This window comes from Pseudonocardia ammonioxydans, assembly GCF_900115005.1.
Taxonomy (GTDB): Bacteria; Actinomycetota; Actinomycetes; order Mycobacteriales; family Pseudonocardiaceae; genus Pseudonocardia; species Pseudonocardia ammonioxydans.
In genome coordinates this window covers 1-56405 of sequence record NZ_FOUY01000005.1, presented here as the reverse complement: position 1 = coordinate 56405, position 56405 = coordinate 1, and the positions used below count along the sequence as shown (strand labels likewise).

The following is a 56405-nucleotide window of genomic DNA, read 5'->3' as shown; positions in this document are numbered from 1 at the left end:
AGACGCCGCAGGTGCCGAACGTGCCCACCGAGCTCCCGCAGGTCCCGGGCGTCGGCGATCCGCGCCAGGCGTTCGGCGACGCGCACCAGAAGGCACTGGGTCTGGCGGCGCTCGGCGGTGTCGGCCTGGAGCAGGGCGTCGGGCAGCAGGTCAAGGACCTCGCCCCGCAGGTGCAGGCAGAGGGCCAGCAGATCGACGAGCGGCTGCGCGGCCTGGCGTCGGGCATCGGCGTCTCGTTGCCGGACCAGGTCTCGCCGGAGATCCAGGCCCAGGTCGACGAGCTCAAGGCCCAGTCCGGCGAGCAGTTCGACCAGGGCTGGCTGCAGGCCGCCCAGGAGCAGGTCGGGCAGCTCAACGACCAGGCCCAGGGCCTGCTGAACGTGCCCGGCCTCCCGCCGGAGCAGGTCGAGCAGGCCCGGGCCCAGGTGACCAACCTGGGTGAGCTGAAGACCAAGCTGGACGAGGCGGCCGTCGCGGCCGGCGTCGCTGCGCCGGGTGGCGAGGGCGCCGGTGACGCCGCAGGCGGTGAGGACGGCGCCGGTGGCGAGAACGGGGCCGGTGAGAACGGCGCCGGCGGCGAGAACGGTGCCGCGGGTGGCGAGGACGGCGCTGCCGGCGAGAACGGTGCCGGCGAGAACGGTGCCGGTGGCGAGAACGGCGCCGCCGGAAGCGGTTCCGGTGAGGGCAGCGGTTCCGGCACGGGCGGCCAGGCCGCCGGCCCGGACGCGGGCGCCGGTGGCGCCGGTGCCGAGGGCTCCGGCTCGGGCCAGGAGGGCACCGCCGGCTCCGGCGGCGGCTCGGCCGAGACGCCGGGTCAGGGCAGCGCTCCCGCCGTCGACGCGGGCACCGGTGGCCAGGCCGCGTCGGCGTCCGACGCCGTCCTGCCGGTCGCGCTCGGCGGTGCCGGGCTCGTCCTGCTCGCCGCGGGCCTGATCCGGCTGCGCCGCTCGCGCGCGTGAGACCCTCGCGCGCGTGACGACACGGCGTCGGCACCCGCAGGACGGTGCTCGGGGAGCGGCAGCCCTGCTGCTCGCCGGCACCCTCCTGCTCGGCGCCGGCGCCGGGATCGCCCTCGGCGACGACCCGCGGGTCGTCGCCGAGGACCTGGGGACGCTGCCCGCGGCGGCCACCGGCCCCGCGCGACCGGTGCCGGCCGCGGCGGCGCTGCCGGTGCTGTCCGCACCGGCCCCCGCGCCCGTCGCCTCCGGCGTGCTCGACGGTGCCGGTGCACCCGGCCCGGGGCCCGCGCAGCCCGGCCCGGCCGCGTCCGCGCCCGGTGCACCCGATCCGGGCGGCCCGCAGGCCGTGCCCGGTGCCGGGCAGCCCGACCCCGCGGGGCCGGAGGAACGCGCCCGGCCGTTGCCCGGCCCCGGCGCGACGCCGCCGCGGCCCGCCGGGCCGCCCCCGATTGCCCCGGCGGAGCCGTGGACGGTCTCACCGATCCACGCCCTGCCCGCCGAGCCCGCTCCGGGCGGTCCCGGCACGGATGCCGGTCCCGATCCCGGGGCGCCGCCGCAGCCGGTGGTCCCGGCGACCCTGGAACTCCCCGCCCGCGGGATCACCGCACCCGTCGAGTCCGTCGCCACCGGACCCGACGGCGGCATGGTGATCCCGGAGGAGGTCGACACCGTCGGCTGGTGGTCACCGGGGGCCCCGCCGGGTGGCGCCGTGGGCAGCACCGTGATCGCCGGGCACGTCGACTCGCGCACCCGGGGCCTGGGCGTCCTGTCCGTGCTGCCGGAGCTGGGCGTGGGTGAGCCGGTCACCGTGCGGGGCACCGACGGCCGCACCGCGACCTACCGGGTCGCCGCGCGCCGCGAGTACGGCAAGCACGACCTGCCCGCGGAGGTGTTCCGCCGCGACGGCAGTCCGCAGCTCGCGCTGATCACCTGCGGGGGTGTGTTCGACCCGGCCACCGGCAGCTACGAGTCGAACATCGTCGTCTACGCGGTGCCCGAACCCGTCTGACCCGAACCGGCCCGCACAGACCTCGCCGAGATGCGGACCAGCGCGAATTGTCGATCTCCGGAGGACCGTGTGCCGCGTCTCGGCGCGGATCCGGACCCGGCGGGGTGGCGGGCCGGGTACGGAGCGGGCACTCGGATCGGGGGCGCACGCGACGGGTGCGTCGTGCGGGGTACGGATCCGGGCCGGAGGCGGCGGGTCCGTACCCTGACCTGGGTGAGCAGCAGCACCGTCACCGGTCCCGACCAGAACGCCACCGAGGCCCCGGAGTTCGCCGCGGTCCGGGAGGCCGCGCAGCGCGCCCGGGCCGCCGCCCCGGCCGTGCGCGCCGCGGCGCCGGGGGTGGTCGACGAGGCGCTGCGTGCCGCGGCGGCCCGGATCCGGGACGGGGCCCCGGAGCTCCTCGAGATCAACGCGGCCGACGTCGAGGCGGCCGAACGGAACGGCATGGCCGCCGGCCTGCTCGACCGGCTGCGGCTGACCGAGGAGCGCCTCGCCGGGATCGCCACCCAGCTGGAGGTGCTCGCCGCGACCCCCGAGCCGCCGACCGAGTGGCCGGTGCGCACCCTGGAGACCGGGGAGCGCGTGTTCGAACGCCGCATCCCGGTCGGCGTCATCGGTGCCGTGTTCGAGGCCCGCCCGAACGTGACCGTCGACGTCGCCTCGCAGGTGCTCAAGGCCCGCAGCGCCGCCGTGCTGCGCACCGGGTCGGCCGCGCTGCGCAGCGCCACCGCGCTGGTCGAGCGGATCCTGCGGCCCGCGCTGGCCGAGGCCGGGCTGCCGGAGAGCGCCGTCCAGCTCGTCCCGCTGCCCGGGCACGCCGGCGCCGAGGCCCTGGTCGGGCTGCCGGACCTGGTGCCGCTGGTGGTCGTGCGCGGCTCCGGGGAGGTCACCCGCAAGCTCTCGATGCTGGGCGCGACCGCGGGCACCCGGGTGCTCGCGCACGCCGACGGCGGCGGCGTGCTCTACCTCGACGCGTCCGCGAGCGAGGCCGACGTGGTCCGGCTGGTCACCGACTCGACCGACCGGCTCGGCGTCTGCAACCGGCTGAACCTGCTGCTCATCGACCGGCCGGTCTACGACACCCTGCTCCCGGTCGCCCGCGCCGCGCTGGACGCCCGCGGTGTCGCGCTCTCCGAACCGCCGCACACCCACCGGCTCGGGCACGAGTGGGCGCTGGACTCCGGCGCCGAGGCGCACGTGACCGTCGCACCGGTCGACGGCCCGGACGAGGCCGCCGACACCGCCGCGCGGGAGACCTCCGGGCTGGCCGCGACGATCTGCGCCTCGGACGAGGCGGTCGCCCAGCGCTTCATCGACCGCTACACCGGGACCGGGGTGTTCTGGAACGCGACCTCCCGGCTGCTCGACGGCTACAAGCTGCTCGGGCTGCCCGAGACCGGGATCAACGTCGACCAGACCCCGGGGCCGCGCGGCCCGGTCACCTACCGCGACCTCGGCCTGCGCCAGTTCGTGGTGCTGCCACCCGCCTGATCACGCACGTTGTCGGGGGCGCGGGATAGCCTCGCTGGCGTGTCCCCGGCCAACGTAACCGCCCCCGGCCCCGCCGCCGCGCCCACGGACCTGCCCGTGCACCGGGCGACGCTGTCCAACGGGCTGCGCGTGCTCGTCGTACCCGACCCGGCCACCCCGGTGGTCGGGGTCGCGGTACACGTCGACGTCGGCTTCCGGTCCGAACCGGAGGGTCGCACCGGCTTCGCGCACCTGTTCGAGCACCTGATGTTCCAGGGCAGCGAGAGCCTGGAGAAGCTGGAGCACTTCCGCCAGGTCCAGGCCGCCGGCGGGATCTTCAACGGCTCCACCCACCAGGACTACACCGACTACTTCCAGGTGCTGCCCGGCGCGGCACTGGAGCGGGCGCTGTTCCTGGAGGCCGACCGGCTGCGCGCGCCGAAGCTCACGCCGGAGAACCTGCGCAACCAGGTCGACGTGGTGAAGGAGGAGATCCGGCTCAACGTCCACAACCGCCCCTACGGTGGCTTCCCGTGGATCCTGCTGCCGCCGGTCCTCTACGACACCTTCCCGAACGCGCACAACGGCTACGGCGACTTCTCCGAGCTGGAACAGGCGAGCCTGGACGACGCGGCGGCGTTCTTCGACACCTTCTACGCCCCCGGCAACGCGCTGGTCACCGTGCACGGCGACCTGGGCGAGCACGGGGTGGACGGCACCCTGGCGCTGGTCGAGCGCCACTTCGGGGACATCCCGGCGCGGCCGGTCCCGCAGCGCCCGTCGTTCGCCGAGCCGGTGCCGGGGACCGAGCGCCGCCACGGCGTGGCCGACCCGCACGCCCCGCTGCCCGCGCTGGCCCTCGGCTACCGGGTGCCCGACCCCGCCGCGGACCCGGACTCCTACCTCGCGCACGCCATGCTCGCCTCCGTCCTCACCGACGGCGAGGCGGCCCGCCTGCAGCGCCGGCTGGTGCACGCCGACGGGCTGGTCACCGACGTCGCGGCCACGAACGGCCTGATGGGCGGCCCGTTCGACGCCCGCGACCCGGACACCTTCACGATCACCGCCGTGCACCCGGCCGAGGTGAGCGCCGATCGGGTGACCGCCGCGGTGGACGACGAACTGGACCGGCTCGCCGAGCAGGGGCCCGACACCGAGGAGCTCGCGCGCCAGTCCGCCCGCTGGACGGCCGCGCTGCACCGCGAGGACGACCGGGTGATGTTCCGGATGCTGGGGCTCGGCGCCCGGGAGCTGCTCTACGGCCGGGCCGAGCTGGCCGTCGAGCTGCCCGCCCGGCTGGCCGCACTGACCGGCGACGACGTCGCGGCGGCCGCCGCCCGGCTGCGCTCGGCCGGGCGCGCGGTGCTGACCGTCGAACCCGCCGGCGACGACGGCGCGGACCGGCCCGCCGGCGCAGACACCGACCGCACCGAGGGGAGCAGCGCGTGACCGCCGCCCGTACCCACCGCAGCGCCGAGGAGATCGGCCGTACCGAGCGGGGCCCGCGCGAGCTGCCCGCACTCGGCGCGACCAAGCAGGTGCCGCTGCCCGATGTCGTCAGCGAGACGCTGCCGAACGGGCTCACCGTGCTCGCCGCCCACCGGCCCGGCGTCCCGCTGGTCGAGACCGTGCTGCGGATCCCGTCCGCGGCACCGGGATCGTCCGCGGACCCCGCCTGGACCGCCGGCACCGAGGTCGTCGCCGAGACGATGCTGACCGGCACCACCGGGCGGGACCGGGTCCGGCTCGACGACGACCTCGCCGCCGTCGGGGGCGAGCTGGCCGTCGGGGTCGACCCGGAGTGGCTGCAGGCCGGCGGGTCCGCGCTGGCCTCCGGGCTGCCGGTGGTGCTCGACGTGCTGGCCGACGTCCTCACCGGGGCCACCCACCCCGACGACGAGGTGCTCCGCGAGCGGGCCCGGCTCGCCGAGCGGATCGCCGTCGCCCGCGCCCAGCCGCGCACGGTCGCTCGCGAGGCGTTGATGCGCAAGCGCTTCGGCGACCATCCGATCGTCTCGGAGCTGCCGACGGCCGAGGCCGTCGCCGAGGTCACCCCGGAGCAGGTCCGCGCGCTGCACGCCGAGGTCGTCGTCCCGGACGGCGCGCGGCTGGTGCTCGTCGGCGACATCGACCCGGAGGCCGCGATCGCCGAGGTCGCCCGCCGGCTCGGTGGCTGGACCGGCGACCACCCGGCCCACCGGCTGTCCGCGCCGACCCCGCCGGCGGCCGGCGACCTGGAACTCGTGCACCGTCCCGGTTCCGTGCAGTCCCAGCTGCGGCTGACCGCGCCCGGGCTCGAGCGCACCGACGAGCGCTACACCGCCTACCAGCTCGCGAACCTGGTCTTCGGCGGCTACTTCTCGTCACGCTGGATGGAGAACGTCCGCGAGGACAAGGGCTACACCTACGGCGCGCACTCCGGTCAGGAGTTCGTGCCGGGTGGCGCGGTGCTCGGGCTCGACACCGACGTGGCCTCCGACGTCACCGCCGCCGCGCTGCTCGAGACCCGCTACGAGCTGGGCCGCATGGTCGCCGTCCCACCCACCGAGCAGGAGGTCGACTCGGCCCGCCGCTACGCGATCGGTTCGCTGCTGATCTCACTCGACAGCCAGTCCGCGCTGGCCGGGACGCTGTCCGCGCTGGACGCGGCCGGGCTGGACGTGGAGTGGCTGCGGGACCGGCCACGACGGCTGGAGGAGGTGACACCGGCGCAGGTGGCCGAGGCCGCGGCGGAGCTGTTCGCCCCGTCCCGGTTCACCGGTGTGATCGTCGGTGACGCCGAGGTCGTCGGTCCGCGCCTGGCGGCGCTCGGCGGGGTGAGCCGGTCGTGAGCCGCGGCTACTTCGAGCTGGCCGACCAGCCGGTCCTCTCGCGCAACCTCCTCGACCGCGACGAGCGGCTGCGCCTGGACCCGGACTACGTGCGCGACTCCTGGGCGAAGGCGCGGGTGCTGGTCGTGGACGAGTCCGGGCGCACCCCGGTGGACTGGGAGGTCGACCCGGGCCGGGAGTTCCACGAGACCGACGCCGCCGCCTGGGACGCGGCCGCCGGCCGGGGCGGGCGGGTCCGCACCCGCACCGGCACTGACCTGGCTCCCGAGCCGCCTGCCGAGGCGGTGCTGCTCGGTGAGGCCGACGGCGTCCCCTACTGGGCGGTCCGCGGGGGTCCGGCCTGGACCGCGGCGGACGACCCGGGGGAGTGGGCGGACCTGCGGGCCGCCGGCGCGTTCCTCGACCCGCTGGGCTCGGGCCTGCTCACCGGCGCGGTCGCCACCCTGAACTGGCACGACCGCGCGCGGTTCTGCGCGGTCGACGGCACCCGCACCCGGCCGCACAACGCGGGGTGGGCACGGATGTGTGAGAACGGGCACGAGGAGTACCCGCGCACCGACCCGGCGGTCATCTGCCTGGTGCACGACGGTGCCGACCGGGTGCTGCTCGCCCGCCAGCCGGTGTGGCCGGTCGGCCGCTACTCGGTGCTCGCGGGGTTCGTCGAGTCCGGTGAGTCCCTCGAGGCGTGCGTGCACCGGGAGATCGCCGAGGAGGTCGGGCTCGACGTCACCGACGTCCGCTACCTGGGCAGCCAGGCGTGGCCGTTCCCGCGGTCGCTGATGGTCGGCTTCCACGCGATCGCCGACCCGGACGCACTGCTGCGCCCGCAGGACGGCGAGATCGCCGACGCGCTGTGGGTGACCCGGACCCAGCTGCGGGCCGCGCTGGCCCGCGGTGACTGGGCCGGCCGCGACGACGGGCGGGACGCGCACGAGAGCACCGACCCGGTCGTCCTGCTGCCGGGCAAGGTGTCGATCGCGCGGACGATGCTGGACTCCTGGGCGGCGGCCGGCGGCTGACCCCCGGCACACGACGGCGGCCCGGGCACACCGCCCGGGCCGCCGCTGTCGTGGTGGGAGTCCCGGGTCCCGAGGACCCGGGCTGCCTCAGCTCGCCAGTCGCTGCTCGACCTCGGCGAAGCTGGGGTTGGTCGCGACCGACTCGTCGGGGAAGACGACGGTCGGCACGGTCCGGTTCCCGCCGTTGGCCTGCTCGACGAACGCCACCGCGTCCGGCTCGCGCTCGATGTCGATCTCGCGGTAGCCGATCCCGGCCTGGTCGAGCTGCAGCTTCAACCGGCGGCAGAAGCCGCACCAACTGGTCGTGTACATGGTCAGGTCCGCCATGTCCCGGTCAACGGCGGCCGGGCCCCGGATCTTCCCGGGGTGTCTCTTTCCGTTCCGGCAAGAGACTTGACTTTCCGAATGTGCAACTGATTGAGTTGCCGGTATGGAAAACGATGCGTCACCCGGGAGCCGGGACGGATCCGCCGAGGAGGTCCTGCGCGGGCTCGAGGCGGACCGCACCGCACTCGCCGGCCGGATGGCCGCCCCGGGGTGGATCCACGTCGCGTTCGCGCTGGTGGCGGCCGGGTACGTGCTCCTGCCCGTGTTCGACGACGGCGTGCGGGACGGGCTCCTGCCGTTCCTGCTGGTCGCCGTGCTGGCGCTGCTCTGGTACCAGCGCTCGGTGACCGGGATCCGCGCGGGCGCGGTCGGCGCCGCGGCGTGGGGGGTCTTCCTCGTCACCGTGGTCGCGATCCTGGCGCTGGTCAGCGTGTCCTTCGCGCTGGTCGCGTCGCTCTCGCCGTGGTGGGCGGCCGTGCCCGCCGTGGTCTGCTTCGTGGTGGCGCTGTCGGCGAACCGGTGGTTCGAACGACTGAGCCGGGAGCACGTCCGTCGTGGCCGGTGACGGGACCAGCGGTGCCGGGGGCCCCGTCGGCGCCGTGTCCGGGTTCGACGACACCATCCACGCCCCGGTCCGGCTCCGGATCAGCGGCATCCTGCGGCACGTCGAACAGATCGACTTCGCGGTGCTGCGCGACACCCTCGGCGTCGCCGACGCCACGCTGTCCAAGCACCTGAAGGTCCTGGTCGACGCGGGCTACGCGACGACCGCGAAGTCCCGCTCCGCGACCCGCGCCGACGCCCGCCGGCTCACCTGGATCTCCCAGACCCCGGCCGGGCGGGACGCCTTCGACGCCCACGTCGAGGAGCTGCGCCGGATCGCGGTCGGGGCCGAGGCCGGCCCGACGGCCCGGGACGAGGCCTGACCCGCGACGGCCGCCGGGACCGGACGGGCACGCGGGCGGGGCAGGAGGCGGCCGCCCCGGTCCCGTCCGCCGGCGCCGGGAGCAGCGTCGACCGGGAGAGTGCCCGGGCGGCCCGAGGTTGTCGGGGGCGGGTGTCAGGATGGGGTCGTGCCGTCCCGAACCACCGCTCCCGGTCCTGCCCGCGCGACCCGGGGCGCGCCGGGGCCGGGAGACCCGGCGGGTCCGGACGGCCTCGACCCCGAGCAGCGGGCCGCCGTCACCGCCCCGCGCGGGCCGGTCTGCGTGCTCGCGGGCGCCGGCACCGGCAAGACCCGCACGATCACCCGCCGGATCGCGCACCTGGTGGGGCAGGGCCACGTCGTGGCCGGGCAGGTCCTCGCCGTCACCTTCACCGCCCGCGCGGCCGGTGAGCTGCGCACCCGGCTCCGGCAGCTCGACGCGCCCGGTGTGCAGGCCCGCACGTTCCACGCGGCCGCGCTGCGCCAGCTGCGCTACTTCTGGCCGCAGGTGGTCGGTGGCACGCCGTGGCCGCTGCTCGACGGCAAGCTCCGGATCGTCGGCCAGGCCGCGGCGCGGGCCCGGGTCGGTACCGACTCCGATGCGCTGCGCGATCTCACCTCCGAGATCGAGTGGGCGAAGTCGTCGCTGATCGCGCCGGTCGACTACGCGGCCGAGGCCGCGCGGCGCCGGCGGGACACCCCCGGGCCCGCCGACCAGGTCGCCGAGGTCTACGCGGGCTACGAAGAGCTCAAGAACGCGGCCGAGATGCTGGACTTCGACGACCTGCTGCTGCACACCGCGGTCGCGCTGGAGGAGCACCCCGGGGTCGCCGACGAGTTCCGGTCGCGGTACCGCTGCTTCGTCGTCGACGAGTACCAGGACGTCACCCCGCTGCAGCAGCGCCTGCTCGACGCGTGGCTCGGGGACCGCGACGACCTCACCGTGGTCGGTGACGCCAACCAGACGATCTACACCTTCGCCGGTGCCTCACCCCGCTACCTGCTGGAGTTCCCGCGGCGCTTCCCGGAGGCGACCCTCGTCCGGCTGCAGCGCGACTACCGGTCCACCCCGCAGATCGTCGGGTCGGCGAACCAGCTGATCTCCTCCGCCCGGCACCGCCCGGCGGGCTCGCGCCTGCAGCTGGTCGGCCAGCTCCCGCCCGGCCCGGACCCGGACTTCTCCGAGCACGACGACGAGCCGGCCGAGGCCGCCGCCGTCGCCGGGCGCATCCTGACGCTGCTCTCCGACGGCACGGAGCCCTCGGAGATCGCGGTGCTGTTCCGGATCAACGCGCAGTCCGAGGCCTACGAGCAGGCGCTGTCCGACGCCGGCGTGCCCTACCAGGTGCGCGGCGGCGAGCGGTTCTTCGCCCGCCCGGAGATCCGCCGGGCGATGATCGCGCTGCGCGGTGCGGTGCCCGAGCAGCGACCCGGCACCGATCTCGTGGACGTCACCCGGGCCGTGCTCGGTGCCCGCGCCGGACTCACCGACGAGCCGCCGAAGGGGGCGACCCTGCGTGCGCAGTGGGAGTCGCTGCTCGCCCTGGTCGGGGTGGCCGAGGAGCTCGCCGCGATCGACCCGGCGGCCGACCTGGCCGCGCTCTGCGCCGAGCTGGACACGCGGGCCGACTCCGCGCAGGCCCCCGTCGTGCAGGGGGTGACGCTGGCGTCGCTGCACGCGGCGAAGGGCCTGGAGTGGGACGCGGTGTTCCTCGTCGGGCTGGCCGACGGGACGCTGCCGATCGGCCACGCCGGTGACGACGAGCAGGCCATCGAGGAGGAACGGCGGCTGCTGTACGTGGGTATCACCCGCGCCCGGCGGGTGCTGTCGATGTCGTGGTCGCTGTCGCGGGCCTCGGGGCGCGGCCCGAAGCGGCGGCGGTCCCGGTTCCTGTACGGGCTGATCCCGGACGCGCACCCGGCCTCGCGGATCGCGGGGGAGCGCCGCCCCGGCGGGGCCCGGCCGCGCTGCCGGGTGTGCGGGTCGCCGCTGTTCGGCGGTGCCGCCACCAAGCTCCTGCGGTGTGACGACTGCCCGTCCGATGTGGATCTCGAGCTGCTCGACCGGCTCAAGCAGTGGCGGGCCGCGGAGGCGAAGCAGCAGGACGTCCCGGCGTTCGTCGTGCTCACCGACGCGACGCTGACCGCGATCGCCGAGCAGCGGCCGTCCGACCCGTCGGCGCTGGTCGGGATCCCGGGTATCGGGGCGGCCAAGCTCGACCGGTACGGCGACTCCGTCCTGCGGCTGCTCGCCGAGCACGACGACGAGCGGTAGCCCCTCTTCGGTCGCCGCCCGGTGAACTTCCGGAGAGAACTCGGATATTCGGTTGCAACGGTGTGCGCGGCACTTCTAGTGTCGACGCCATCGAGTGGAGCAGATCACTCCACTCCGGCATGCGTCGAGCGGGAGACCGCCCGGCGGGAACAGGGAGGAGGCACCTGATGGACACGATCACCGCGATCGGCCGGACGGGCTCCGCCCTGCCGTGCGTTCCCGCGACCGTGCTGCCCGCTTCCGTGGCGGTCCCGTCCGCCCGCCTGCGTCGTCGCTGGGCGGAGCCGCTCCTGGTCGCGGCCGTCGCGCCCCGTACCGGGGGAGACGTGTCCCCGGTGATCAGCGGCCCGATCTTCGATGAGCACAAGTGCACAGGTGCGTCCGTTCCCGGGCGCCGAGGGGGTACCTGACCCTCAGCGCCCGCGCCGAGTCCCGTCGGGGCCGCGGAACCCACGCACATGGGTTCCGCGGCCCCGATTTTTTTGTCCGCAGATCCGTCCCGAGATGAGAAGTCCTGACAACACAGGTCCCCAGAAGTAGAGCCCGAGAAGTTCGATCGAGGAGGTCGATCGTGTACGTGCGTTCCGCTCCGTGTGACGGCGGAGTGATCAGGAACGAGACCGGTGGCGGTTGCGCCGGTTCCGACGAGGCGCGGCTGCGGGTCGCGCCGACCGGCCGGTCCGGCGAGCAGCGGTCGGCGCTGCCCTGCCGCAACGGCGACGCGGACCTCTGGTTCGCCGAGTCGCCTGCCGAGCTGGAGGAGGCCAAGACGCTCTGCGGCAGCTGCCCGGTGCGCGCGGCCTGCCTGGCCGGTGCGCTGGACCGCGGCGAGCCGTGGGGGGTGTGGGGCGGTGAGATCCTCGAGCGCGGCCGGGTGATCCCGCGCAAGCGTCCGAGGGGTCGACCGCGCAAGGCCGACCTGGAGCGCGACCGGGCCTACGCCCTGGCCGCCGGCAGCTGAGCCCGACCCGCCACCCGACCCGATCCCGAAGGAGACGACCGAGATGAACACCCTGATGACAGTCGAGACGATCCCGTGCCCGGTGCTCCGTGGTGACCGCACCACGGCCCTCGTGAACCAGGAGAACGCGAGGACGCTCATCCAGGAAGCCCTGGCGAGGTCGCATCGAGCGCACGGGCTACCCGCGGCGGCCGGTTAGCGGTCGCCGCACTGACCCGGCACGAACAGGCGCCCCGTCCGGACCTGCTCCGGACGGGGCGCCGTCATGTCCGGATCCGATGCCCGGCCGTGCCACTGCGCGGCCTCCGCACGCCGCCCCGCGCCGCGCCGTGCCACACCGCGCCACACCGCGCCGCGCCGAGCCGCGCCGAGCACGCCGTGGCGTCGTGCTCCCAGGGGCACCCTCGGGGCGCCTGGCGCTACGAGGGTGCCCCTGGCGGCGTTCGGCGCGGCGTCGGCTCGGGCTCGGGGGTTCCCGGTGCGCCCCGAGGGGGTCGTTGGGGGCGCCTGGCGCTACGAGGGTGCCCCTCGGGGCGTGCGGCGCGGCGCCGGTCCGGCTTCGGCGTGGCCGGGCACGTTCCCGGGAGCGGGGCGTCTCGCTCCACAGTGCCCCGAGGGTGCCGTTCGGGGCGCCTGGCGCCACGAGGGTGCCCCTGGGGGCACGGGCCGGCGCCGCCCGCCCCTGGGGGCACGGGTAGGAGCGCGGTGACGGGCGCCGGTGGTGGGACGAGCAAGTGCGCTTCCGGTGCTCAGGCCGGTGCCGGTGCGGCGAAGGCTGCGGCGAACTCCGGCGAGGGCGGGATCTCGGTGATCACGTCGACGAGCACCCCGTCCGGCCCGGCGACGATGAAGTGTCGTTGCCCGAAGTCCTCGTCGCGCAGCTCGAGGGTCACGGCCGGGCCGCCCGGGACGGCCAGGCGCTCCCACTCGGCGTCGACGTCGTCGACCTCCAGGTTCACCAGGACACCGGTCGCGGAGACGCCGCGGTAGGCCTCCGGGATCGTCGGATGGTCCCGGTCCAGCACGGCCAGCTCGCACCCCTCTCGGCGCAGGCTGACGTACCAGTCCGCCTCGAACGTGACCTCGAACCGCATCGGACCGGTCCAGAACGCGCGGGCGGCCGCGACGTCGTCGGTGGCGAGCACCGGATAGCAGCTGGTGAGCACGGTTCCTCCTGAGATTCACATACTGGCAGTATGTGAAGAACGCTACTGGCATACTCCCGGTACGTCAACGAAGGGAGTGCACGGTGGGGGTGCGGGCCGAGCAGCGGGAGCGGACGCGGACGGCGCTGCTGGACGAGGCCGAGCGGCTGTTCGCCCGGGACGGCTACGGCGCCGTCGGGCTCCCGGCGGTGGTCGCCGCGGCCGGTGTGACTAAGGGCGCGCTGTACCACCAGTTCGACGGCAAGGCGGGACTGTTCGGCGCCGTGCTCGAACGCGTGCAGGAGCGTGTCGCGGACCGGGTCGTCGCGGCCGCCGAAGCCGCGACCGGGCGGTGGGCGCAGCTGCGGGCCGGGTGCCGCGCGTTCCTCGACGCCAGCACCGAGCCGGCCGCAGCGCGGATCATGCTGGTCGACGGGCCGGCCGTGCTCGGCTGGCCGGCCTGGCGGGAGATCGACGAGCGGACCTCGGGCCGGCATCTCGCCGAGGGACTGACGGTGCTGGTCGACCACGGCGAACTGGATCCGCAGCCGGTCGAGCCCCTCGCGCGGCTGCTGTCCGGCGCGATGAACGAGCTGGCCATGTGGCTCACCGGGCCGGACGTGACCGACGCGGACCGGGACGGCGCCCGGGCCGCGCTGGACCGGGTCCTGGAGGGCTTGCGCCCCCGCAGCTGACGGCCGCGACCGCCCGGCTCCGATCCGCCCGGCTGCGGTCCGGCACGTCGCGGTCCGGCGGGCCGCGAGACGGCTGGGCTGTGGTCGGGCGGGCGGCGAGACGGCCGGGCTGTGGTCGGGCGGGCGGCGAGACGGCCGGGCTGTGGTCGGGCGGCCCGCGATCCGGCAACTCGCGATCCGGCAGGTCGCGATCAGGCAGGTCCCCGGAACCGGCCGGCCGGGTCAGCCGGTCGGTGCGTCCGGCTCGAACATCTCGGGCTGCCACTCGGCGACGATCTCGCGCAGCCGCACCCGGGCGTCGAGCTGGCAGAGGATCCCGACCGTCCCCATCGTCACCCGGTGCACGAGCAGGAACCGGGGCGGCAGGTTCAGCGACCGCCCGATCGCGGCGTCCGGGCTGCGCAGGTCCCCGACCCGCTCGGCCTGGCGCTGGATCCAGCGGCGGTTGAAGTGGAACTCCTCGGTCTCCAGCGGCTCGGTGAACGGGGCCAGGTAGCCGAGCACCTGCTCCTGGTCGATCCGGGCGCCGTCGTGGACGAACCCGGCCGAGCGCATCAGCGCCATCAGGTCGCCGTCGCGGCCGCCGAGGGCGTACTTGGTCATCGCGACGAGCTCCGGCGGCATGCCGTCGGGCATCCGGGCCACGGCACCGAAGTCGAGGACGAGCAACCGGCCGTCGTCGAGGATCCCGAAGTTGCCCGGGTGCGGATCGGCGTGCAACAGGTGCGCACGGTCCGGCGCCGAGTAGTGGAAGCGGGCCAGCTGGTTGCCGGCGTGATCGCGTTCCTCGGCGGACCCGTCCCGGATGATCGACGACAGCGGGCGGCCCTGCACCCACTCGGTGATGACGGCCTTCGGCGCCGAGCCGACCACCCGCGGGATCCGCACGTCCGGGTCGCCCTCGAAGAAGGAGGCGAACTCGCGCTGGTAGGTGGCCTCGTCGCGGTAGTCGAGCTCCTCCTCCATCCGGTCGCGCAGCTCGTTGATCAGCGGCTTGATCTCCAGGCCGGGCACGAGCGGCTGCAGGATCCGGCTCATCCGGCCGAGCTGGCGCAGGTCCGACCGCAGTGCCTCCTCCGCCCCCGGGTACTGCACCTTGACCGCGACCTCGCGCCCGTCGCGCTTCCACACGGCGCGGTGCACCTGGCCGATGCTGGCCGACGCGGCCGGGGTCTCGTCGAACTCGGCGAACCGGGACTTCCAGCCCCGGCCGAACTGCTGGGTCAGCATGTAGTCGACGTCGTCCATCGGCATGGGCGGTGCCGCGGACTGGAGCTTGGTCAACGCCTCCCGGTAGGGCTCGGCGTACTCGTCGGGAATGGCGGCCTCGAACACGGACAGTGCCTGCCCGAACTTCATCGCGCCGCCCTTGAGCTCGCCGAGCACCGCGAACAGCTGTTCGGCGCTCTTCGCGGCGATCCCTGCGGCGATCTCCTCCCGGTCGCCACCGGTGAGCCGGCGTCCGAAGCCCGCGGCCGCGCGCCCGGCGACGCCGAGCGGAAGACCGGCGAGCTTGGCGGTACGGGAGGCCGTACGGCGGGGAATGTCGGTCACACCTCGATTGTCCACCCCACGGGCGGCAGAGTGCACGCCACCGTCGGCCCCGTCACCGCACCGCAGCAACAGCCGGGGCGGACGTGGACGGGTCTCCTGGAGATCGTCGCCGTGTCCGGGTCGATCTCCAGCTCGGCCGCCCACGACGCGGGCGGGTCACCCCCGCGGACCGGGCCGTCGAGTGCCGCGAGGGCCTGCCCGACGGCGAGTGCCCCGGTCGCCGAGACCACGTGCGGTTCGGCGGTGCGGGGCCCCTCCGGCCCGTCCCCGGCCCGGTCCGGGCAGCGCAGGCACGGTCCGCGCCCGGGCAGCACCAACGGGCCGACGACCCCGACCCCGTTGCGCAGCGTGACCGCCAGGTGTTCCACGACGCCGTCCGGGCCGGGCGCGGGCGGTCCGGCGAGGACGACGAGGTCCGGCGGCACCCGCCCGGCGGCGCCGGACTCGAGACCGGTGTCGTCGAGCAGGGTGCGCAGTACCGCGGCCCGCTCTTGCCCGGCGGCGGCCGGGGGCAGTCCCGCTGCGACGTCGTCCGGTCCCGCCCGGCCGGTGACCTGCGGCGACACGTGCCCGACCCCGGCCCGGGCCAGCCCGGTCACGACGGCGACCGCGAGCGAGGAGTCCCCGCGCACCTCCACCAGCGCGGACGCCCGCCGCCGCCGGATCCGCGCGGCCGGGTCGGGGTCGGTGAGCAGCCCGGCCCGCAGCAGCACACCGAGCAGCGCCGCGAGCGCGGTGCGGTCGGGCCCCGGCGGCGCGCCCGCGAGCAGGTCCGCGACGTCGGCCGGCCCACCGGCGAGCCGGTCCAGGGCGGCGACGGCAGCGGGGGACAGGCCGTCGAGGGTCCGGGCCCGCGGACCGGCGCCGACCCGGTGGGTGTGCGGGCCGGTCCGGAGGAGGGCGTGGTGCGGGGCGAGCCACAGCCGCCGCGGGAGCCCTGTCGTGGGGTGCACCGCGGCACGGTGCCGCGGCCGGTGCGGCACCGGGCCCGGATCCGGTCGGAGGTTCGCCGGTGCGAACCGGTGCTCCGCGGCCCGTTCGAGGCCACCCGCCGGCGCCCCGGGGGCGGTGGTGCCCGACCGGCGGCTCACCCCCGAGCGGCGCGGCACCTTACCCTGGGGGCATGGCTAGCCCCCCGGTCGAGGTCCGTCGCAGTGCTCGCCGGAAGCGGATGGTCAGTGCCCGACGCGAGGGCGACCGGGTCGTCGTGTTCATCCCCGGCTGGATGTCGGCGGAGCAGGAGCGCGACTGGGTCGCCGAGATGGTCAAGCGGATCGAGGCGAGCGAGGCGCGCCGGCGGTCCCCCGGGCGCAGCGGGGACGAGGCCCTGCTGGCCCGCGGCCGGGAGCTGTCGCAGCGCTGGCTGGAGGGTCGCCCGGACCCGGTCTCGGTCCGCTGGGTGCCGACGATGCGGACCCGCTGGGCGTCGTGCACGCCCGACGACCGCACCATCCGGATCAGCGAGCGGCTCCGCGACGCGCCCGGCTGGGTCGTCGACTACGTGCTGGTGCACGAGCTGGCGCACCTGCTCTCCGCGGCGCACGACGAGGTCTTCTGGTCCTGGGTGCACCGCTATCCGCGCACCGAGCGGGCGATCGGCTACCTCGAGGGCCTGAACGCCGCGGCGGCGCTGGGCATCACCGGCGTGGACGGCGACCCGTCGACCGGTGACGACGACCCGCCCGCGGCACCGGGACAGGAGCTGCCCGAGGGCCCGGTGGCCGCAACCGGCAGCTGACCCCGGGCACGGCCGGCGACGGACCCGACGGGTGCGGCCGGCGATCGACTACGAGGGCGGCCACCCAGCGGCGAATCGGTGGGTGCGGCCGGCAGCCGACTCCGCGGGCGGCCACCCAGCGGTTGACCGGTGGGCGCGGCCGGTGGTGACTCGGCGGGCACAGCCGTCAGCCGACCCGGCGGCCACGCGGCGGGTGCAGCCGGCGGTCGGCCCGGCGGACGCGGTCACCCGGCGACCGCGTCGGCCGTATGTCAGGACTGGCCGCGGGACGTCCCACCCGGATCGTCGGTGTCCCCGTCGGAGCCGGAGCTGCCGGAGTCGGAGTCGGCCGAGCCGGAGTCGGCAGAACCGGAGGCGGTCGAGCCGGAGCTGCCGGAGTCGGCCGGGCCGGAGTCACCCTGGTCGGACCCGTTCCCGTCGGACGTGTCCCGATCGCGACCGGCGTCGGCGGCCATCTGGCGCTCGAGCTCGGCGATCGGGTCGTCGGGGACCCCGCCCTCGGAGGAACCCCCGCGGACGAACGCCTCGGGCGAGTCCAGGTCGTCCGTCGCCGGGATGAGGTCCGGGTGGGCCCAGATCGCGTCCCGGCCGTCGATGCCCCGCTCGGTCCGCAGCAGCTGCCACAGCTCGGCGGCGGCACGCAGCCGCCGCGGCCGCAGCTCCAGCCCCACGATCGTCGCGAACGCCTGCTCGGCGGGCCCGCCGGACGCTCGGCGGCGGCGCATGGTCTCGCGCATCGCCCCGGCACCGGGCAGCCGCTCGGCGAGCGCCTCGTCGACGACGGTGTCCACCCAGCCCTCGATCAGCGCGAGCAGCGTCTCCAGCCGGGCCAGCGCGGCCTTCTGCTCCGGGGTGTCCTCCGGCTCGAACATGCCGGACTGCATGGCCTCCTGGATCGACTCCGGGTTCGACGGGTCGATCCCGCGGGCCAGCTCCTCGATCCGCGAGGTGTCGACGGTGATGCCGCGGGCGTAGTCCTCGACGGCGCCGAGCAGCCGCTCGCGCAGCCACGGCACGTGGGTGAACAGCCGCTGGTGGGCGGCCTCGCGCGCGGCCAGGTAGAGGGTGACCTCCCCGGCCGGGCGGTCCAGGCCCTCGGTGAACCGGCCGATCGCCTCCGGCAGCAGCACCGTCGTGCGCTCCGGGCCGACCGGGATGCCGAGCTCGGTGGAGGTCAGCACCTCCTTGCCCAGCTGCGCCAGGCCCTGGCCGAGCTGGCTGCCGAACGCCATCCCGCCCATCTGGCCGAGCATCCCCAGCATCGGCCCGGCCGCCGTGCGGACCTCCTCGGGTAGTCCCTCGACCCAGGCCGACGACAACCGCTTGGCCACCGGGTCGCACAGCCGCTTCCAGGTCGGCATCCCGGCGCGCACCCAGTCACTCGGCGTCCACGCCTTCGCCTCGCCGCCCGCGGAGGGGAACGAGGTCGCCGGGTCGAGCCACAGCTCGGCGAGCCGGACGGCCTCGGCCACGGCCGTGCGCTGCTGGTCGGTGAGCGACGAGGTCGTCTGTGCGAGCTGCTGGGTGGCCAGCTGCGCGGCGAGGTCGTAGTTCACCGGGCCGTCCCCGCCGGAACCGCTGCCGGACTGGGACAGCATCTGGCCCAGCTGGGACAGCATCTGGCCGAGCTGGTTCATGTCGAAGTTGCCGCCCCCGCCCCCGGGCATCCCGGGCATGCCCGGCAGGCCGCCCATCCCGAACGCGGCGAACGGGTTCTGCTGCTGACCCGGCCCGCCGCCGGCGCCCGGGTCCCCGGACGCGGGGTGCGAGCCGAACCCGAACGGGTCCTTCGGGCCCTCGGGGCGGTCGCCCGTGCCGCCCTCGCCCTCGCCCGTGCCGGACGAGTCGTCCTTGTCGCGGTCGCGGTCGGCGGGGCCGAAGCCGAACGGGGTGTCACTCATGGGCACTACCGTACGCGCGGGGGTGCTCCGGACGCCGCTGGTGACGGCCTGTTCGCCGACGGCGCAGCGGGGAACTTTCCGGGCACCGGCGGGAACTACGAGCAGCCGGCCGGCGTTCCGCCGGCCTCGAGGGTCTCGAGCGCGGAGACGGCCTCGCCGACCGTCCCGGCCCGTACCAGGTTCAGCCCGTCCGGCGCGTCGGCCGCCGCCTCCGCGCAGTTCGCGGCCGGCACCAGGAAGACCTCGGCGCCGACCTCCTGGGCCTTGAGCATCTTGAACTGGATGCCGCTGATCGGGCCGACCCGTCCCTCGGCGTCGACGGTGCCCGTCCCGGCGACGAACCGGCCGCCGGTCAGCGGGCCGGGGGTCAGCTTGTCGACCAGCGCGAGGCTGAACATCAGGCCCGCGGACGGCCCGCCGACGTCGCCGAGCGTGATCGTGAGCTCCTGACCGGCGACCGGCGAGGTGGCCGGGGTGATCCCGAGGAACGCGCGTGCCGGGTCGCCGGGATGGCTGCCCGGGGTGATGGTGACGTCCCGCGGGGCCCCGCCCCGGACGACCGTCATGGTCAGGGGCACGTCGGGCCGGGCCGCACCGAGCGTGTCGAGCAGGGTCTGCACCGAGTCGATCGGCGTCCCGGCGACCGCGCGGATCTCGTCCCCCTCGACCAGCAGGCCCGCCGACGGCGAGCCGTCGGTGAGCGCCCCGACCGTCACCCGGGTCGGCAGACCGAGGTGGGTGAGCGCGGCGGCCTCGGCGTTGGCGATGGACCCGTCGAACTCCTGCTGGTTCTGCGCGGTCACCTGCTCGGCGCTCTCCCCGGGCGGGTACAGCGACGAGCGCGGCGCCAGCCGGTGGGTGCCCGAGGCCCACAGGCCGAGTGCGCGCAGCGCTGTGATGCCGTCGGTGACCCCGACGGTGGTCATGTTGAGGTGGCCGTCGGTGGGGTAGGTGGGCAGTCCCTCGGCGGAGACCACCGGGGTGCCGTTCACCTCGCCGAGGGTGTCGAACGTCGGGCCCGGCCCGAGGGCGACGACGGGGGCCGGGACCACCGATCCGACGACGGTGAGGCCCAGCAGCACCAGCAGTGCCGTCACCCACGTCGAAGATCGAACGTTCACGCGGCGCACCCTACGGACGTCGCCCGGTGCCGGGCGCAGCCGGGTTCGCCGGGAACCGGCCGTCGGCCTGCAGCGATACCGCTCGGGACGGCGTGGTGGGATGCTTGGGCGAGATGTTCGGAATATCGCGTTCGGGGGGAATTCGACCGACACGCCGGGACTCAACCGGGAACTCACGCCCGCTCCGTAGAGTTGGACCGGGAGAACCGTGCCGTCGCTCCCCGCCGGCCGTTTCCTCTGAGTCGTACCCGAGCTGTGGAGCGTGCCCGTGTCGTCCATGCGGCCCCCCGTGGGAGCGCCGTCGCTGACCCGTCGAACCCGGATTCTGCTGGTCGCCGCGGGCGTCCTCGTAGTGCTCCTGCTCGGCGGCTCGCGGCTGCTGAACTTCTACGTCGACTACCTGTGGTTCGGCGAGGTCGGTTTTCGGAGCGTGCAGCTCACCCGGCTGTTCACCCAGATCGTGCTCTTCGGCGTCGTCGGCATCGTCGTCGGCGGCCTGGTCGCGCTCACGCTGTGGCTGGCCTACCGGTACCGGCCGGTGTTCGTGCCGGTCTCCGGCCCGGAGGACCCGGTCGCCCGCTACCGCACGACGATCATCCAGCGGCTGCGGCTGTTCGCCGTCGGCGTCCCGGTCCTGATCGGCCTGGTGGCGGGCCTCGCGGCTCCGGTGCAGTGGCAGACCGTCCAGATGTTCCTGCACGGTACGCCGTTCGGGAAGGTCGACCCGGAGTTCGGCAACGACATCGCGTTCTACGCCTTCACGCTGCCGTTCCTGCGGATGGTGCTGAACTGGCTGTTCGTCGCCATCGCCATCTGCTTCGTGCTGGCGCTGGTCACGCACTACATCTTCGGCGGCATCCGGCTCTCCGGGCGCTCCGGCTTCGTCTCCACCGCGGCGCGGGCCCAGCTCGCCGTGCTCGCCGGTGTGTTCGTGCTACTCAAGGCGGTGGCGTACTGGTTCGACCGCTACGACCTGCTGTGGTCGAACCGCAACTCCCAGACGTTCTACGGCGCCACCTACACCGACCTCAACGCGGTGCTCCCGGCCAAGCTGATCCTGCTGATCATCGCGGTGGTCTGCGCGCTGGCCTTCTTCGTCGCCGCGTTCCGGCAGAACCTGCAGATCCCGGCCGTCGCCGTGGTGATGCTGCTGATCTCCTCGATCCTGGTCGGTACCGCGTTCCCGCTGGTGCTGCAGCAGTTCGTCGTCGCGCCGAACGCGAACGAGCGGGAGGCGCCGTCGATCGAACGCAACATCGCCGCCACCCGCGACGCGTTCGGCATCGGGCCCGACAAGGTCGATATCCGGCCCTACGAGGGCAAGTCCGAGGCGACCCCGGCGCAGGTGCGGGCCGACACCGACACCATCCCGAACATCCGGCTGCTCGACCCGGGCAAGCTGAACCGGACGTTCACCCAGCTCCAGCAGCGCCGCAACTTCTACGGCTTCGCCCCGAACCTCGACATCGACCGCTACACGGTCGGCGGCGAGACCCAGGACTACATCATCGCGGCCCGCGAGATGGACGCGAACGCGCTCGTCGGCAACCAGCAGGACTGGATCAACCGTCACCTCGTCTACACCCACGGCAACGGCATCGTCGCCGCGCCGGCGAACCAGGTGAACGCCGCGCTCGAGGACGCGGGCGGGCAGGGCGGTCTCCCGCGCTTCACCGTCAGCGACACCCAGACCGAGGGCGCCATCCCGGTGGAGCAGCCCCGGATCTACTACGGCGAGCTGCTGGACAACCAGTACTCGATCGTCGGCGCGGAGCCGGGTACCGCCCCGCGCGAGTACGACTCCGACGAGGCGCAGTACACCTACACCGGCGCGGGCGGCGTCCCGATCGGCGGCTTCTTCAACCGGGCGGCCTTCGCGCTGGCCTACGGCGAGCGGAACATCCTGTTCAACAGCTCGATCAACGACGAGTCGAAGATCATGTACGTCCGGAACCCGCGGGACCGGGTCCAGGCCGTGGCCCCGTGGCTCAAGCTGGACAACGACCCGTACCCGGCGGTCGTCGACGGGCGGGTCCAGTGGATCGTCGACGGCTACACGGCGCTGCAGGACTACCCGTACGCCGAGCGCGTCCAACTGGGCGACGCGACGAGTGACTCGCGGATCGGTCCGGGTGGCCAGCAGCTGCCCAACGAGACCGTCAGCTACCTGCGCAACTCGGTGAAGGCCACGGTCGACGCCTACGACGGCACCGTGAAGCTCTACGCCTTCGACGAGTCCGACCCGGTGCTGCAGACCTGGCAGAAGGCGTTCCCGGGCACGGTCGAGCCGCGCTCGGCGATCTCCCCGGAGCTGCAGGCGCACCTGCGCTACCCGGAGGACCAGTTCAAGGTCCAGCGTGAGCTGCTGACCCGGTACCACGTCGACGACCCGGGCGAGTTCTTCTCGACGGTCTCGTTCTGGGACGTCCCGGCCGACCCCACCGTGCAGGGCGGCAACGGCGGCGGCCAGGACGCGCAGCCGCCGTACTACCTCTACGCCGGGATCCCGGGGCAGAACGGCCCGTCGTTCCAGCTCACCAGCGCGCTGGTGAGCCTGCGGCGCCAGTTCCTGGCGTCCTACGTCTCGGCCAGCTCGGACCCGGACACCTACGGCCAGATCACCGTGCTGCAGCTGCCGAACGAGACACAGACGCTCGGCCCGCAGCAGGTGCAGGCGCAGTTCCTCGGCTCGCCGGAGGTCTCCTCCGAGCTGAACCTGCTGCGGCAGAACCAGACCACGATCGACTACGGCAACCTGCTCACCCTCCCGGTGGCCGGCGGGCTGCTCTACGTCGAGCCGGTCTACATCGAACGGGCCGGGCAGGACGCGTCCTACCCGCAGCTGGCCCGCGTGCTGGTGAGCTACGGCGGCCGGGTCGGTTACGACGCCAGCCTGTCCGCCGCGCTGGACCAGGTGTTCGGTGCCGGGGCCGGTGCGGCCGCCGGCGGGGCGGCCCCGGCACAGGGCCAGCCGACGCCGGAGACCCCGCCCGCGGGCGGTCAGACCCCGGCCGAGGGCCAGACCCCGGCCGCGCCGAACGCGGCGCAGTCCGCCGCGGCGCAGGAGATCCGGCAGGCGCTGAACGACCTCAAGGCGGCCCAGCAGTCCGGTGACTTCGCCAAGCAGGGCGAGGCGCTGGCGGAGCTGGACCGGGCGGTCTCGGAGTTCCAGAGCTCCGGCGGCTGATCCGCGCAGCGCACGACGGGCCCGGTACCCCCCTCGCAGGGGTGCCGGGCCCGTCCTGTACGGTTGGAGACACAACACAGACGGAAGCGCTCAGGCGAATCCGTACGGCGCGGGGTGGAGCAGTTCGGTAGCTCGCTGGGCTCATAACCCAGAGGTCGCAGGTTCGAATCCTGCCCCCGCTACCACCCACGACGGCCCCCGGGATTCTTCCCGGGGGCCGTCGTCGTGGCCGGGGGGTCGAGGGCGGAGCGCCCCCGGACGGCCCCCGCACCGCAGGAGGGGCCCCCTGAAAGCGCCGGACGACGACGGGGTACAGTGGGTACACAACACAGACGGAAACGTTCACGCGGATCCGTACGGCGCGGGGTGGAGCAGTTCGGTAGCTCGCTGGGCTCATAACCCAGAGGTCGCAGGTTCGAATCCTGCCCCCGCTACCACGCACAACGGCCCTCGGGATTCTTCCCGGGGGCCGTTTGTCGTGTGTTCCTCGTCGTGGGTCCGTCGTGGGCCCTCAGGCGGGGCGGGGGGCGACCTCCAGCACCCGGTAGCCCTTCTCCGAGACGAGCCGGGTCGTGGGGAAGCCCTGTTCCTGCTCCAGCCACCGGTGCAGCGAGTCCGAGCCGAGGTTCTTCGCGACGACGAGGTAGGCACGCCCGTCCGGCAGCAGCCGCGGCAGCCACTGCAGCAGCAGCGCGTGCAGGGCCGGTTTCCCGGAGCGGATCGGCGGGTTCGAGTAGATGCCGGCGAACGCCAGGTCGTCCGGCACCTCGTCCGGCGGGCAGGCCGTCACGTTGCCCAGCCCGGCCGCGGCCGCGTTGTCCCGGGTCAGCCCGAGCGCACGGGAGTTGAGGTCCACGGCCCACACCGGCAGCCTGCGGCGCCGGGAGGCGAGCGTCAGCGCGATCGGCCCGTACCCGCACCCGACGTCGAGCAGCGGGCCGCGCACCGGCGGCATCGGTGCGGCGTCGAGCAGCACCCGCGTCCCGCGGTCGACCCGGCCCTGGGAGAAGACCCCGGTGTCGGTCGCCAGCTCGAGATCGACCCCGGCGGTGTGCAGGCGGACCGAACCGGGTCGGCTCGCGACGGACGGTGTGCTGCTGAAGTAGTGGTCACCCACGCCGCAGGATGCTACGGCGCGCAGAATGGGGCCATGACGACCCCGCAGGACGTGCCGATCCGTGAGGAACCGATCCGGATCGGTCAGTTCCTCAAGCTCGCGAACCTCGCCGAGGACGGCGTGCACGCCCGGGAACTGCTCGAGGACGGCCTCGTGACGGTCAACGGGACCCCCGAGCACCGCCGCGGTGCCCAGCTGCACCGCGGCGACGTCGTGGCGGTCGACGGGCACGCCGTGCGACCCGCCTGAGGGTCACCAGCCCAGCCGGCTCGCGAAGTGGTCGGCGAACAGCGGTGCCATCGTCTCGGCGTAGGACGCCGTCAGGTGGTTGTCGTCCATGTAGACGAGCACGTTGCCGACCTCGGCCGGGCAGAGCTCCGGGTCGCAGATGGCGGGGGCGGTGTCGATGAACGACACGTTCGGCGGGATGTCCGGCAGCGCCGCGTACGGCGGCTGTGCGGGGTAGACGTCCTCCCGCGGCATGTCGCAGGCCTCGGCGTGCCGGCCCTCGGTGCTGATGCACTCGGGCACGAAGAACGGCGGCCGCGGGTTGTCCCGCACGGCGACGACCGGCACCCCGGCGTCGTGCATCTGCCACCAGGCCTCGACGAACCCGGGCGGGGTGACCTCGGTGAGGCCGGGCCGCACGTCCCGGGTGGCCAGGGTCAGCAGGGCGTCGGGCTGCATCTCGGCCACCTCCTGGGCGGCCTCGGCGTTGAACGCGGCGCACCCGTCGTCCTGCGGGTCCGACTCGGAGACCGTGGAGAACGGGCAGGCCCCGCGGAACATGCCGACGATCTCCCAGTTGCGCTCCGCGGCGACCGGCATCAGCGACGCGATGTACTGCTGGGCGTGCGAGTCGCCGACCACGGCGATCGTGCGCTCGGCCGGTTCCTCACCGGGCGGCGGGATCGTGCAGTGCTGCAGCTCGATGCCGCCGCGCTGCAGCGGCGCGCAGTTCCACGTGCCGCGGTGGTAGCTCCAGTCGTCGGGAGCGGCGATCAGGGACGGGGTGAGATCCACCGCCCCCGGGTCCGCACCGCCCGCTTCGTCCTCGGCCGAGCCGTCGTCGGCTGAGCTGTCTCCGTCCAAGGCCCACTCGAAGCCGGGCTGCAAGGCGACCGCGCCCGGATGGCTGGGTGAGCCGGCCTCGACCTGCACCGAGGCCCGCGCCGTGGCGACGCCGAGCCAGCCACCGGCCCCGACCAGCACCACCAGCGCGAGCACGCCACCGGTGCGCAGGGCACGGCGCACGTCGAGGGCGGCGATCGGCTGCTCGACGTAGCGGTGGGTGAGCCAGGCGAGCGCGAACGACACCGCGACGACCACGGTGCCGGCTGCGAGCGAGAGCCGGTCCTGGCCGGTGTACACGAGCGTCAGGATCAGGACCGGCCAGTGCCACAGGTACAGCGGGAACGAGATGTCGCCGATGGTCCGCAGCACGGTTCCCGACAGCAGCCGGTCCACCCCGAGCCGGTGCCCGGACTGCCCGGCCACCAGCACCATCGCCGCGGCCAGCGTCGGCCACAGCGCGGCCCAGCCCGGGAACGCCCGGTCGACCGGGAGCAGCACGCCGCAGGACACCAGCGCCAGCACGCCGGCCCAGCCCAGCCCGGCTCGCGCACCGGCGGTGAGCTCCGGCCGGAACTCGATCCGGGAGATCCAGAGCGCGAGCAGGCCGCCGAGGGCGAACTCCCACACCCGGGTCAGCGAGTGGAAGTAGGCCAGCGGCTGGTTCACCAGCGTCAGGTAGACCGAGTAGGCCAGCGACGCCCCGCCGAGCACCAGCAGCGTGCCGGTCAGGCGGGAGTGCAGGTCCGCGCGGTCCCGCTGCGCGGCGATCGTCACGCCCGCCACCAGCAGCGGCGCGACGAGGTAGAACTGGCCCTGGATGGACAGCGACCAGAAGTGCTGGACGATGCTCGCGGCGTTGCTGCGGGCCGCGTAGTCGACGGAGTTCGCGGTGAGTTCCCAGTTCTGCAGGAACAGCAGCGACGCCACCGTCTCGCGGATCGTCGGCATCCACCGGTTCTCCGGCAGCAGGTAGGCCCCCGCCACGATGCCCGCGGCCAGCACGACGGTGATGGCCGGCAACAGCCGGGACAGCTGACGGCGCCAGGTCGCGAGGACGTCCACCCCGCCCCGGAGCCCGGCCCGGTACAACCCGCCGGTGATCAGGAACCCGGTGATCAGGAAGAACACGTCCACGCCGCCGGAGACCCGACCGACCCAGACGTGGTAGACGACCACGAGCACCACGGCGAGGGCGCGCAGGCCCTGCAGCTCCGGTCGGAAGCGGGACCGGGAACCGCCCGGGGCGGCACCGGTGCGGGCGGAGTGCTGCTCGCCACCGGGGTTCGTCACGAGCCAGGAGCTCCTCTCGGGCGAACGGTAAAAATCAGTTTACCTTCGCCGGTGACAACGACGACGGCGGCCGGCAGGTTCCCCTGCCGGCCGCCGTCGCGGTGCTACGGGTACGGCTCAGTATCCGATGTACCCGCCGTGCGAGCCCATCCGGCCCCCCGCGTCGAGGGTGTCCAGGCCGTAGCGGTCGATCATGTAGCGGACGCCCGCGGTGATGTTCGCGACCGGGTGCGTGATGTCCTGATCGGCGAAGTCCGGGTGCACATAGGCCTTGAACGTCGAGGGGATCACCTGCATCAGGCCCTCGGACGGGTTCCCGGCGGCGGCGTTCGAGTCCCAGTTGTTGATGGCGTCGGGGTCGCCGTTGGACTCCTTCATGATGATCTGCTTCAGCCCGGTGGCGTAGGACTGCGGCATACCCATGTGGTCCAGCGCCTCGGCGATCCAGGCGTCCACCCCGCCCTGCGAGATGAGCGTGTCGAGCCGGGCCTGCTCGGCCTGGCGCGCCTGCTCGGCCTCGGCCGCCTTGCGGTGCTCCTCGGCGATCTTCGCCGCGATCTCGTGCGCCTTGCCCAGCGACGCCAGGTCGCCGTTCTGCGCGGGGGCGGCGGACTGCAGCGCACCGGTGGCGGCACCGGCGTGCTCGAAGGAGACCGGGCTGAAGTAGCCCGACGGGCTGCCGTCGGAGGCCGGGGTGGCCGACGGGATGGGCGCGTCGAACGCGGCCAGCGTCGTCGCCGTGGTGGTCTCCTCGGCATCGGCCTCGGTGGCCGTGCCGTCCAGTGCGGTCGGCACGACGGCGGCGAACGCGCCGGAGGCGAGCACGCCGAAGGCGGCGCCGGTCGCCGCGGTGCGGGTTCCGGCGCGCCGGGCGGCGTGCGAGTGCGCCGGTCCGGCCTGTCCTGGGGAGCGGACGGTTCGGGCAGCGGTCATCGCTGCGGGTGCGGACGCCACGGGTCGGGGGAACGCGTGGCGGGCACCGGGGGAGCGGTGTCCTGACAAGGGGAGGGCCCTTTCGCGATCAACGGACGGCACCGTCGCGAGCGGCCGGGTCGGGGGTCCCGGGAGAGCCGGTCGGGGGTCCGGCTCCTGGCCCGCTCGTGATCGGGCCGTGATGACTTGGCGAGAACCGTAGAGGCCTCGGTCGGAGCGGTCCAGCCCTGGGGGCGCCCGTCACCGCGCGCCAGCTGCCGTTCACCGAGAAATGGATCTTCTGAGGTGGGGGGAGGCAACCAGGCGGGCGGCTGATCGGTGCCGACGGACGGTAGTAAGCCCAGGTGGCAGGCTCGCGGCGAGTGGGGTGATACTGAAGTGAGCTTGAGTGTTCGGCCCACGGTGTGAGCGGTCGACGAGGACCGGGAGGGGGTGCCGGTGGATGGAGTCGAGTGATCTCCTGACGATCGGCGAGATCGTCGAGCGGAGCGGGTTCCCGCACTCCGCGCTGCGCTACTACGAGCGGGAGGGGCTGATCTCCGCGAGCCGCACGTCCGGCGGGCAGCGCCGGTACCGGCGCAGCGCGCTGCGCCGGCTCGCGTTCGTGCGGGCGGCGCGCTCGATCGGCATCGGGCTCGACGAGGTGCGGTCCGCACTGGACTCGTTGCCCGCCGAGCGGACGCCGACCAAGGCGGACTGGTCGCGGCTGTCGAAGGCGTGGCGCGGCCGGCTCGACGAGCAGATCGAGGCGCTGACGGCGCTGCGGGACGGGTTGGACGGCTGCATCGGCTGCGGGTGCCTGTCCATGACGACCTGCCGGCTGGTCAACCCCGGGGACGCCGCGGCGGTCCAGGGCGACGGGGCCCGCCGGCTGCCCGCCGCGCTGCGCAGGCCGCCGTACCACGGCCGGTGAGGCCGGTCTCGGCGGGGCCCGTGGCGCCACCCGCCGTGTCTACCCTGGCCGGGTGACCGATCTGGTGCCGGACCGCTGGTTGACCTTCGACGGCCTCGCCAACGCCCGCGACGTGGGGGGCTTGCCGCTGGAGGGCGGCGGCCGGGTCCGGCCGGGCGTGCTCTTGCGCACCGAGTCGCTGGAGGCTCTCAGTCCCGGCGACGTCGCCCGGCTCACCGGGGAGCTCGGCGTCGTGCAGGTGCTGGACCTGCGCAAGGACGAGGAGCTGGTGGCGTCCGGCCCGGGCGCCCTGGCCGACGCCGGCATCACCGTGCACCGGCTCAGCCTCATCCCGGAGACCGGCCGCGGGCTGCCCGAGCTCGGCGCGGACACCGACCCGATGGTCGGGCACTACCTGGCCTACCTCGGCGACCGGGCGGCCAACGTCGTCACCGGGGTCCGGCGGATCGCGGAGCGGGAGACCGGCGCGACGATCGTGCACTGCGCGGCGGGCAAGGACCGCACCGGCGTGCTGGTCGCGCTGATCTCCTCGGCGGTCGGTGTCCCGCGGGACGAGGTCGTGGCCGACTACGTGCTGTCCGCGACCCGGATCGAGGCGCTGTTCCGGCGCTGGACCACCGGTCGCGGTGAGCCGATGCCGACCACCGCCGACCTCGACCGGCACCGGCCCCGGGCCGAGGTCATGCAGACCTTCCTGGAGCTGCTCGACGAGCGGCACGGCGGGCCGGTGCAGTGGTTGCGCGACAACGGCCTCACCGACGACGAGCTGGCCCGGCTGCGGTCCCGGCTGCGCCCGGCAGCCTGATACCCGCCCCTACGGGAGCTCCTCGATCGGGACCATCGGGTCCAGCTTGCGCAGGCTTCCCGGGTCGCCGGTGACCGCGGGCCAGCCGCGCCGCCGGGCGGCCGTGACGACCTGACCGGTGACGATGTCGTCGAGGCCCTGCGAGGCGAGCAGCAGCCCGGCCTCCTGGGCGCTCTCCGGGGAGAGTTCGTGGATCACGGTGTTCGGCAGGCCGAGCAGCACCTGCAGGGCCGCGTGGTGCTCCGCCTCCACCATCGACCAGGCGCGGCCGAGGGCGGCGCTGGGCACCGCGAGCACGATGTTCTCCTCCACCGCGGCCCAGACCAGGGCACGCATGTAGACGGGGCGGCCGGTGGCGAAGGCAGCCAGTGCCGATGAGTCGAGAACGCGTCCGCCGATCATCGCGCGGATCAGCCGACGGCCACGGGCGGGGCCGGGCGCAGGGAGCGCCGCGCCGCGTCCAGCTCGTCGGCCGGGGGCGGGCCGCCGTAGAGGCCGGCCAGGGTGGCCAGGGCACGGTCCCGGTCCTGCCGGGACTGGACGGCCTCCGCCACGTAGGCGGACAGGCTCGCCGCAGATCCGCGGGACACCGCGTCCCGTGCTTCAGCCACCAGCTCGGCCGGCAGCGTGACCGTCACTCGCTCGCTGCGCATACCGCAATGCTACTCCCTGCATACTCCGGCGGCCACGCGACCGTGCGGGGTGGGCAGGTTACCGACGGGTATGCAAGGCTCGGGCCGATCGGAGACGTCACAGCGGCGACTTTCATACAGCGGCGACAGTCATGCAGGACGGTGCACGCATGGACCTGAGTTTCACCCCGGCCGAGGAAGAGTTTCGCGCGGAGCTGCGCTCCTGGCTGTCCGCCCACATCCCGCAGGAATGGACCCGGCCCGGGTTCTGGGAGTCGCTCGACGACCAGGAGAGCTTCGCCCTGCGCCGGGACTGGGAGCGGGACAAGGCCGACGCCGGCTTCGCGGGCATCCAGTGGCCCACCGAGTTCGGCGGCCGCGGCGGGACGCCGGGGATGAAGGCCATCTACGACGAGGAGATGGTGCGCGCGCACGCCCCGCGCACGGTCAACCCGCTGGGCCTGACCTTCCTCGCGCCGACGGTGATGGCGATCGGCACCGACGCGCAGCGCAAGGACATCATCGCGCCGATGCTGCGCAACGAGGTCATCTGGTGCCAGGGCTTCTCCGAGCCCGGCGCCGGCTCCGACCTGGCGGCGCTGAGCACGAAAGGCGTCCGGGACGGCGACGACTTCGTCGTCAACGGCCAGAAGGTGTGGACCACCAACGCCGTGCACGGCGACAAGATCTTCACGCTGGTCCGCACCGAGCCCGGATCCGAGCGCCACCGCGGCATCAGCATGCTGCTGATCGACATGAACCAGCCCGGGGTGACGGCCCGCCCGCTGCGCCAGATGAGCGGGGCCAGCGAGTTCGGCGAGGTGTTCTTCGACGACGCCCGCGTGCCGGCCGCCGACTGCCTCGGCGAGATCGGCGACGGCTGGCGCACCGCGATGCTGCTGCTGTCCTTCGAACGCGGCGCGTCCGGGATCTCCCAGTACACCGAGTTCCGCCGCCAGTACGACGAGATCGTCGAGGTCGCGCGGAAGCTGGGCCGCGACCGCGACCCGGTGATCCGCGACGACCTCGCCCGGGTCCTCACCGAGCTGGAGTGCCTGCGCCTGCACTCGATGCACGTGCTGACCCAGACCGAGCAGGGCCGCGACCTCGGGTTCGAGGCCTCGATGACCAAGCTGCAGTGGTCGGAGACGTTCCAGGACCTGTGGGAGGTCTACGACCGGATCCTGGGGGAGGACGCCACGCTCGACACCCTGCAGGAGGGGACCGACCTGCGGCCGCTGCACGCCCAGGCCATGTGGTCCCGCTCGGTGACCATCTGGGGCGGCTCGTCCCAGGTCCAGCGCACCATCACCGCCGAGCGCGTGCTCGGCCTGCCGCGATAGGGGAGCCGGCGTGTACTTCGCACTCACCGAGGAACAGCAGGACTTCGCCACGGCCGTGCGCGACTACCTGGCGGAGCGGTTCGACCTGGCCGCCGTGCGGGAGGTCGTGGAGGCGGGCGACTCCGACGGCAACCCGCCTGCACTGTGGACGGCCGCGGGCGAGCAGGGCTGGCTCGCCGTGACCGTGCCCGAGGAGCACGACGGCCTGGGGCTGGGCATGGTGGAGGCCCAGGTCATCGCGCGCGAGCTCGGCGCGGGCGTCGCACCCGGACCGTGGCGCGGCACCGTGCTCGCCGCGGAGGCGATCCGGCTGGCCGGGTCCGACGCCCAGCGCGCGGCCTGGCTGCCGCGGATCGCGGCCGGGGCGGCGATCGGCGGCTACACCACCCGGGGCAGTGCCGCCGCCGGGCTGCCCGTGGTCGAGTACGGCGCCGTGGCCGACCTGGTCGTGGCACCGTCCGAGCCGGACCTGCCCGGGCTGTCCCTGGTCACCGGGGCCACGGCGACGCCGGTCGGCAGCTACGACGGCACCACCCGGCTCGACGCGCTGGTCCCGGCCGGCGACGGCGTCGAGCCGTTGCCGGGGGCGGACGTCGAGGTGGGCAGGCAGCTGACCGACCGGGCCACCGTGCTCGTGGCCGCCGACCTGGCCGGCATCGCCCGGGAGGCGCTGACCCGCACGGTCGCCTACGACCGCGACCGCGAGCAGTTCGGCGTCCCGGTGGGCTCGTTCCAGGCGATCAAGCACGCGCTGGCGGACCTGCACGTCGGCGTCACCATGGCCGAGCACGCGGTGCTCTACGCCGCCCACGCGCTCGACACCACCGGGACCGGCGGGATCGGGCGCGCCGAGGCCGAGCTCGCCGTCGCCGTCGCGAAGGCCAAGGCGAGCGAGGCCGCGCTGCGGTCGACCGAGGCGATGATCCAGTACCACGGCGGGATCGGATACACCTGGGAGCACGAGGCGCACCTGTTCTACAAGCGCGCCCGCCGCCTCGCCGGGCAGTACGGCGACGTCGCCACCCAGCGGGAGCGGATCGCGTCCCTGACGATCTGATCCGGCCCGGTGCGGGCCCGCTCTGCTCACTGTGGATACCGAATCCGTGGTACCCGTGAGCAGAATGTTCCGTGTGGACTCGCGCGCGGACGTCGGCCGTGGGACCGTCGCACGATGGCCCCCGTCACACCGGTCAACGCCACTGCTGCCGCCCTGCTCGGCCTGCTGCACAGCGGCCCCATGACCGGCGGTCAGCTGGTCGCCGCGGCCGGCGAGCGGTTCGGACTGTTCTTCTCGGTCACCCGCAGCCAGGTCTACCGCGAGCTCCCGGCGCTCACCGAGGAGGGGCTGCTCCGGCTGGGCAAGCGGGGCCCGCGCGCGAGCCAGCAGTACGCGATCACCGCCGCGGGCAAGCGGGCGTTCAAGGCGTGGCTGGCCGCGGGCGGCGACGCCGACGCCGTCCGCAGCCCGCTGGTGCTGCGGCTGCTGCACGCCGGGACGCTGACGGTGAAGCAGCGCACCGAACTGCTGCGCTCGGCACGCGAGGCCTACACCGAGCGTCTCGCCGCCGCCCGCACCGCGGCCCGGGCCACCGACGACCCGTACGGCAAGCCGGTCGCCGACTTCGCCGTCGCCCACACCCGCGCGATGATCAAACTGATCGACGCCGTCCCGGAGGAGTGAGCAGGGCGGCGGTGCGGCCGGGCAGGGGACGTGCCGGAGCGGCGCCCCACCCCGCGTACCCTCGATCGATGTGACTCCCGACGTCCAGGCCGACCTGAAGGACCTCGACACCACGCTCTCCAGCATCGAGGCCGTCGCCGACGTGCCCGCCCTGCGCCAGGAGATCGCGGAACTCTCCGAGCAGGCGGGCCGGCCGGACCTCTGGGACGACGTCGAGGCCGCCCAGAAGATCACCAGCAGGCTCGCCTACGCGCAGGGTGACCTGCGCCGGCTCGAGGACCTGCGGCGCCGGCTCGACGACCTCCCGGTGCTCTACGAGCTCGCCGAGGACGAGGGCGACTCCTCCGCGGTCGCCGACGCCGACGCCGACCGCGAGCGGCTGCGCAGCGAGATCGCCTCGCTGGAGGTGCGGACCCTCCTGTCCGGCGAGTACGACGCGCGCGAGGCGCTGGTGACCATCCGCGCCGAGGCGGGCGGTGTCGACGCCGCCGACTTCGCCGAGATGCTGCTGCGCATGTACCTGCGCTGGGCCGAGCGGCACGGTTACGGCACCGATGTCTACGACACCTCCTACGCCGAGGAGGCCGGCATCAAGTCGGCCACGTTCGCCGTGCACGCGCCGTACGCCTTCGGCACCCTCTCGGTCGAGGCGGGCACCCACCGGCTGGTGCGGATCTCGCCGTTCGACAACCAGGGCCGCCGCCAGACCTCCTTCGCCGGGGTCGAGGTGGCGCCGGTCGTGGAGTCCTCCGACCACGTCGAGATCGACGAGAAGGACCTGCGGGTCGACGTGTTCCGTGCCTCGGGCCCCGGCGGTCAGGGCGTCAACACCACCGACTCGGCGGTCCGGCTCACCCACATCCCGACCGGCATCGTGGTGGCCTGCCAGAACGAGCGCTCGCAGCTGCAGAACAAGGCGGCCGCGATGACCGTGCTGCAGGCCAAGCTGCTCGACCGTCGCCGGCAGGAGGAGCGCGAGCTGATGGACTCCTTCAAGGACGCCGGCTCCTCGTGGGGCAACCAGATGCGCAACTACGTCCTGCACCCCTACCAGCTGGTGAAGGACCTGCGCACCGACCACGAGGCGGGCAACCCGTCCCAGGTGCTCGACGGCGAGATCGACGACTTCATCGAGGCCGGCATCCGCTGGCGCCGTCAGCAGGCCGACGAGTCGTGAGCCGCGCGGTCCGGACCGTCCTGGCCGCGGTGCTCGCGCTGGTCCTGGCCGGGTGCACCGGCGGGGCCGGCCCGTCCGGCGGTGCCGCGCCGAACCCGCCGCCCGCACCGCGCGACGTCGTCGCCGGTGCCGGGCAGGCGCTCGCGGACGCCGGCTCGGCCCGGGTGACCGTCGCCCTCGACGGCGGCCCGACCGGTCGCGTGCAGGCCTCCGGCCCGGTGCGGTTCGCCCCGATCGCCGCGGACCTGTCGGTCGCGCTCGGCACCCGTGGGGCGCAGGTCCGGGTCCTCGGTGACGACGCCTGGTTCCGGCTCGGCGGCGCGGAGCGCTGGCAGCGCCTGTCCGCCGGGATGCTCCCGCTGGGGGCGGTGACCGGGGTCCTGCACACCGCGCCCGGCCTGCGTGACGTGGCCGAGCAACCCGGCCGCGAGGACGTCGAGGGGGTCCCCGCCGTCCGCTACACCGGCACCGTGGACCTGGCCGCGGCCCGCGACGCCGCACCCGACCCGGCGATCGCGCCGCGGCTCGACGAGCTCGCCGGGCTGGTCTCGCCCGCCCCGCGCGTCACCGCCTGGCTCGGGGCGCCGGACGCCCCGCCGGCCGACCGCGGACGGTTGCTGCGGCTGAGCCTGGAGCCCACGACCCCGGGCGGCGAGCAGGCGACCCCGGCGCCGGGGGCGGTCACGATCGGCTTCGCCGACCCGGGTGTCCCGGTCGAGGTGACCCCACCGGAGTGAGCCCGGCCGGCGGTGTCCCCCCTGCCCGGCCGCCGGCGATCCCGTCAGCGGCGCAGTCCCGAGGTCGCCTCGTAGGCCGCGACGTGACCGCGGGCGTAGCGGGCGTACCAGCGTTCCCGGTGCCGGGCGCCGCGGCGTTCCAGGGCGCGGCGCACCGGCGGGACCAGGTGCCCGGTGAGCTCCGCGGCGGCGACCAGCGGCGCCCGCAGCAGCGGCACCGCGATCCACGGCCAGGGCGCGGGCATCCGGTGCGCGCGCCAGGTCCCCCGCGCCATCCAGAGCCAGGCGTACCCGGCATGCACGCCGTGCGTGTAGACCGCACGCCACCGGGCGGGCCCGGTCAGCCCCGGGGCGGGGGCGAACCCGGCCGGGAAGGACTCGATCAGCTCGGCACCGTGCGCCCCGGAGTCGCGCGACCGCGCGGCGAACACCAGCAGCAGCAGGCGGACGGCGTCGGCGACCGTCTCGGGGAACCAGCGCGGGTCCACCCCGAGCAGGTGGCCGAGGTAGCGCTGGAAGTGCAGCAGCGCCCGCATCTCCGACGGGCTCGTGAGGTGCCCCAGCGGCCAGAGCGCCAGCGCCGGGGCGACGCTGCCGCCGAGCAGCGTCATCGCCTGCCAGGTCCGGCTGATCGGGACGCCCCAGCGGTCGGTGTCCCACTCCGGGTGGCCGGCGACCCGGCGGCGGACCGCGACGTGCATGACCCGCACCCGCATCGCCGTCGCCCGCCCGGTCGAGCCGGGGGTGAACAGCGCGCCGGGCTCGGAGACGTCGATCCAGAACCGGACCGTCTCGAAGAACCGGCGGCGGGCGTTGTCACCGGCGTAACCGCCGGACAGCGACAGTGGGGTGGCGACCGCGGCCTCGGTGTACATCTCCAGGGTGGTGCTGCCGGCCACGGCGAACAGCATCGTCCCCCAGCGCCGCCAGACCGCGGCGCCGCGTTCGACCAGGTCGGGGCGCACCCAGTCCGGGATCCGCTCGAACCCGGCGAACAGCTCGCGCAACGCCGCCGGCGCGTCGGGCACGGCGGCCACCCCGGCCGGCCCGAGCGCCGCGTCGAACATCGCCCGGCCGCCCCGCTCACCGAGGACCTCGTCCACGAACCGCTCCGCGGCGGGATCGGCGGTGAACAGCTCGTCGGTGACCGCCCGGGTCTGCCCCGGCGTCGGGTGGACCCCGTGTCCGGTGCGGGCCCGCAGCCATCGGTCCAGCCGGGCGGCGGGCCCGCCGAGCCGGAACGCGGTCGGTACCCGATCCTCGGTACTGCCTCGGTGCACGCTGCTCCCGCCCCGCTCCCCCCGGCCGCGCCGGTTCCGCCTCAGTGCGCCGTGGCGCGCGGTCCGCGGGTCAGCGCGGCCAGCGCGAGCGCCGACAGCGACACTGCCACGAGCATCACCACGGCCATGGCCACCGGGTCCGACCCGGCCAGCGGCGAGACGAGGGCGCCGAGCCCGAACTGGGTGGCGCCCAGCAGCGCGGAGCCCGCGCCGGCCCGGTCGCGGACCTCCCCGGTCGCCAGCGCCGCGCCGTTGCCCATCACGAATCCCAGGGTGGTGAGGATCGCGAACAGCAACACCAGCACCGGCCACCGGGCGGCACCCAGCAGCGTCACGACGGTCAGCGCGGTGCAGAGCACGACCAGGATCCCGACCGCGCTCACCAGCATCCGCCGCGGGGCGATGCGGGAGGCCAGCCGGCCGCTGACGATGTTCGCCAGGGTCAGCCCCGCCGCGTTCGCGCCGAAGGCCAGCGCGTACTGGGTGGTCGAGAGGCCCAGGGTCTGCTGCAGCACGAACGGCGAGCCGGAGATGTAGGCGAACATCATCGAGAACGCGCAGGCGAACGCGAGCAGGTAGCCGACGAACCGCGGCCGGCGCAGCAGGGCGCCCATGTCGACGAACGCGCGGCGCAGCCCACCGGTGGCGCGGGCCTGCGGCGTGAGCGTCTCGCCCACGACCAGCGCGGAGGACACCAGCATCAGCACCGCGAGCCCGGCGAGGACGACGAAGATGCCGCGCCACCCGACCGGGCCGGCGAGCGCGCTGCCGACCATCGGGGCCAGCACCGGGGCGATCCCGTTGATCGCCATCATGATCGAGAACAGCCGGACCGTGCGCACGCCGGTGGTCCGGTCGGAGATCATCGCGCGGCTGAGGACGACACCGGCCGCGCCGCCGAAGCCCTGCAGGAACCGGGCCGCCACCAGCACCGCGATCGAGGGCGCGAGCGCACTCGCGACGCTCGCCAGCAGCAGCAGCACGGTGCCCGCCAGCACCAGCCTGCGCCGGCCGTACGCGTCGGACAGCGGGCCGATCACCAGCTGGCCGGTCGCCAGGCCCACCAGGAACGCGGTGAGCGTGAGCTGGGCGGCCGAGGCCGTCGCGCCCAGCTCGGTCGCGACCTGCGGCAGCACCGGCAGGTACATGTCGGTGGCCAGCGGGGCCACGGCGGTGAGCAGCGCGAGCACGCTGATCCAGACGCCGTCCGGGACGCGGCGCCCGGAGCGGGTCACCGGCGCGTCCGCGGGCGGGGTCGTGGCGTGGGTGGGGCCGGACATTCCGCTCCTCGGGTCAGGGCACAAGTAGCTATAAAAGTAGATATAAATTATCCGGTAATCTAGCGGCTGTGACGAACATCGACCGCCCGCACGGCGGCGACCCGCACGGCGGCGACCTGGCCGACGCGTGGCCCCCGCTCGCGTCGGCCGTGCACGAGCTCTCCCGCGTGCTGCGCAGCGTCGGCGAACGCGCGGCCGGACTGGACGCGATCACCGGCTCGGAGGTCGAGGTCCTGCGCTGCGTGTCGGCGCGCCCGGGCAGCACGGTCTCGGCGGTGTCGCGGGTGCTCGGCCTGCAGGCCAGCAACGTCAGCACCACGGTCCGCTCGCTCGCCGGGCGGGGCCTGCTCGAGCGCCGCTCCGACCCGGCGGACGGGCGCCGCGCGCTGCTGTACCCGACCGCGCGGGCGCGCCGGCACCGCGCCCTGCTCGACGCCGCGTGGGCGCAGGGCATCGAGCGCGCGCTCGCCGAGCTCCCGGAGGCCGACGCCGGCACGCTGCGCGCCGCGGTGCCCGCCCTGACCCGGCTCGCCGGTGCGCTCGACGCCCGGGGCGACCACGGGGCGCACCCTCCGGCCTGACGGGCGTGTCGTCACGGGTTGTGCACGCGGGGCGGCGGTACCGTCCCGCTCCGTGATCGAGCTGCGGGACGTCACCAAACGCTACCCGGCGTCCGGCCGTCCGGCGCTGGACAAGATCAGCGCGACCGTCGACGCCGGCGAGTTCGTGTTCCTCATCGGGCCGTCCGGGTCGGGCAAGTCGACGCTGCTGCGGCTGCTGCTGCGCGAGGACGTTCCCACCGCCGGCAGCATCCGGGTCGACGGCCTCGACGTCGCGAAGCTGGCCCGGCGCAAGGTGCCGAAGCTGCGGCAGCGGATCGGCTGCGTCTTCCAGGACTTCCGGCTGCTGCCCAAGCGCACCGTCGCCGGCAACGTCGCGTTCGCGCTCGAGGTGCTGGGCCGCAAGCGCTCCGAGATCGACGCCGCGGTCCCGGAGCTGCTGGAGATGGTGGGTCTGCAGGGCAAGGCCGAGCGGATGCCGCACGAGCTCTCCGGCGGCGAGCAGCAGCGGGTCGCGATCGCGCGGGCGTCGGTGAACCGGCCGCCGCTGCTGCTGGCCGACGAACCGACCGGCAACCTCGACCCGGAGACCAGCCGGGGGATCATGCAGGTGCTGGAACGGATCAACCGCGGCGGGACGACCGTGCTGATGGCCACGCACGAGGACTCCATCGTGGACGCGATGCGGCGCCGGGTGATCGAGCTGGGCGACGGCGCGGTGCTGCGCGACGAGGCCCGCGCGGTGTACGGGGTGGGCCGCTAGATGCGCCCGGCACTGCTCACCCGCGAGGTCTCCGAGGGCCTGCGCCGCAACGTGACGATGACCGTGGCGATGGTGCTCACCACCGCCGTCACCCTGATGTCGGTCGGCGCGGGACTGCTCGTGCTGCGCACCATCGACGACATCTCCGCGCTCTACACCGACCGGCTCGAGATCCAGGTCGCGCTCACCGCGGACGTCTCGGGGTCCGATCCGGACTGCACCGGCCCGACGTGTGCGTCGCTGCAGGCCGCGCTGCAGGCCGCACCCGGGGTCGGCGCGGTGAGCTTCGAGTCCCAGGACGAGGCCTACACCCGCTTCCGCGAGCTGTTCGCCGGGCAGTCCGTGGCCGACGTCGCCCGCCCGCAGTCGCTGCCGGCGACGCTGCGGGTGACGCTCACCGACCAGGAGGCCGGTGCGGCCGCCGCGACGGCCGCGGTCGAGGGCCGCCCCGGGGTGCGGGGCGTGATCGACCAGCGCGACGTCGTCGGGACGCTGTTCGACTTCCTCGACGGCGTGCGGAACGTGGCGTTCGCGCTGGCCGTGGTGCAGGCGCTGGCCGCGGTGCTGCTGATCTCCAACACGGTGCAGGTCTCGGCGTTCACCCGGCGCACCGAGGTCGGGGTGATGCGGCTGGTCGGGGCCACCCGGTGGACCACGCAGCTGCCGTTCCTGGTGGAGGCGGCGATCGCCGGCGCCCTCGGCGGGGCGCTGGCCGGTACCGGTCTGGTGGCCGCCAAGTACGCCGTCGTCGACGACCTGCTCGCCGCGATCGGGCAGGCCGGGGTGGTCCCACCGGTGCGGCTGGGCGACGTCCTGGTCGTCTCGGCGCTGCTGGTGCCCGCCGGTGCGGTCGTCGCCGGGATCACCGGGTACGCGACGCTGCGCGCGTACGTGAAGGTGTGATTCCCGCATGCGCGGCGCGGGTAGGCTGGCGACCGTGAAGGAACAGGGCCGGAAGGTGATCGCACAGAACCGCCGCGCCCGGCACGACTTCGCGATCCTGGACGTCTACGAGGCCGGGGTCGCGCTGAAGGGGACCGAGGTGAAGAGCCTCCGTCTGGGCCGGGCCTCGATGGCGGACGCGTTCGCCACGATCGACGACGGCGAGATCTTCCTGCGCGGCCTGCACATCCCGAAGTACGTCCGCGGCAGCTGGACCAACCACGAGCCGCGCCGCACCCGCAAGCTGCTGCTGCACCGCGAGGAGATCGACCGGCTGATGGGCAAGACCCGCGAGGGCGGGCTGACCCTGGTGCCGCTGTCGCTCTACTTCAGCGACGGCAAGGTCAAGTGCGAGATCGCGCTGGCCCGCGGCAAGAAGGCCCACGACAAGCGGCACGACCTGGCGAAGAAGGACGCGGAGCGGGAGATGGCCCGCGCCGTCGGCCGGGCGGCCAAGGGCCGGGCCCGCGAGCTGCGCTGACCGGACCGGCAGGCACTACGGTGGCGGTGTGGATCTCCCCGCGCCACCCCGCGACGACGCCGACGTCCCCCGCTGGACGGCCGAGCTCGGCCTGCCCGGCCTGGTCGACGTGCACGTGCACTTCCTGCCCGAACGCATGCTGGCCAAGGTGTGGGCCTACTTCGAGGAGGCCGAGACGCACTACGGCATGGCCTGGCCGGTGCAGTACAAGCTGTCCGAGCAGGAGCGCTACGCGCGCCTCGAGGCGCTCGGCGTCCTGCGGTTCGCCCCGCTGACCTACCCGCACAAGCCCGGGATGGGGGAGTGGCTGACCGGCTGGGCCGGTGAGTTCGCCGACGCCCACCCGCGCGCCGTGCGCACCGCGACGCTCTTCCCGGAGCCGTCGGTGACCGACTACCTCGGGCGGGCCGTCGAGGCCGGCGCGCGGATGGTGAAGGTGCACGTCCAGGTGGGCGCGTTCGACCCGCGCGACCCGCAGCTGCGCGACGCCTGGGGGCTGCTCGCCGACGCCGGCGTGCCGGCCGTCGTCCACTGCGGGCACGGCCCGATCCCGGGCGAGCACACCGGGCTGGACGTGTTCGCCGAGGTGCTCGAGGCGCACCCGTCGCTGCCGATCGTGCTCGCCCACGCGGGCATGCCGGACTTCCGCGCCGCGCTGGAGCTGCTGGAGCGGTACCCGAACGTGGTGCTGGACACGACGATGGTCGGCACGGCGTTCAGCGAGCGGATCGCGCCGCTGCCGCCGGACTGGCCGGCCCGGCTGGCGGAGTTCCCGGGCCGGATCGTGCTCGGCAGCGACTTCCCCAACATCCCCTACCCGTACGCCGAGCAGCTCGCCGCGATCCACGAGTGGGCCGCCGCCGAGCCGCGGCTCGGCCACGACTTCCTGCGCTCGGTGTTGCACGACGCCCCGGCCCGGGTACTCGGCGTGCACCCCACCACCTGACCCCCGTCCCCGCCGCCCCCCGGCGGTGCCGACCCGCCGCCGTCCCCGCCGAGATGCGGACCAGCGTCGTCCGGAGATCGACAACTCGCGCTCGTCCGCATCTCGGCGGGTGGGCGACCGCCCCGACCCGACCGCCCCGACCCGAGGAGGACCCGTGGTGACCCCGCAGCAGGACCCGACCGCCGACCCGGTCGACATCGCGGTCTACGGCGCGACCGGCTTCGTCGGCGCGCTGACCGCCCGCCACCTCGCCGAGCACGCGCCGGCCGGGGTGCGGATCGCGCTGGCCGGGCGCTCCGCGGACAAGCTCGCCGCCACCCGCGCCGCGCTGCCCGAACGGGCCCGCGACTGGCCGCTGATCGTCGCCGACTCCACCGACCGGGCCGCGACCGACCGGCTCGCCCGGTCCGCCCGCGTCGTCCTGACCACGGTCGGGCCGTACGCGAAGTACGGGCGGCACCTCGTCGAGTCGTGCGCCCGGGCGGGCACGCACTACGCCGACCTGACCGGCGAGGTGCTGTTCGTCCGCGACGCGATCGACCGCTGTCACGGCATCGCGGAGTCGACCGGTGCGCGGATCGTGCACTCCTGCGGCTACGACTCGATCCCCTCGGACCTCGGTGTGTGGCTCGCGCACACGGCCGCCGCGGCCGACGACGCCGGCGGGCTCACCGAGGTCCGCACGGTCGCGACCATGCGCGGCGGGGTCTCCGGCGGGACGGTCGACTCGCTGCGCGGGCAGATCGACACCATCCGGGCGGACAGGTCCGCCCGCCGGCTGGCCGGCGACCCGCACACGCTGAGCCCGGACCGTACGGCCGAGCCGGTGCCGGCCCAGCCGTCCGACGCGGGCCCGCCGGCCCGCCTGGACGACGGGGTGTGGACGGCGCCGTTCGTGATGGCGTCCTACAACACCCGGATCGTGCGCCGCTCCAACGCGCTGCTCGGCCACGCCTACGGCCGCGGCCTGCGCTACGGCGAGCTGCAGGGGTGCGGGCGCGGCCCGGCGGGTGCGGCCGCGGCGGTCGCGGTCACCGGAGGGCTGGGCCTGCTGGTGGGCGCGTTCGCGCTGCCCCCGGTGCGGCCGCTGCTCGACCGGGTGCTTCCGGCGCCGGGGTCCGGCCCGTCGGAGCGGACGCGGGCGAACGGCTGGTTCCGGATGGACGTCCGCGCGAGCACCGGGTCGGGGCGGCGCTACCGGGCGCGGGTGTCCGGCCCGGGCGACCCCGGCTACGCCGCGACCGCGGTGATGCTGGGGGAGAGCGGGCTGGCGCTCGCGCTCGGCGGGTCCGCGCTCCCGGACCGGGCCGGGTCGTTGACCCCGGCGACGGCGATGGGGGACGTGCTGGTGGACCGGTTGCGCGCGGCGGGCCACACCTACGAGGTGGACACCGTCTGACACACCCGGAACCGGAATGATCCGGCGGGGCCGGCGCGTTATGCTGGGTGTCCGCGCGGGAACGTCCGTGCGGTGACACACCACCAGGGGGTGAACGGTTTCGACTCCGATCGCTGATCGAGGTGAAGCGTGCCGAGGAAGGCGACGATGATCTCGTTAACCATGCGTCGCAAAAAAATAAGTGCCGACAACAGTCGCACTGCCCCGCAGAGCGCTTACGCGCTCGCTGCCTGATAACAGGTAGGGGCTGTCGGGCCGGAGGCGTCCCCGCTCCGGTTCCCGGCATCAGCTAGGGGACTCACCCTGCGGTTCGGCCGCGGAAGCGCAGGGGACATCCAACAGCGGCTGGGATCGTCACACCGGCTCGTTCGCGTGACCGGTGGATCCGAGCAGAGACAGAGCGAACTGCGCACGGAGAAGCCCTCGTGATCCGACGGAGGACCCGGGTTCGATTCCCGGCACCTCCACCAGCGGCCCCGTCCCGGACATCCGGGACGGGGCCTTTTCCTGTGTGCGGCGGCGGCGCCGGCTGGCATGCTGGCGCCCGTGCGCGTGAGTGTGGACAAGGACCTGTGCATCGGTGCCGGGCAGTGCGTCGTCACCGCCCCGGAGGTGTTCGACCAGGACGACGACGGCATCGTCGAGCTGCTCACCGACAGCCCGGCCGAGGGTGACCGGGACGCGGTGAAGGAGGCCGAGCACGTCTGCCCGGCCCGGGTGATCACCGTCGACGGGTAGTGCCGATCAGCCGACGGTGACCCCGATGAGGGTGCCGACCAGGTAGGTCGCCCCGGCGGCGAGTGCGCCGAACGCGAGCTGGCGCAGTGCTGCGCCCCACCACGTCCGCGAGGTGAAGCGCGAGGTCAGCGCGCCCGCGACCAGCAACCCGGCCCCGCCGACGGCCAGGCCCAGCGCGAGCGAGCCGAACCCGAGCAGGAACGTCACCAGCGGCACCAGCCCGCCGACGACGAACGCTGCGAACGACGACACCGCCGCCACCCACGGCGAGGGCTTGTCGTCGAGGCTGACGCCGAGCTCCTGGCTCAGGTGCACCCGCAGCGCCAGGTCGGGGTCGGCGTGCACCTCGCGCGCCACGGCGGCCGCGGTCGGCTCGGACAGCCCCAGGTCGCGGAACGCCTGCGTCAGCTCGTACTGCTCGGCCCGGGGGTGGCGGGCCAGCTCGTCGCGCTCGACGTCGGCCTCGGCCTGCACCGCGTCGTTCTGGGTACCGACGGAGGCGAACTCGCCGAGCGCCATCGAGAACGCCCCCGCGACGACACCGGCCAGCCCGGTCAGCACGATCATCTCGCGGTCCGCGCCCCCGCCGCCGACCCCGGCGATCAGCGCGATCGTGGTGACCAGGCCGTCCATCGCGCCGAACGTCGCCGCCCGCAGCCACCCGCCGGACACGTCCCGGTGCCGGTGGTCGTGCCGGTGCGCGGCCAGCTCGGCGGACAGCTCCGCATCCAGGTCCCGGTCCCTCATACCGGCTCACGATAGGCCGTTGACCTGCACCGACCCAGCCCGCGCAGGCATCGCTCGGGTCAGGTGAGCATCGCCTGCCCGGGCCGGCCGGCGCGCGGTCCGTGCGCGGCCCGGCACCGGCGCGAGGGCACGCCCCGTGACGACGCGCACCGGCACCGGGAGCGGCACGAGGCCGGCCACCGGACGGAGCGGGCCGTGGCCCCGATGGACCGGTCGTCCGATCCGGACGCGCTGTCGGCGCAGGAGGCCGCCCGCGAGCACGTCCGGCCCCGGCGCGGCGCCCGACCGTGTGAACCGGTGCCGCGGCCGGTCTGGATAGGCTCTGCGGTCGTGACGCCCGCCCGACTGCCGGACCTCGTGGGTACCGCCGTGCGGTGCGCGCTGGCCGCCGTCTGGCTGGTCTCGGGCGGGATGAAGCTCGCCGACCCGCTGCAGGCCGCGGTCGCGGTCGACGCCTACCGGGTCCTGCCCGCCGCGCTCGTCCCGGTGGTGGCCGCGGTGCTGCCGCTGCTGGAGCTCGCGCTGGGGGGCCTGCTGCTGCTCGGCATCGGGACCCGGCTGGCGGCCGTGGTGAGCGCCGTGGTGCTGCTCGGCTTCGTGGCCGGACTGGTGCAGGCGTGGGCGCGCGGGCTGTCGATCGACTGCGGCTGCTTCGGCGGGGGCGGCCCGGTGCCGCCCGGCGAGGAGCAGTACCCGCTGACCCTGCTGCGCGACCTGGGCTTCCTGGCGCTCGCGCTGTGGCTGGTGGTGCGCCCGCGCACCCTGCTGGCGCTGGACCGGGTCTGGGACCCGCCGGCCGGTGGACACGATGCCCGGTCCGGGCCGGGGGACGCCCGGCCCGCGCCGGTGGACGCGGACAGGACCGCGGGAAGGACGTGGTGATGGGACGGAGCGAACGGGAGCGCCGTCAGGCCGCGCAGGCGCGGTTGCAGGCGGCCGGGATCAGCCCGGCGAAGAAGTCCGGCGGTGCGGCGCGCGGGCTGATGATCGGCGCGGTGGTGCTGGTCGTCGCCGTGGGTGCGGGGCTCTACGTGGCGTGGCAGAACTATGCCGCGCCGGTGGAACCCACCTACCCGGTCGCGCGCGACGGCGTCGTCGTCACCGCGGGGAACCCGGCCGCGCCGGTCACCGTCGACGTCTACGAGGACTACCTCTGCCCGTCGTGCAAGCAGTTCGAGCAGATCTACGGCGACGAGATCACCGCCGCGCTCAACGACGGCAAGGCCAAGGTCCAGTACCACCACATCGCGATCCTGGACGACCGCTCGGCTCCGCCCGGGTACTCCAGCCGGGCCGGGAACGCGGCCCTGTGCGCGGCCGATGCCGGGATCTTCCCGGCCTACCACGAGCGGCTCTACGCCGATCAGCCCGCCGAGGGGGCCGCGGGGAAGACCGTCGAGGAGCTGGCCGCGCTGGGGACCGAGCTCGGCGCGACCGGTGACTTCGCCGGCTGCGTGACCCGCCAGGCCGAGACGCAGGCGATGACCGACGCGACCGATGCGGCCGCCGCCGACCCGGCCGTCGCGCCCGGTGGCCGGTTCGGCACCCCGACCGTGCTGGTCGGCGGGACGAAGATCGACATCAACGACTCGGGCTGGCTGTCGAACGCGATCAACGGGTGAGCCGGACGGTGACCCGGGGCAGGAACCACTGGATCAGCGGGCCGACGCCCAGCGCGTAGGCCACCGTCATCACCCCGAACGTGCCGCCGAGCAGCCAGCCGGTGAGCACCACCGTCACCTCGATCGCGGTCCGTACCAGCCGCACCGACCGGCCGGTGCGGGCCGCGAGCCCGGTCATCAGGCCGTCCCGCGGGCCCGGCCCGAGGCCGACGCCGATGTAGGCGGCCGTCGCCGCCGCGTTGAGCACGATGCCGGCGGCGGCGAGCCCGATCCGGGCGGCCAGGAGATCGGGGTCGGGCACGATCACCAGCGCGAGGTCGATCGACAGCCCGATGACGACGACGTTCGCGACCGTCCCGATCCCCGGCCGTTCCCGCAGCGGGACCCACAGCAGCAGCACGACGACGCCGACCAGGATCGTCAGCGTGCCGATCGAGAGCCCGGTGCGCAGCGCGAGGCCCTGGTGCAGCACGTCCCACGGCATCGAGCCGAGCCCGGCCCGCATGATCATCGCCATCGAGAACGCGTAGGCCAGCAGGGCCAGTACGAGCTGGCTCAGCCGCCGTCCGCGGCGCGGCATCCGGGCGAGCGACCAGCGGGAACCGTCGCGGGAGAGCGTCACGGAATGGCATGCTGCCCGACGCAACGGCCCGGCGTCATCGGGCCAATCCGGTACGAGTGGCCTGATGATCGGGGTGGCGGTGGACGGCATCGGGGCGGTCCGGCTCGCCGAGCTGTGCGGTGACGTGCGGGGCGGGCGCGGCCCGGCGTACCGCACCCTGACCGACGCGGTCCGGGTGCTGGTGGGCGACGGACGGCTCCCGTCGGGCACCCGGCTGCCCGCCGAGCGGGCGCTCGCGGCGCAGCTGCGGGTCAGCCGGGTCACGGTCACCCGCGCCTACCGCGACCTGCGCGAGGACGGCTGGGCCGATGCCCGGCAGGGCTCGGGCACCTGGGTACGGCTCCCGGACGGCCGCTCCCGGGTGGACGGGGTCTGGGCACCCGGCCCGGCCCGAGGCGGTGTGCTCGACCTGGCGCACGCCGCGCCCGCGGCGCCGGACGGGCTGTCCCGGCTCGTCGGCCGGGCCACCGAGCGGCTCGAGGCCGAGCTCGCCGGGCACGGCTACGCCCCGGGCGGGCTGCCCGCGCTGCGCGAGCGGATCGCGGACCGCTTCAGCGCCCGCGGCGTGCCGACCGACCCGGACCGGATCGTCGTCACCGGCGGGGCGCTGCACGCCGTGCACCTCGCGGTGGCCGAGCTGACCGGGGCGGGGGACCGGGTGCTCGTCGAGCACCCCACCTACCCGGCGGCGCTGGACCTGCTGGCCGACGCCGGTGCCCGCCCGGTCCCGGTGGCCGTCGAGCGGGACGCGGCCGAGGTCGCGCTGCCGCGCGCGGCCCGGCAGACCGCCGCGCGGGCCGCGTACCTGATGGCCGACTTCCAGAACCCGACCGGACGGTTCCTCGACGACGATGCCCGCGCCCGGCTGCTGCCGCGGCTGGCCCGCCAGGGCGCCGTGGCGATCGTCGACGAGACGTTCGCCGAGCTGGACCTGGACGGCGCGGCCGGACCGGTGCTGCCGTGCGCGGCGCACGCACCGGCCGAGGACGGCGTCGTCACCGTCGGCGGCCTCAGCAAGATCGCTTGGGGTGGGTTGCGGGTCGGCTGGATCCGGACCGGTCGCGAGCCGGCCGCCCGGGTGCGACGACGGCTGGCCCGCTCCCAGATCGCGCCGCCGGTGCTGGAGCAGCTGGTCGCGGTCGAGGTGCTGGACGCGCTCGAGGAGATCCGGGCGGAGCGGGTCGGACGCCTGCGGGCCCGGCGGGACCACCTGGTCGCCCGGCTCGCCGACGAGCTGCCGGGCTGGCGGTGCACCGTCCCCGGCGGCGGGCTGGCGCTGTGGTGCGACCTCGGTGCCCCGGTCTCCACCGCCCTCGCGGCGGTGGCCCCGCGGCACGGCCTCACCCTGGCCCCGGGCCCGCGGTTCGGGGCGGGACACGCGTTCGACGACCGGCTGCGCGTCCCGTTCACCCATCCCGAGCCGGTGCTCACCGAGGCGGTGCGGCGGCTGCGTCGCGCCGCCGACGACGTGGCCGGGCCCGCCGCGGCGGCGGACCCGGCCCGCGCCGAGATCCTCGTGTGACCCCGGTCCCTCCGAGAACTAGATGATCAGGTCGAGCAGCAGCACCAGCACCAGCCCGATCACCGAGATCAGCGTCTCCATGATCGACCAGGTCTTGATGTTCTGCCCGACGCTGAGCCCGAAGTACTCCTTGACCAGCCAGAACCCGGCGTCGTTGACGTGCGAGAAGAACAGCGAGCCGGTGCCGACCGCGAGGACCAGCAGCGAGGTCTGGGCCGGGTCCAGAGTGGGCAGCAGCGGCACCAGGATCCCGGCCGCGGTCACCGTGGCCACGGTCGCCGACCCGGTGGCGAGCCGGATCGCCACGGCGACCAGCCAGCCCAGCAGCAGTGCGGAGATGCCGGCGCCGGTGGCCCAGCTCGCGATCATCGCGCCGATGCCGGTGTCGACCAGCGTCTGCTTGAACCCGCCGCCGGCGGCGACGATGAGCACGATCCCGGCGATCGGGGGCAGCGAGCCCTCGATGGACTTCATGATCGACCTGCGGCTCATCCCGGAGCCGGAGCCGAGGGTGAACACCGCGACCAGCACCGACAGCAGCAGCGCGACGAGCGGGGTGCCGACGAAGTCGAGCACGGCGTAGGCCGCGGAACCCTCGTCGAACGCGATGTCGGCGATCGCCTTGCCCATCATCAGCACGACCGGCAGCAGCACGGTCAGCAGCGCCGTCGCGAACCCGCGCCGGCGGGTGGGCCCGTCCGTGGTGCCGGCGTCCCCGCCGGTGCTCTCCCGGTCGGTGCTCTCCGTGTCGGGGCTCGCCCCGCCCGCGGTCCCCGTGTCGTCGTCCGCCCCGGCCGTGGCGTCGGCGCCGGAGCTCGCGCTCGCGACCCGCGTCTCGAACAGTGCCGGCGGGCTGACGTCCACCCAGCGCGCGGCGATCTTCCCGAACAACGGTCCGGACAGGACGATCACCGGGATCGCGAGCAGCACGCCGAGCATCAGCGTGATGCCCAGGTCGGCGCCGAGGATGCCGATCGCGGCCAGCGGCCCGGGGTGCGGCGGGACCAGGCCGTGCATCGCGGACAGCCCGGCCAGCGCCGGGATGCCGACCGCGATCAGTGACAGCTGGGCCCGGCGGGCGACCAGGAAGATCACCGGCATCAGGATGACGAGGCCGATCTCGAAGAACATCGGCAGGCCGATCAGGGCGCCGACGGCGGCCATCGCCCACGGCAGCGACCGGGGCCCGGAGCGGGCGATGATCGTGTCGACGAGCCGGTCGGCGCCGCCGGAGTCGGCGAGCAGCTTGCCGAACATCGCCCCGAGCGCGATCAGGGTGCCGACGTCGGCGGCGGTGTCGCCGAAGCCGGTGGAGAACGCGTCGACGGCGTCGCCCATCGCCATCCCGGCGACGCCGGCGACCAGCAGCGAACCGATGGTCAGTGCCAGGAACGGGTGCAGTGAGAACTGCGTGATCAGCAGGACCAGCACCAGGATGCCGAGCAGCGCGGCGGTGAGCAGCCGCCCGGGGCCCGCGACGGGCTCGGCCTGCTCGGCGGCCAGGAGGACGGTGGTGCCCAGTGTCGTCGGGGTCATCGCGGGCAGGCCCCCGTCCCGGTCACGACGGCGACACCGGCCGCCACCAGCTCCTCGACCGGGCGGTCGACGTCCAGGGTCGCCCCGGCCTCGTCGTCCTCGAGGGGTTCGAGGGTGTCGATCTGCGAGTCGAGCAGGGTGGGTGGCATGTAGTGCCCGCGACGACCGGTCAGGCGCCCGGCGAGCACGTCACGGTCGCCGGTGAGGTGCAGGAAGACGGTGCCGGGCGCGGGGTCCCGCAGCCGGTCGCGGTACACGCGGCGCAGCGCCGAGCACGCGACGACCAGCCCGGTGGGGGCGTGTCCGGCCAGCTCCGCACCGACGGTGTCCAGCCAAGGGGCCCGGTCGGCATCGGTGAGCGGGGTCCCGCCGCGCATCTTGGCGACGTTGGCCGGCGGGTGCAGATCGTCGGCGTCGATGTAGGGGACGCCGAGGCGCTCGGCGAGGGCCGCGCCGACGGTCGACTTGCCGGAACCGGACACCCCCATCACGACGACCAGGGGCGGGGCGGGGGGTGAGCTCTGCTGCTGCGTCACTGCACGGCTCCTCGTGGCTGGCGGTCCGGCCGACGGGCCCGGAGTACCCGGTCGCGGTGCGTGCCAGTGTGCGAAATAGATATGACTTATTCAAGAGTAAACCGATACAGATATGTTCAATAGCGTCCACGGCCGGAACGGGTGCGAGGATTGACCCGTGGACGCGGCGGACGGTGGCGGGACGGGGCTGCACGCGGGCGTCCTGGACCGGCTCGGCGCGCTGGTCGCCGGCGGCGGGCTCGCGCCCGGGACGGTGCTGCGCGCCGACGAGCTGGTCGAGCGCTACGGGGTGTCCCGGACCGTGGTGCGCGAGGCGGTGCGGGTGCTGGAGTCGATGGGGCTGGTGCAGAGTCGCCGCCGGGTCGGGACGACGGTCGCGCCCCGCGAGCGTTGGAACGTGCACGATCCGCGGGTGATCCGCTGGCGGCTCGACGGTCCGGACCGCGACGACCAGCTGCGGTCGCTGTCCGAGCTGCGCCGAGGGGTGGAACCGGTGGCCGCGGTGCTGGCCGCGTCCCGGGCGACCCCCGAGCAGTGCGGGGAGCTGGTGGGTGCGGTGATGGACATGGCGGTGCACGGCCGCTCCGGGGACTTCGAGGCCTACCTCGAGGCCGACGTGCGGTTCCACCGGACGCTGCTCGCGGCGTCCGGCAACGAGATGCTCGCCGCGCTCGACGGCGTGGTCGCCGAGGTGCTCGCCGGGCGGACCCGGCACCACCTCATGCCGGCCCGCCCCGAACCCGCGGCGATCCGGTTGCACGGGGACGTCGCCGACGCCGTCCGCTCCGGGGACGCCGGCGCGGCCGAGGCCGCGATGCGGGCGATCCTGGCCGAGGCCACCGCGGCGATGGCCGACGTCGTCGGCGCCGATCCGGATCCCCGAACCTGATGATCGGGAGCGGGCCGCTGTAGCGCGCGGCCGTCCACGATCGATCTCCGACACGGGGCCCGTGGAGGCGCCGCGGCCGTGGCGGAGTTGCCGGGTCGCACGACTGCGACGAACGAGTGAGAAGATCTCGCAATGTCCGTGCTGCGCGTGACCGGGGAGCTGCAGCGTCTCGGTATGTCCGGTTACGAGGCGAAGGCCTACGTCGCGCTGGTGGCGTCGGGGGAGCCGGTGAACGGCTACGAGGTGGCCAAGCGCTCCGGTGTCCCGCGCAGCACGGTGTACGAGACCCTCGGCAAGCTGGTGGGACGCGGCGCCGCCTACGAGGTGCGCACCGGCGACGGAATGGGCTACGTCCCGCTGCCGCCGGCGTCGCTGCTCGAGCGGATGCGCCGCGACTTCGACCGCACCCTGGAGGTGCTGGAGAACGAGATGCCGCAGCTGGCGTCACCGACCCAGGTGCGGCTGGTGCACTCGCTGGCCGAGCGGCGGACGCTGCTCGACCGGGCCGAGGACGTCGTCGCTGCGGCCCGGCACGAGCTGTTCGTCTCCGGCTGGCCGGAGGACCTCGACGAGCTCAAGCCGACCGTCCGCCGCGCCGAGGAGCTCGGCTGCGCGGTCTCCACCGTCGTCTTCGGACGAGACCAGGACCAGGTCGGCTGGACGACCGAGCACCGCTACTCCAGCCCCGAGATCGTCGAGGCGAACCTGGGACGACGGCTGCTGGTCGTCGTCGCCGACCGTGCCCAGGCGGTGATCGGCGGGCTGACCGGCGAGCAGACCTGGGGGCTCTACACCGACGACCCCGCCGCCGTGCTGCTGGCGGTCGACTACGTGCGCCACGACATCGCCATGCACCTGGTCGCCGAGCGGTTCGCCGAGCACGGTTTCGCCGAGTTCTGGGCCCGGGACCCGGGCATCGAGCGGCTGCGCGACATGCCGACCTCCGGCGAGGGGCCGGGGGAGCAGACCGGCTGACCCCGCCGCTCCCGCGGTGAGCTGCGGCTTCGGGTGAGTCGGACCCGAGGGGTACCCCCCGTCGGACGGCTGAACGGGGCCGTGTAGTGTTCTCCATGTCGCAAGGGGCTGTGGCGCAGCTGGTAGCGCACTTGACTGGCAGTCAAGGGGTCAGGGGTTCGAATCCCCTCAGCTCCACCCTTCTTCACCAGCCAGGACTCAGGTCCTGGCTTTTTTCTTGTCCGGAGCCGGGTCTCGGTGAGTGACCAACTGAGTGACCAACTGAGTGTCTATCGCTCCGGCCCCGGGACCATCCGCGCGTCAGACATCAAGCCAAGTCATCGTCGGCCGGAAAGATCTCGTCCATCGCGATGGCTCCGTGCTCCTGCACCGGCCGGGCTTGCGCAAGCCGGTTCCCTCGCGCCAGGTGTCCCTGTCGGCCTGGTTCCTCAACTGCGGGATGGTGCGCTCGCCGTGCCGGCCGAGGAGCATCCGGACCTCGTCACCGAGGCCCTCCGGTAGGACGTCGGAGACGGGCTCCTCGGTGGGCGTGCCGAGGGTGACGCGGGCGTCGCCCGGGCCGACGTAGAGCGGTTGCGCGAGTTCGTCCACGGTCATCGCCACTCGGACACGGTAGGTCGCCGCGGATCGGCCGCGAGTCTCGCGCGACGTCCGCAGGCGACCAGTCGAACCGTGCTCGTCAGCTGGCGCTGGTGGCGCAGCAGGCGTCGGCCTTCCCCGTGGGGGTGACCGGTTGCCCGCACTCGCAGCTCCCGGCCGCCTCGGGCGAGACGCCGACAGGGTGGATGGAGGTGGCGTCCGGGGCGTCGGCCTTGACGGTGTAGACCTCCCACGGTTCCGCGCCGGGTCCGTGGACCCAGACCTTGTCCTGCAGGGCGTAGCAGCAGGTGGTGTCGCCCTCGACCTGGGTGAACAGTCCGAGCGCGGAGAGGCGTTCGGTGGCTTGGCTGACCTCGTCGGTGGTCTCGACCTCGACACCGAGGTGGTCCATGACGGTGGGCTCGCCCTCCTGGCCCTCGATCAGGACGAGCTTGAGCGGTGGCTCGGTAACGGCGAAGTTCGCGTAGCCGGGACGGCGTTTGGCCGGTTCGACCCCGAACAGCGACCGGTAGAAGTCGATCGACCCTTCGAGGTCGGCGACGCGCAGTGCGAGCTGGACTCGGGACATGACCACTCCTTGATTCGATAACGGTCGATACAAAGGTTGCGCCTTGGTTCGACGGCTGTCAAGGTAGACGTATGTCAAAGCAGGATCGGGTGGTCGTGGACCTGGCCGCGGTGGTCGGGTGCTGCTCCCCGCTGGTGGCCGAACCCCTGACGGGCGAGCAGTCGGCCGAGCTGGCTCGGGTGTTCAAGGCGATGGGCGACCCGGTGCGCTTGCGGCTGCTGTCGCTGATCGCGTCCCACGCGGGTGGTGAGGCGTGTGTGTGCGACCTGACCGACGTGTTCGACTTGACCGGACCGACGATCTCGCACCACCTCAAGGTGCTCCGCGAGGCTGGGCTGATCAGCGGCGAGCGGCGCGGCACATGGATCTACTACCGCGTCCAACCCGACGTGCTCAGGCGCTTGTCGGCCGTCCTGGTCCCGGGCGAAGCCACTCAGAACGCGGCAGTCGCGCAGTGAGCGCTGCACCCGGGACGGGCACCGAGGCGCCGGTCGTTGCCCGGCTGTCCACGCTGGACCGACTGCTGCCGGTGTGGATCCTGGCCGCGATGGCACTCGGCCTGCTCGCCGGACGACTGATCCCCGGCCTCGGCGCCGCGCTCGACGCCGTGTCGGTGGCGGGGGTGTCGTTGCCGATCGCGCTCGGGCTGCTGGTGATGATGTACCCGGTGCTGGCCAAGGTCCGCTACGACCGCCTGGACACCGTCACCGGTGACCGCAGGCTGATGATCGCGTCGCTGGTGCTGAACTGGGTTGTCGGCCCGGCGCTGATGTTCGCGCTGGCGTGGCTGCTGTTGCCGGACCTGCCCGAGTACCGCACCGGTCTGATCATCGTCGGGCTGGCGCGCTGTATCGCGATGGTCATCATCTGGAACGACCTGGCCTGCGGGGACCGGGAGGCCGCCGCCGTGCTGGTGGCGCTGAACTCGGTGTTCCAGGTGATCGCCTTCGCCGCGCTCGGCTGGTTCTACCTCGATCTGCTGCCCGGTTGGCTGGGCTTGCCGACCACGGACCTGGACGTGTCGCCGTGGCAGATCGCCGGGTCGGTGCTGGTGTTCCTCGGTATCCCGCTGGTGGCCGGCTACCTGTCGCGGCGTCTGGGGGAGCGCACCCGCGGCCGAGACTGGTATGAGTCGCGGTTCCTGCCCCGGGTCGGGCCGCTCGCCCTGTACGGGCTGCTGTTCACCATCGTGATCCTGTTCGCCCTGCAGGGGCAGGCGATCACCTCGCAACCGCTCGACGTCGCCCGGATCGCCCTGCCGCTGCTGATCTACTTCGCGCTGATGTGGGCCGGGTCCTACGCCTTTGGCTGGGGGATCGGGCTCGGCTACGCCCGTACGACGACGCTGGCGTTCACCGCGGCGGGCAACAACTTCGAGCTGGCCATCGCCGTCGCCATCGCCACCTTCGGCGTCACCTCCGGACAGGCCCTGGCCGGAGTGGTCGGCCCGCTCATCGAGGTCCCCGTCCTGGTCGCCCTGGTCTACGTCTCCCTCGCCGCCCGACGTCGCTGGAAGGACCCCGCATGAGCAGCACGCCGGAAGTCCTGTTCGTGTGCGTGCACAACGCAGGCCGCTCCCAGATGGCCGCCGCGCTGCTCGACCACCACGCCCAGGGCGCCGTCGTTGTCCGCTCGGCCGGATCCGCGCCCGCCGACACCGTCAATCCCGCCGTCCGCGAGGTGATGGCCGAGATCGGGCTCGACCTCGACCAGGCGTTCCCGAAACCGCTGACCACCGACGCCGTCCAGGCCTCAGACGTGGTGATCACGATGGGGTGCGGGGACGCCTGCCCGATCTTCCCCGGCAAGCGCTACCTGGACTGGCAGCTCGACGACCCCGCCGGACGCCCCGCCACCGAGATCCGGCCCATCCGCGACGAGATCGACCGCCGCGTGCGCGAGCTGCTCGCCGAGCTCGTCCCCGCCACCGCCCAGCCGCAACACTGATCGGCAGAGCCCAGACCGGCGGACGGAGGACCGGGTGAGCAGACGGCGCGTGCTGCTCGGCGCGATGCTGCTCGACCTGGCCGTGAGCCCACTGTTCGCCTGGGACGTGTTCACCGCGTCGCTGCAGCGCGAGTTGGGCGCTGGACCGACCGTGCTGACCACGGTGTTCTCCGTCGGCCTGGCCGCGTTCATGACCGGCGTGCTCGTGGGTGGCCGGATCGCCGACTCGATCGCCCCGCGTCGGATGGCCGTGGTCGCGGCGGTCGGCACCGTCGCCGGGCTACTCGGAAGCGCAGCGGCGTCCTCGGTCGCAGTGATGGTCCTGTCGTTCGGCATCGTCCTCGGCGGCACGACAGGGCTCGGCTATGCGACGGCGGTGCGGGTGGCCGGGACGTTCACGACCGGTCGTGGGCTGGCGCTCGGCCTGGTCGTGAGCGCCTACGCGATCGGCACCGCGATCCTCGCCCCCATCGCGGCCGCCCTGCTCGACGCACTCGGTCGTAGCTGGACCTTCGCACTGCTCGCCGTCGCACTCGGTCTCCTCCTGGTCGTGGCAGCAGTCCTGCTCCCCGCCCAAGCGGCCACCGCGCCCACAGCCGAGGCCCGTCCGGACGACCGACAGGCACCGCGTGGCCCGATCATCGCCCTGTGGCTCGCCTTCGGGCTCGGGAGCGCACCGGCGCTCGCAGCGTTCGCACATGCCGGCCAACTCGCTGGGTCGACGGCCGCCGTCGCGGTGGCAGTGACCCTGCTCAACGTCGGCAACTTCGTCGGACGCCTGGCAGCCGGACCGGCTTCGGACCGAATCGGACGCCGCACGACGCTGCACGCGAACTCGGCACTGCTCGTCGTCGCCTGCATCCCGCTGGCGGTCGGAGTGAACGGTCTGCTCGCCCTGGTAGCGCTCTTCTTGCTCGGGACCCAGTATGGCGCGCTGTCGACACTCACCCCCGCAGCCGTGTCCGACATCGTCCCGAGGTAGCGTTTCGGCGCCCTGTACGGCCGGGTGTTCACCGGTTGGGGCATCGCCGGTCTTCTCGCGCCGATCGCAGCATCGGCCCTCGCCGCCGTCGCCGGGATCGGCATCGTCTACGTCGGATTCATCATCATCGCGGCCATCTCCTGGACGTGCGTTGCGCTCTACGCCCGATCGGCCGATGGAGCCGCGCGGCCCGCACTGAGTGACTAACTGAGTGACAACCGACCGGCCACCCGACGGACGGCCACGGACTACGCCGGACTGCTGACCAGCGGCGCAGTGTTCAGCGCCGCTCGTCGGACGCGGCTCGCCAGTGAGCCTTTGCCAACCTGCTGGATGAGCAGGTCAGCGGGCTGCGGCGTGTCGTGGCCTCGAATGGGTGAAGCTCCTGGTAGACGGGCGATTGACTAGATCAACACGTCCTACCAGGAGCTTCAAGGTGCTGTCCTACCCGTCTGGGATGACCGTGTCCAGCCGCGCGCTCAACCTGCTCGCCGATCTCCTGCGCGGACACCGCGCCGCCCGTGGAACCCGGTGGCGCAAGCTCGCCGCCGGCCGCCAGGCGCTGCTGGTGGTCGCGCACCTGCGCAAGAACGACACCTACGCCGAGTTGGCCTGCGGGTTCGGGGTCGGCACCTCCACGGTCTACCGCTA

58 protein-coding genes, 3 tRNA genes and 1 other RNA gene (1 of these 62 running past the window's edge) are annotated in these 56405 nt (G+C 74.2%); 43 read left to right on the top strand and 19 right to left on the bottom strand.

All coding sequences use genetic code 11. From position 1 onward, the window contains the following. The 6 genes from BM093_RS37855 to nudC form a co-directional block, all read left to right on the top strand. Positions 1-959: the 3' portion of a DUF4142 domain-containing protein gene (locus BM093_RS37855; protein WP_093338910.1), read on the top strand. Its footprint begins 82 nt before the window's first position; 959 of the gene's 1041 nt are visible here — the last part of the coding sequence; its start codon lies beyond the left edge, outside the window; the stop codon is at positions 957-959. A gap of 13 nt (positions 960-972) precedes the next feature. Then, a complete protein-coding gene (locus BM093_RS06865; protein ID WP_093338907.1) occupies positions 973-1968 on the top strand; it encodes a class F sortase in 996 nt (331 codons plus the stop codon). A 213-nt stretch (positions 1969-2181) separates the two neighbouring features. After that, positions 2182-3459, top strand: coding sequence for an aldehyde dehydrogenase family protein (locus tag BM093_RS06860; protein ID WP_093338905.1), 1278 nt, complete (start codon positions 2182-2184; stop codon positions 3457-3459). A 39-nt stretch (positions 3460-3498) separates the two neighbouring features. Next, positions 3499-4887: a M16 family metallopeptidase gene (locus tag BM093_RS06855; protein WP_093338902.1), complete on the top strand. Its 1389-nt coding sequence runs from the start codon at positions 3499-3501 to the stop codon at positions 4885-4887. Beyond that, positions 4884-6269, top strand: a complete 1386-nt coding sequence (locus BM093_RS06850) for a M16 family metallopeptidase (RefSeq protein ID WP_093338900.1) — start codon at positions 4884-4886, stop codon at positions 6267-6269. The genes BM093_RS06855 and BM093_RS06850 overlap by 4 nt, the downstream gene beginning before the upstream one ends. After that, the gene (nudC, locus tag BM093_RS06845; protein WP_093338897.1) at positions 6266-7288 is read left to right on the top strand and encodes an NAD(+) diphosphatase; all 1023 of its coding nucleotides are present in this window, start codon (positions 6266-6268) and stop codon (positions 7286-7288) included. Before BM093_RS06850 ends, nudC begins: the two co-directional genes overlap by 4 nt. 87 nt (positions 7289-7375) lie before the next feature. Here nudC and BM093_RS06840 read toward each other — a convergent pair whose 3' ends face one another. After that, positions 7376-7600 carry a glutaredoxin domain-containing protein gene (locus BM093_RS06840; protein ID WP_281248692.1) on the bottom strand — a complete coding sequence of 75 codons (225 nt, stop codon included), beginning with the start codon at positions 7598-7600 and terminating at the stop codon, positions 7376-7378. 118 nt (positions 7601-7718) lie between these two features. Here BM093_RS06840 and BM093_RS06835 point away from each other — a divergent pair, with 118 nt between their 5' ends. From BM093_RS06835 to BM093_RS06815, 4 genes are all read left to right on the top strand, one after another. Next, positions 7719-8180 carry a hypothetical protein gene (locus BM093_RS06835; RefSeq protein ID WP_093338892.1) on the top strand — a complete coding sequence of 154 codons (462 nt, stop codon included), beginning with the start codon at positions 7719-7721 and terminating at the stop codon, positions 8178-8180. Next, positions 8170-8541, top strand: a complete 372-nt coding sequence (locus BM093_RS06830; protein WP_093338889.1) for a transcriptional regulator — start codon at positions 8170-8172, stop codon at positions 8539-8541. The genes BM093_RS06835 and BM093_RS06830 overlap by 11 nt, the downstream gene beginning before the upstream one ends. A gap of 147 nt (positions 8542-8688) precedes the next feature. Continuing rightward, the gene (locus BM093_RS06825; protein WP_177238310.1) at positions 8689-10815 is read left to right on the top strand and encodes an ATP-dependent DNA helicase UvrD2; all 2127 of its coding nucleotides are present in this window, start codon (positions 8689-8691) and stop codon (positions 10813-10815) included. Between the two features lie 655 nt (positions 10816-11470). Beyond that, on the top strand, positions 11471-11776 hold the full coding sequence (locus BM093_RS06815; RefSeq protein WP_093339343.1) for a WhiB family transcriptional regulator: 306 nt from the start codon (positions 11471-11473) through the stop codon (positions 11774-11776). A gap of 749 nt (positions 11777-12525) precedes the next feature. Here BM093_RS06815 and BM093_RS06805 read toward each other — a convergent pair. After that, a complete protein-coding gene (locus tag BM093_RS06805) occupies positions 12526-12942 on the bottom strand; it encodes a VOC family protein (RefSeq protein ID WP_093338880.1) in 417 nt (138 codons plus the stop codon). Between the two features lie 83 nt (positions 12943-13025). Between BM093_RS06805 and BM093_RS06800 the strand changes: the two genes are divergently transcribed. Beyond that, positions 13026-13616, top strand: coding sequence for a TetR/AcrR family transcriptional regulator (locus BM093_RS06800; RefSeq protein WP_093338877.1), 591 nt, complete (start codon positions 13026-13028; stop codon positions 13614-13616). A 222-nt stretch (positions 13617-13838) separates the two neighbouring features. Here BM093_RS06800 and BM093_RS06795 read toward each other — a convergent pair whose 3' ends face one another. Both BM093_RS06795 and BM093_RS06790 read right to left on the bottom strand, forming a co-directional pair. Next, complete coding sequence (locus BM093_RS06795) at positions 13839-15170, bottom strand: ABC1 kinase family protein (RefSeq protein ID WP_093338873.1); 1332 nt, start codon at positions 15168-15170, stop codon at positions 13839-13841. Further along, entirely contained in the window at positions 15167-16123 is a 957-nt protein-coding gene (locus BM093_RS06790; RefSeq protein ID WP_143105285.1) for a hypothetical protein, read from the bottom strand. The genes BM093_RS06795 and BM093_RS06790 overlap by 4 nt, the downstream gene beginning before the upstream one ends. Positions 16124-16293: 170 nt before the next feature. Between BM093_RS06790 and BM093_RS06785 the strand changes: the two genes are divergently transcribed. Continuing rightward, on the top strand, positions 16294-16908 hold the full coding sequence (locus BM093_RS06785) for a M48 metallopeptidase family protein (protein ID WP_093338867.1): 615 nt from the start codon (positions 16294-16296) through the stop codon (positions 16906-16908). Between the two features lie 251 nt (positions 16909-17159). Here BM093_RS06785 and BM093_RS06780 read toward each other — a convergent pair whose 3' ends face one another. Together BM093_RS06780 and BM093_RS06775 are read right to left on the bottom strand one after the other, a co-directional pair. Further along, the gene (locus BM093_RS06780; protein WP_093338865.1) at positions 17160-18809 is read right to left on the bottom strand and encodes a zinc-dependent metalloprotease; all 1650 of its coding nucleotides are present in this window, start codon (positions 18807-18809) and stop codon (positions 17160-17162) included. A gap of 95 nt (positions 18810-18904) precedes the next feature. Then, positions 18905-19930, bottom strand: coding sequence for a YlbL family protein (locus BM093_RS06775; RefSeq protein WP_245773347.1), 1026 nt, complete (start codon positions 19928-19930; stop codon positions 18905-18907). Positions 19931-20207: 277 nt separating this feature from the next. Here BM093_RS06775 and BM093_RS06770 point away from each other — a divergent pair, with 277 nt between their 5' ends. The 3 genes from BM093_RS06770 (at position 20208) to BM093_RS06760 (ending at position 23554) form a co-directional block, all read left to right on the top strand. Next, on the top strand, positions 20208-23117 hold the full coding sequence (locus BM093_RS06770) for a UPF0182 family protein (RefSeq protein ID WP_177238309.1): 2910 nt from the start codon (positions 20208-20210) through the stop codon (positions 23115-23117). 108 nt (positions 23118-23225) lie between these two features. Continuing rightward, a tRNA-Met gene (locus BM093_RS06765) sits at positions 23226-23302 on the top strand. Between the two features lie 175 nt (positions 23303-23477). After that, a tRNA-Met gene (locus BM093_RS06760) sits at positions 23478-23554 on the top strand. Between the two features lie 74 nt (positions 23555-23628). Here BM093_RS06760 and BM093_RS06755 read toward each other — a convergent pair. Then, on the bottom strand, positions 23629-24234 hold the full coding sequence (locus BM093_RS06755; RefSeq protein WP_093338856.1) for a class I SAM-dependent methyltransferase: 606 nt from the start codon (positions 24232-24234) through the stop codon (positions 23629-23631). A gap of 33 nt (positions 24235-24267) precedes the next feature. Here BM093_RS06755 and BM093_RS06750 point away from each other — a divergent pair, with 33 nt between their 5' ends. Next, positions 24268-24483 carry an RNA-binding S4 domain-containing protein gene (locus BM093_RS06750; RefSeq protein ID WP_093338853.1) on the top strand — a complete coding sequence of 72 codons (216 nt, stop codon included), beginning with the start codon at positions 24268-24270 and terminating at the stop codon, positions 24481-24483. Between the two features lie 3 nt (positions 24484-24486). Here the strand turns inward: BM093_RS06750 and BM093_RS06745 are convergent, their stop codons facing one another. Beyond that, on the bottom strand, positions 24487-26598 hold the full coding sequence (locus BM093_RS06745) for an acyltransferase family protein (protein WP_093338850.1): 2112 nt from the start codon (positions 26596-26598) through the stop codon (positions 24487-24489). Positions 26599-26715: 117 nt separating this feature from the next. Further along, the gene (locus BM093_RS37850; protein ID WP_093338847.1) at positions 26716-27531 is read right to left on the bottom strand and encodes a transglycosylase SLT domain-containing protein; all 816 of its coding nucleotides are present in this window, start codon (positions 27529-27531) and stop codon (positions 26716-26718) included. Between the two features lie 442 nt (positions 27532-27973). On the opposite strand from BM093_RS37850, the gene soxR reads away from it, so the two are divergent. Both soxR and BM093_RS06730 read left to right on the top strand, forming a co-directional pair. Continuing rightward, complete coding sequence (gene soxR, locus BM093_RS06735; protein ID WP_093338844.1) at positions 27974-28444, top strand: redox-sensitive transcriptional activator SoxR; 471 nt, start codon at positions 27974-27976, stop codon at positions 28442-28444. A gap of 52 nt (positions 28445-28496) precedes the next feature. Beyond that, positions 28497-29249: a tyrosine-protein phosphatase gene (locus tag BM093_RS06730; RefSeq protein WP_093338841.1), complete on the top strand. Its 753-nt coding sequence runs from the start codon at positions 28497-28499 to the stop codon at positions 29247-29249. A 9-nt stretch (positions 29250-29258) separates the two neighbouring features. Here the strand turns inward: BM093_RS06730 and BM093_RS06725 are convergent, their stop codons facing one another. Further along, positions 29259-29651 carry a hypothetical protein gene (locus tag BM093_RS06725; RefSeq protein ID WP_093338838.1) on the bottom strand — a complete coding sequence of 131 codons (393 nt, stop codon included), beginning with the start codon at positions 29649-29651 and terminating at the stop codon, positions 29259-29261. 8 nt (positions 29652-29659) lie between these two features. Continuing rightward, positions 29660-29902, bottom strand: a complete 243-nt coding sequence (locus BM093_RS06720) for a ribbon-helix-helix domain-containing protein (protein ID WP_093338835.1) — start codon at positions 29900-29902, stop codon at positions 29660-29662. Positions 29903-30051: 149 nt separating this feature from the next. Between BM093_RS06720 and BM093_RS06715 the strand changes: the two genes are divergently transcribed. The 5 genes from BM093_RS06715 to BM093_RS06695 all read left to right on the top strand — a co-directional run bounded on the left by BM093_RS06715 (position 30052) and on the right by BM093_RS06695 (position 34819). Continuing rightward, positions 30052-31224: an acyl-CoA dehydrogenase family protein gene (locus tag BM093_RS06715; protein WP_093338833.1), complete on the top strand. Its 1173-nt coding sequence runs from the start codon at positions 30052-30054 to the stop codon at positions 31222-31224. 10 nt (positions 31225-31234) lie between these two features. Continuing rightward, the gene (locus BM093_RS06710) at positions 31235-32281 is read left to right on the top strand and encodes an acyl-CoA dehydrogenase family protein (protein WP_093338829.1); all 1047 of its coding nucleotides are present in this window, start codon (positions 31235-31237) and stop codon (positions 32279-32281) included. Between the two features lie 114 nt (positions 32282-32395). After that, positions 32396-32905 carry a PadR family transcriptional regulator gene (locus BM093_RS06705; RefSeq protein WP_093338826.1) on the top strand — a complete coding sequence of 170 codons (510 nt, stop codon included), beginning with the start codon at positions 32396-32398 and terminating at the stop codon, positions 32903-32905. Positions 32906-32975: 70 nt separating this feature from the next. After that, entirely contained in the window at positions 32976-34082 is a 1107-nt protein-coding gene (gene prfB, locus BM093_RS06700) for a peptide chain release factor 2 (RefSeq protein ID WP_093338823.1), read from the top strand. Continuing rightward, a complete protein-coding gene (locus BM093_RS06695; protein WP_093338820.1) occupies positions 34079-34819 on the top strand; it encodes a LolA-like protein in 741 nt (246 codons plus the stop codon). Before prfB ends, BM093_RS06695 begins: the two co-directional genes overlap by 4 nt. A gap of 44 nt (positions 34820-34863) precedes the next feature. Here BM093_RS06695 and BM093_RS06690 read toward each other — a convergent pair whose 3' ends face one another. Then, positions 34864-36099 (bottom strand): oxygenase MpaB family protein, encoded by a 1236-nt coding sequence (locus tag BM093_RS06690; protein WP_093338818.1) that lies wholly within the window; start codon positions 36097-36099, stop codon positions 34864-34866. A gap of 41 nt (positions 36100-36140) precedes the next feature. Then, positions 36141-37379, bottom strand: a complete 1239-nt coding sequence (locus BM093_RS06685) for a multidrug effflux MFS transporter (RefSeq protein WP_093338815.1) — start codon at positions 37377-37379, stop codon at positions 36141-36143. Between the two features lie 68 nt (positions 37380-37447). Here BM093_RS06685 and BM093_RS06680 point away from each other — a divergent pair, with 68 nt between their 5' ends. From BM093_RS06680 to BM093_RS06645, 8 genes are all read left to right on the top strand, one after another. Next, positions 37448-37960, top strand: a complete 513-nt coding sequence (locus BM093_RS06680) for a MarR family winged helix-turn-helix transcriptional regulator (RefSeq protein WP_093338812.1) — start codon at positions 37448-37450, stop codon at positions 37958-37960. A 52-nt stretch (positions 37961-38012) separates the two neighbouring features. Next, a complete protein-coding gene (gene ftsE / locus BM093_RS06675; RefSeq protein WP_093338809.1) occupies positions 38013-38702 on the top strand; it encodes a cell division ATP-binding protein FtsE in 690 nt (229 codons plus the stop codon). Continuing rightward, positions 38703-39605 (top strand): permease-like cell division protein FtsX, encoded by a 903-nt coding sequence (gene ftsX, locus BM093_RS06670; RefSeq protein WP_093338806.1) that lies wholly within the window; start codon positions 38703-38705, stop codon positions 39603-39605. 34 nt (positions 39606-39639) lie between these two features. After that, positions 39640-40125 (top strand): SsrA-binding protein SmpB, encoded by a 486-nt coding sequence (gene smpB, locus BM093_RS06665; protein WP_093339338.1) that lies wholly within the window; start codon positions 39640-39642, stop codon positions 40123-40125. Between the two features lie 28 nt (positions 40126-40153). Continuing rightward, complete coding sequence (locus tag BM093_RS06660) at positions 40154-41071, top strand: amidohydrolase family protein (protein ID WP_093338804.1); 918 nt, start codon at positions 40154-40156, stop codon at positions 41069-41071. A 154-nt stretch (positions 41072-41225) separates the two neighbouring features. Continuing rightward, entirely contained in the window at positions 41226-42470 is a 1245-nt protein-coding gene (locus tag BM093_RS06655; RefSeq protein ID WP_093338801.1) for a saccharopine dehydrogenase family protein, read from the top strand. A gap of 86 nt (positions 42471-42556) precedes the next feature. Beyond that, positions 42557-42940, top strand: a transfer-messenger RNA (tmRNA) gene (gene ssrA, locus BM093_RS06650). A gap of 76 nt (positions 42941-43016) precedes the next feature. Next, on the top strand, positions 43017-43208 hold the full coding sequence (locus tag BM093_RS06645) for a ferredoxin (protein ID WP_093339333.1): 192 nt from the start codon (positions 43017-43019) through the stop codon (positions 43206-43208). A gap of 6 nt (positions 43209-43214) precedes the next feature. Here the strand turns inward: BM093_RS06645 and BM093_RS06640 are convergent, their stop codons facing one another. Next, positions 43215-43955 (bottom strand): VIT1/CCC1 transporter family protein, encoded by a 741-nt coding sequence (locus BM093_RS06640; RefSeq protein WP_177238307.1) that lies wholly within the window; start codon positions 43953-43955, stop codon positions 43215-43217. Positions 43956-44285: 330 nt separating this feature from the next. Between BM093_RS06640 and BM093_RS06635 the strand changes: the two genes are divergently transcribed. After that, positions 44286-44837 carry a MauE/DoxX family redox-associated membrane protein gene (locus BM093_RS06635; protein WP_245773346.1) on the top strand — a complete coding sequence of 184 codons (552 nt, stop codon included), beginning with the start codon at positions 44286-44288 and terminating at the stop codon, positions 44835-44837. Beyond that, on the top strand, positions 44837-45577 hold the full coding sequence (locus BM093_RS06630; protein ID WP_093338798.1) for a DsbA family protein: 741 nt from the start codon (positions 44837-44839) through the stop codon (positions 45575-45577). Before BM093_RS06635 ends, BM093_RS06630 begins: the two co-directional genes overlap by 1 nt. On the opposite strand, the gene yczE is transcribed toward BM093_RS06630, so the two are convergent. Next, complete coding sequence (gene yczE / locus BM093_RS06625) at positions 45567-46157, bottom strand: membrane protein YczE (RefSeq protein WP_218162696.1); 591 nt, start codon at positions 46155-46157, stop codon at positions 45567-45569. The genes BM093_RS06630 and yczE overlap by 11 nt on opposite strands. 106 nt (positions 46158-46263) lie before the next feature. On the opposite strand from yczE, the gene yczR reads away from it, so the two are divergent. Continuing rightward, positions 46264-47721 carry a MocR-like transcription factor YczR gene (gene yczR, locus BM093_RS06620; protein ID WP_093338793.1) on the top strand — a complete coding sequence of 486 codons (1458 nt, stop codon included), beginning with the start codon at positions 46264-46266 and terminating at the stop codon, positions 47719-47721. Positions 47722-47739: 18 nt separating this feature from the next. Here yczR and BM093_RS06615 read toward each other — a convergent pair whose 3' ends face one another. Continuing rightward, positions 47740-49257 carry a GntT/GntP/DsdX family permease gene (locus tag BM093_RS06615; RefSeq protein WP_093338790.1) on the bottom strand — a complete coding sequence of 506 codons (1518 nt, stop codon included), beginning with the start codon at positions 49255-49257 and terminating at the stop codon, positions 47740-47742. Next, positions 49254-49793, bottom strand: coding sequence for a gluconokinase (locus BM093_RS06610; protein ID WP_425439109.1), 540 nt, complete (start codon positions 49791-49793; stop codon positions 49254-49256). The genes BM093_RS06615 and BM093_RS06610 overlap by 4 nt, the downstream gene beginning before the upstream one ends. A 157-nt stretch (positions 49794-49950) precedes the next feature. Between BM093_RS06610 and BM093_RS06605 the strand changes: the two genes are divergently transcribed. The 3 genes from BM093_RS06605 (at position 49951) to BM093_RS06595 (ending at position 51834) form a co-directional block, all read left to right on the top strand. Further along, complete coding sequence (locus BM093_RS06605; RefSeq protein WP_177238306.1) at positions 49951-50682, top strand: FadR/GntR family transcriptional regulator; 732 nt, start codon at positions 49951-49953, stop codon at positions 50680-50682. Positions 50683-50814: 132 nt separating this feature from the next. Continuing rightward, positions 50815-51657, top strand: coding sequence for a TrmB family transcriptional regulator (locus BM093_RS06600; protein WP_093338787.1), 843 nt, complete (start codon positions 50815-50817; stop codon positions 51655-51657). Between the two features lie 104 nt (positions 51658-51761). Then, positions 51762-51834 (top strand) — tRNA-Ala (locus BM093_RS06595). 123 nt (positions 51835-51957) lie between these two features. Here BM093_RS06595 and BM093_RS06590 read toward each other — a convergent pair. Continuing rightward, positions 51958-52260, bottom strand: a complete 303-nt coding sequence (locus BM093_RS06590; protein WP_093338785.1) for a hypothetical protein — start codon at positions 52258-52260, stop codon at positions 51958-51960. A 76-nt stretch (positions 52261-52336) separates the two neighbouring features. Next, the gene (locus BM093_RS06585; RefSeq protein ID WP_093338782.1) at positions 52337-52825 is read right to left on the bottom strand and encodes an ArsI/CadI family heavy metal resistance metalloenzyme; all 489 of its coding nucleotides are present in this window, start codon (positions 52823-52825) and stop codon (positions 52337-52339) included. A 71-nt stretch (positions 52826-52896) separates the two neighbouring features. Between BM093_RS06585 and BM093_RS06580 the strand changes: the two genes are divergently transcribed. The 6 genes from BM093_RS06580 to BM093_RS06555 all read left to right on the top strand — a co-directional run. Then, positions 52897-53283, top strand: a complete 387-nt coding sequence (locus BM093_RS06580) for an ArsR/SmtB family transcription factor (protein ID WP_093338780.1) — start codon at positions 52897-52899, stop codon at positions 53281-53283. Further along, positions 53280-54353, top strand: coding sequence for an ACR3 family arsenite efflux transporter (gene arsB / locus BM093_RS06575; RefSeq protein ID WP_093338777.1), 1074 nt, complete (start codon positions 53280-53282; stop codon positions 54351-54353). The genes BM093_RS06580 and arsB overlap by 4 nt, the downstream gene beginning before the upstream one ends. Next, positions 54350-54772 (top strand): arsenate reductase ArsC, encoded by a 423-nt coding sequence (locus BM093_RS06570; protein ID WP_093338774.1) that lies wholly within the window; start codon positions 54350-54352, stop codon positions 54770-54772. The genes arsB and BM093_RS06570 overlap by 4 nt, the downstream gene beginning before the upstream one ends. A 34-nt stretch (positions 54773-54806) precedes the next feature. Continuing rightward, positions 54807-55754 carry an MFS transporter gene (locus tag BM093_RS06565; protein ID WP_143105284.1) on the top strand — a complete coding sequence of 316 codons (948 nt, stop codon included), beginning with the start codon at positions 54807-54809 and terminating at the stop codon, positions 55752-55754. Positions 55755-55778: 24 nt separating this feature from the next. Then, the gene (locus BM093_RS06560) at positions 55779-55961 is read left to right on the top strand and encodes a hypothetical protein (protein WP_093338768.1); all 183 of its coding nucleotides are present in this window, start codon (positions 55779-55781) and stop codon (positions 55959-55961) included. Between the two features lie 229 nt (positions 55962-56190). Continuing rightward, positions 56191-56405, top strand: a 215-nt coding sequence (locus BM093_RS06555) for a helix-turn-helix domain-containing protein (RefSeq protein WP_143105283.1), incomplete at its 3' end; no start/stop codon positions are given.

Coding starts and splice junctions, on each gene's coding strand:
- BM093_RS06580 (WP_093338780.1), top strand. CDS start 52,897: ATGTCAAAGCAGGATCGGGTGGTCGTGGACCTGGCCGCGGTGGTCGGG.
- ftsX (WP_093338806.1), top strand. CDS start 38,703: ATGCGCCCGGCACTGCTCACCCGCGAGGTCTCCGAGGGCCTGCGCCGC.
- BM093_RS06780 (WP_093338865.1), bottom strand. CDS start 18,809: ATGAGTGACACCCCGTTCGGCTTCGGCCCCGCCGACCGCGACCGCGAC.
- yczE (WP_218162696.1), bottom strand. CDS start 46,157: ATGCCGCGCCGCGGACGGCGGCTGAGCCAGCTCGTACTGGCCCTGCTG.
- BM093_RS06630 (WP_093338798.1), top strand. CDS start 44,837: ATGGGACGGAGCGAACGGGAGCGCCGTCAGGCCGCGCAGGCGCGGTTG.
- BM093_RS06725 (WP_093338838.1), bottom strand. CDS start 29,651: ATGATCGGCGGACGCGTTCTCGACTCATCGGCACTGGCTGCCTTCGCC.
- BM093_RS06770 (WP_177238309.1), top strand. CDS start 20,208: ATGCGGCCCCCCGTGGGAGCGCCGTCGCTGACCCGTCGAACCCGGATT.
- soxR (WP_093338844.1), top strand. CDS start 27,974: ATGGAGTCGAGTGATCTCCTGACGATCGGCGAGATCGTCGAGCGGAGC.
- BM093_RS06570 (WP_093338774.1), top strand. CDS start 54,350: ATGAGCAGCACGCCGGAAGTCCTGTTCGTGTGCGTGCACAACGCAGGC.
- BM093_RS37850 (WP_093338847.1), bottom strand. CDS start 27,531: ATGACCGCTGCCCGAACCGTCCGCTCCCCAGGACAGGCCGGACCGGCG.
- BM093_RS06715 (WP_093338833.1), top strand. CDS start 30,052: ATGGACCTGAGTTTCACCCCGGCCGAGGAAGAGTTTCGCGCGGAGCTG.
- yczR (WP_093338793.1), top strand. CDS start 46,264: ATGATCGGGGTGGCGGTGGACGGCATCGGGGCGGTCCGGCTCGCCGAG.
- BM093_RS06640 (WP_177238307.1), bottom strand. CDS start 43,955: ATGAGGGACCGGGACCTGGATGCGGAGCTGTCCGCCGAGCTGGCCGCG.
- BM093_RS06720 (WP_093338835.1), bottom strand. CDS start 29,902: ATGCGCAGCGAGCGAGTGACGGTCACGCTGCCGGCCGAGCTGGTGGCT.
- BM093_RS06600 (WP_093338787.1), top strand. CDS start 50,815: ATGTCCGTGCTGCGCGTGACCGGGGAGCTGCAGCGTCTCGGTATGTCC.
- BM093_RS06585 (WP_093338782.1), bottom strand. CDS start 52,825: ATGTCCCGAGTCCAGCTCGCACTGCGCGTCGCCGACCTCGAAGGGTCG.
- BM093_RS06785 (WP_093338867.1), top strand. CDS start 16,294: ATGGCTAGCCCCCCGGTCGAGGTCCGTCGCAGTGCTCGCCGGAAGCGG.
- BM093_RS06750 (WP_093338853.1), top strand. CDS start 24,268: ATGACGACCCCGCAGGACGTGCCGATCCGTGAGGAACCGATCCGGATC.
- BM093_RS06705 (WP_093338826.1), top strand. CDS start 32,396: ATGGCCCCCGTCACACCGGTCAACGCCACTGCTGCCGCCCTGCTCGGC.
- BM093_RS06835 (WP_093338892.1), top strand. CDS start 7,719: ATGGAAAACGATGCGTCACCCGGGAGCCGGGACGGATCCGCCGAGGAG.
- BM093_RS06685 (WP_093338815.1), bottom strand. CDS start 37,379: ATGTCCGGCCCCACCCACGCCACGACCCCGCCCGCGGACGCGCCGGTG.
- BM093_RS06615 (WP_093338790.1), bottom strand. CDS start 49,257: ATGACCCCGACGACACTGGGCACCACCGTCCTCCTGGCCGCCGAGCAG.
- BM093_RS06840 (WP_281248692.1), bottom strand. CDS start 7,600: ATGTACACGACCAGTTGGTGCGGCTTCTGCCGCCGGTTGAAGCTGCAG.